General features: G+C 40.7%; 39 protein-coding genes (1 of these 39 cut by a window edge). 16 read left to right on the top strand and 23 right to left on the bottom strand.

Annotation, left to right across the window (positions count from 1 at the left end):
- Nucleotides 1-542: 542 nt before the first annotated feature.
- The 6 genes from BCU84_RS09815 (at nt 543) to BCU84_RS09790 (ending at nt 7738) form a co-directional block, all read left to right on the top strand.
- Entirely contained in the window at nt 543-1220 is a 678-nt protein-coding gene (locus BCU84_RS09815) for a glutathione S-transferase family protein (RefSeq protein ID WP_102527915.1), read from the top strand.
- 121 nt (nt 1221-1341) lie between these two features.
- Nucleotides 1342-2469 carry a zinc-binding dehydrogenase gene (locus BCU84_RS09810; RefSeq protein WP_102527914.1) on the top strand — a complete coding sequence of 376 codons (1128 nt, stop codon included), beginning with the start codon at nt 1342-1344 and terminating at the stop codon, nt 2467-2469.
- Between the two features lie 794 nt (nt 2470-3263).
- Entirely contained in the window at nt 3264-3659 is a 396-nt protein-coding gene (locus BCU84_RS09805; RefSeq protein WP_102527913.1) for an STAS domain-containing protein, read from the top strand.
- Nucleotides 3660-3718: 59 nt separating this feature from the next.
- Nucleotides 3719-4927, top strand: a complete 1209-nt coding sequence (locus BCU84_RS09800; protein ID WP_102527912.1) for a polysaccharide biosynthesis/export family protein — start codon at nt 3719-3721, stop codon at nt 4925-4927.
- A gap of 10 nt (nt 4928-4937) precedes the next feature.
- Nucleotides 4938-6515 (top strand): exopolysaccharide biosynthesis protein, encoded by a 1578-nt coding sequence (locus BCU84_RS09795; protein WP_241906405.1) that lies wholly within the window; start codon nt 4938-4940, stop codon nt 6513-6515.
- Nucleotides 6455-7738 (top strand): capsular biosynthesis protein, encoded by a 1284-nt coding sequence (locus tag BCU84_RS09790; protein WP_102527911.1) that lies wholly within the window; start codon nt 6455-6457, stop codon nt 7736-7738. The genes BCU84_RS09795 and BCU84_RS09790 overlap by 61 nt, the downstream gene beginning before the upstream one ends.
- A gap of 187 nt (nt 7739-7925) precedes the next feature.
- Here the strand turns inward: BCU84_RS09790 and BCU84_RS09785 are convergent, their stop codons facing one another.
- The 3 genes from BCU84_RS09785 to BCU84_RS09775 all read right to left on the bottom strand — a co-directional run bounded on the left by BCU84_RS09785 (nt 7926) and on the right by BCU84_RS09775 (nt 9863).
- Entirely contained in the window at nt 7926-8582 is a 657-nt protein-coding gene (locus tag BCU84_RS09785) for a nitroreductase family protein (protein WP_102527910.1), read from the bottom strand.
- A 141-nt stretch (nt 8583-8723) separates the two neighbouring features.
- On the bottom strand, nt 8724-9269 hold the full coding sequence (locus tag BCU84_RS09780; RefSeq protein ID WP_102527909.1) for a thioredoxin family protein: 546 nt from the start codon (nt 9267-9269) through the stop codon (nt 8724-8726).
- Between the two features lie 264 nt (nt 9270-9533).
- Nucleotides 9534-9863, bottom strand: a complete 330-nt coding sequence (locus BCU84_RS09775) for a hypothetical protein (protein WP_102527908.1) — start codon at nt 9861-9863, stop codon at nt 9534-9536.
- 337 nt (nt 9864-10200) lie between these two features.
- On the opposite strand from BCU84_RS09775, the gene BCU84_RS09770 reads away from it, so the two are divergent.
- The 6 genes from BCU84_RS09770 to BCU84_RS09745 all read left to right on the top strand — a co-directional run bounded on the left by BCU84_RS09770 (nt 10201) and on the right by BCU84_RS09745 (nt 18055).
- Entirely contained in the window at nt 10201-11532 is a 1332-nt protein-coding gene (locus BCU84_RS09770) for an oligosaccharide flippase family protein (RefSeq protein WP_102527907.1), read from the top strand.
- A gap of 10 nt (nt 11533-11542) precedes the next feature.
- Nucleotides 11543-12601: a glycosyltransferase gene (locus BCU84_RS09765; RefSeq protein WP_102527906.1), complete on the top strand. Its 1059-nt coding sequence runs from the start codon at nt 11543-11545 to the stop codon at nt 12599-12601.
- A gap of 228 nt (nt 12602-12829) precedes the next feature.
- The gene (locus BCU84_RS09760; RefSeq protein WP_102527905.1) at nt 12830-14797 is read left to right on the top strand and encodes a WecB/TagA/CpsF family glycosyltransferase; all 1968 of its coding nucleotides are present in this window, start codon (nt 12830-12832) and stop codon (nt 14795-14797) included.
- 8 nt (nt 14798-14805) lie between these two features.
- Nucleotides 14806-16200: an NDP-sugar synthase gene (locus BCU84_RS09755; protein ID WP_102527904.1), complete on the top strand. Its 1395-nt coding sequence runs from the start codon at nt 14806-14808 to the stop codon at nt 16198-16200.
- Nucleotides 16201-16258: 58 nt separating this feature from the next.
- Nucleotides 16259-16654 carry a glycerol-3-phosphate cytidylyltransferase gene (gene tagD / locus BCU84_RS09750; protein WP_102527903.1) on the top strand — a complete coding sequence of 132 codons (396 nt, stop codon included), beginning with the start codon at nt 16259-16261 and terminating at the stop codon, nt 16652-16654.
- Between the two features lie 111 nt (nt 16655-16765).
- Nucleotides 16766-18055 (top strand): CDP-glycerol glycerophosphotransferase family protein, encoded by a 1290-nt coding sequence (locus tag BCU84_RS09745; RefSeq protein WP_102527902.1) that lies wholly within the window; start codon nt 16766-16768, stop codon nt 18053-18055.
- A 318-nt stretch (nt 18056-18373) separates the two neighbouring features.
- On the opposite strand, the gene BCU84_RS09740 is transcribed toward BCU84_RS09745, so the two are convergent.
- Complete coding sequence (locus BCU84_RS09740) at nt 18374-18661, bottom strand: hypothetical protein (protein WP_133146633.1); 288 nt, start codon at nt 18659-18661, stop codon at nt 18374-18376.
- A 1041-nt stretch (nt 18662-19702) separates the two neighbouring features.
- Between BCU84_RS09740 and BCU84_RS20710 the strand changes: the two genes are divergently transcribed.
- The gene (locus BCU84_RS20710) at nt 19703-19855 is read left to right on the top strand and encodes a hypothetical protein (protein WP_157936212.1); all 153 of its coding nucleotides are present in this window, start codon (nt 19703-19705) and stop codon (nt 19853-19855) included.
- A gap of 117 nt (nt 19856-19972) precedes the next feature.
- Here the strand turns inward: BCU84_RS20710 and BCU84_RS09735 are convergent, their stop codons facing one another.
- Together BCU84_RS09735 and BCU84_RS09730 are read right to left on the bottom strand one after the other, a co-directional pair.
- On the bottom strand, nt 19973-23233 hold the full coding sequence (locus BCU84_RS09735; protein ID WP_102527900.1) for a DEAD/DEAH box helicase: 3261 nt from the start codon (nt 23231-23233) through the stop codon (nt 19973-19975).
- Between the two features lie 120 nt (nt 23234-23353).
- On the bottom strand, nt 23354-25306 hold the full coding sequence (locus tag BCU84_RS09730) for a monovalent cation:proton antiporter family protein (RefSeq protein ID WP_102527899.1): 1953 nt from the start codon (nt 25304-25306) through the stop codon (nt 23354-23356).
- Nucleotides 25307-25498: 192 nt separating this feature from the next.
- On the opposite strand from BCU84_RS09730, the gene BCU84_RS09725 reads away from it, so the two are divergent.
- Nucleotides 25499-26392: a GGDEF domain-containing protein gene (locus BCU84_RS09725; protein ID WP_102527898.1), complete on the top strand. Its 894-nt coding sequence runs from the start codon at nt 25499-25501 to the stop codon at nt 26390-26392.
- Nucleotides 26393-26468: 76 nt separating this feature from the next.
- On the opposite strand, the gene tilS is transcribed toward BCU84_RS09725, so the two are convergent.
- The 17 genes from tilS to rpsB form a co-directional block, all read right to left on the bottom strand.
- Nucleotides 26469-27950, bottom strand: coding sequence for a tRNA lysidine(34) synthetase TilS (gene tilS / locus BCU84_RS09720; protein WP_102527897.1), 1482 nt, complete (start codon nt 27948-27950; stop codon nt 26469-26471).
- 76 nt (nt 27951-28026) lie between these two features.
- Nucleotides 28027-31500 carry a DNA polymerase III subunit alpha gene (dnaE, locus tag BCU84_RS09715; RefSeq protein WP_102527896.1) on the bottom strand — a complete coding sequence of 1158 codons (3474 nt, stop codon included), beginning with the start codon at nt 31498-31500 and terminating at the stop codon, nt 28027-28029.
- A gap of 208 nt (nt 31501-31708) precedes the next feature.
- On the bottom strand, nt 31709-32338 hold the full coding sequence (gene rnhB / locus BCU84_RS09710; RefSeq protein ID WP_102527895.1) for a ribonuclease HII: 630 nt from the start codon (nt 32336-32338) through the stop codon (nt 31709-31711).
- Nucleotides 32339-32382: 44 nt separating this feature from the next.
- Nucleotides 32383-33531: a lipid-A-disaccharide synthase gene (lpxB, locus tag BCU84_RS09705; protein WP_102527894.1), complete on the bottom strand. Its 1149-nt coding sequence runs from the start codon at nt 33529-33531 to the stop codon at nt 32383-32385.
- 8 nt (nt 33532-33539) lie between these two features.
- Nucleotides 33540-34310, bottom strand: coding sequence for an acyl-ACP--UDP-N-acetylglucosamine O-acyltransferase (gene lpxA / locus BCU84_RS09700; RefSeq protein ID WP_102527893.1), 771 nt, complete (start codon nt 34308-34310; stop codon nt 33540-33542).
- Nucleotides 34307-34768 (bottom strand): 3-hydroxyacyl-ACP dehydratase FabZ, encoded by a 462-nt coding sequence (fabZ, locus tag BCU84_RS09695; RefSeq protein ID WP_102527892.1) that lies wholly within the window; start codon nt 34766-34768, stop codon nt 34307-34309. Before fabZ ends, lpxA begins: the two co-directional genes overlap by 4 nt.
- 38 nt (nt 34769-34806) lie before the next feature.
- Nucleotides 34807-35826, bottom strand: coding sequence for a UDP-3-O-(3-hydroxymyristoyl)glucosamine N-acyltransferase (gene lpxD / locus BCU84_RS09690; protein WP_102527891.1), 1020 nt, complete (start codon nt 35824-35826; stop codon nt 34807-34809).
- The gene (locus tag BCU84_RS09685) at nt 35826-36323 is read right to left on the bottom strand and encodes an OmpH family outer membrane protein (protein ID WP_102527890.1); all 498 of its coding nucleotides are present in this window, start codon (nt 36321-36323) and stop codon (nt 35826-35828) included. Before BCU84_RS09685 ends, lpxD begins: the two co-directional genes overlap by 1 nt.
- A 56-nt stretch (nt 36324-36379) precedes the next feature.
- A complete protein-coding gene (bamA, locus tag BCU84_RS09680; RefSeq protein WP_102527889.1) occupies nt 36380-38863 on the bottom strand; it encodes an outer membrane protein assembly factor BamA in 2484 nt (827 codons plus the stop codon).
- Between the two features lie 30 nt (nt 38864-38893).
- Nucleotides 38894-40279 (bottom strand): sigma E protease regulator RseP, encoded by a 1386-nt coding sequence (gene rseP / locus BCU84_RS09675; protein ID WP_102527888.1) that lies wholly within the window; start codon nt 40277-40279, stop codon nt 38894-38896.
- A gap of 14 nt (nt 40280-40293) precedes the next feature.
- Nucleotides 40294-41484, bottom strand: coding sequence for a 1-deoxy-D-xylulose-5-phosphate reductoisomerase (gene ispC, locus BCU84_RS09670; protein WP_102527887.1), 1191 nt, complete (start codon nt 41482-41484; stop codon nt 40294-40296).
- 6 nt (nt 41485-41490) lie between these two features.
- Complete coding sequence (locus BCU84_RS09665) at nt 41491-42348, bottom strand: phosphatidate cytidylyltransferase (protein WP_102527886.1); 858 nt, start codon at nt 42346-42348, stop codon at nt 41491-41493.
- Between the two features lie 22 nt (nt 42349-42370).
- Nucleotides 42371-43195 carry an isoprenyl transferase gene (locus tag BCU84_RS09660; protein ID WP_102527885.1) on the bottom strand — a complete coding sequence of 275 codons (825 nt, stop codon included), beginning with the start codon at nt 43193-43195 and terminating at the stop codon, nt 42371-42373.
- Between the two features lie 83 nt (nt 43196-43278).
- Complete coding sequence (frr, locus tag BCU84_RS09655; protein ID WP_102527884.1) at nt 43279-43836, bottom strand: ribosome recycling factor; 558 nt, start codon at nt 43834-43836, stop codon at nt 43279-43281.
- Nucleotides 43837-43954: 118 nt separating this feature from the next.
- Entirely contained in the window at nt 43955-44686 is a 732-nt protein-coding gene (pyrH, locus tag BCU84_RS09650) for a UMP kinase (protein ID WP_102527883.1), read from the bottom strand.
- A gap of 67 nt (nt 44687-44753) precedes the next feature.
- Nucleotides 44754-45605, bottom strand: a complete 852-nt coding sequence (gene tsf / locus BCU84_RS09645) for a translation elongation factor Ts (protein WP_102527882.1) — start codon at nt 45603-45605, stop codon at nt 44754-44756.
- Between the two features lie 116 nt (nt 45606-45721).
- Nucleotides 45722-46450, bottom strand: a complete 729-nt coding sequence (gene rpsB / locus BCU84_RS09640) for a 30S ribosomal protein S2 (protein WP_102527881.1) — start codon at nt 46448-46450, stop codon at nt 45722-45724.
- 336 nt (nt 46451-46786) lie between these two features.
- Between rpsB and map the strand changes: the two genes are divergently transcribed.
- The gene (map, locus tag BCU84_RS09635; RefSeq protein WP_102527880.1) at nt 46787-47578 is read left to right on the top strand and encodes a type I methionyl aminopeptidase; all 792 of its coding nucleotides are present in this window, start codon (nt 46787-46789) and stop codon (nt 47576-47578) included.
- Nucleotides 47579-47603: 25 nt separating this feature from the next.
- Nucleotides 47604-49533, top strand: the 5' portion of a protein-coding gene (gene glnD, locus BCU84_RS09630) for a bifunctional uridylyltransferase/uridylyl-removing protein GlnD (protein ID WP_102527879.1). It continues 650 nt past the right edge of the window; only the first 1930 of its 2580 coding nucleotides appear in the window; it begins with the start codon at nt 47604-47606; its stop codon lies off the right edge, out of view.

Raw genomic sequence — 49533 nt, 5'->3', positions numbered from 1 at the left:
TTAAAGCTGGATCATTCTCCGTTGGAAATTTTTCTGTTTAAATTTCGTCGGAGCGGCAAGGGATATCGAAAAGGGAAATGCTGTTGTTTCCCTTTTAGTCTGCTCTTTACAAAAGAATGGGCGAAGCGCCACGACTTTGATTTTTTCAAATGATAACTTCAAAATTTGAAACAAGCTTTAGGGCAAAAACGAGTTACCAGCATCTGCTTTGAAAATAATGATGGGTGTCTTAATTGTTTTAATTGTCTTAGTAAAGCAACCCGCTTCGACGACTTTACTGAAATAGCGTATTGCACGTAGATGATCCAACAGGCTTCTCCATCAAATGAATATCTGAGTAATTAATTATCACCACCCATTATTGTCTTTAAAGCAATAGTGATTGGTGTTTTTCCATATATATAACCTGATTAAAACAAGTAATAATTGGTTTAACTTAAACATTGCAACCATAACCTTGTTGCAGCGTGATACAGACTGGACGTTAATTGCGCTTTGCAGGCAAAAGAAACCACCTTCACGTTTATGATGGAAACTTATTTATGATGACTTTGCACGGTTTTGCCGCTAGCAACTATTACAACCTAGTGAAACATTTACTGCTACACAAAGAACTACCGTTTGAAGAAAACCTAATTTACGGTGGTAGTGATGAGTTAATGGCAATTAGTCCTGCCGGCAAGGTTCCTGTGGTCACAACGGCTGAAGGCCTTCATATTTCAGAGTCGAGTGTGATTTGTGACTTTATTGAAGAGACGTACCCTGACAGCCCTCTCTACCCTGTCAATGCCACAGAGCGAGCGGTTGTGCGTCAAATTATGAAAATAGCAGAGCTTTATTTTGAACTGCCAAGCAGACGACTAATACCTTATGCATTGTCAGGCACCGCAGCGCCGGAAACGGTTAAAGCGGAAGTTCGCCAAGTATTAAACCGTGGAATAACAGCCTTAAGTCGCTTGTGCCAGTTTTCACCTTGGATAGCAGGTGAACAATTCACCATGGCTGACATCTATGTTTATTACGTAAACACCATCGTTAGCGCTTTTGGTTCTAGCCAACTTGATTGGGACATACTTGCAGAGGTTCCTGGTATGAAAGAGTGGAACGCCTCCATGAGTCAGTCCGCCATTGCCCAAAGCGTAGAGGCAGATCGCCTGGCAAACATGCCCGAGTTTCTCCAAAAGGTAAAAGCTCAGTTTCAAGCAGCAAATGCTGAATAGTGCTTAGCGATAAAAACAACCAATACTAAAATATTGACTTAAATTAATTACCAACAAATTACGGCCAATACAATCACGTTATTGGTTCAACGAATTTAGTTATTTGCAGGAGCAAAGCGGCATGAAAGATACCAACATTCAACTGACTTCAACAATCAGCCAAGATAATAAATTAACCCTGGCTTTAAAAGACATCGAGATGCCACAACCTTCTGCCGATGAAGTGGTTATTCGCATTGAAGCAGCACCATTGAACCCGTCAGATTTAGCCGTTTTGTTCAGTGCTGCTGATATGACAACTGCGGCAGAATCAGGCTCAAAGCAAAGCCCTGTTATTACAGCTGATGTTCCCGCTAAATTCATGCCTGCGGTTAAAACCCGAGTGGGTAAGGCAACTCCAGTTGGCAATGAAGGTGCTGGAACTGTCGTTGCAGCAGGTTCATCGCCTGCGGCACAAGCATTAATGGGTAAGACTGTTGCAGTCATTGGTGGTGGAACTTATCGTCAATTTATATGCGCTAATGTGCGAAGCTGTTTAGAGTTAAAACAAGGCACTACGGCTAAAGAAGGCGCATCTTCTTTTATTAACCCACTTACCGCATTAGCGATGGTTGAAACCATGCGCGCTGAAGGCCATAAGGCCATCATCCATGCGGCAGCTGCGTCTAACCTTGGTCAAATGTTAAACCGTATTTGTATTGCCGATGGCGTCGATTTAATTAACATCGTACGTAAAGCAGAACAAGAAACGCTGTTGCGTGATATGGGCGCAAAATATGTTGTTAACTCAAGTAGTGATACCTTTCTTGCAGACTTAACTGCGGCAATTATTGAAACGGGTGCAACGATTGCGTTTGACCCCATTGGTGGCGGTCAATTAACCAGTGATATTCTTAACTGTATGGAAGTTGCTGCGGCGCGTGATATGACAGAGCACAGCGTATATGGCTCAGACATTTTCAAACAAGTTTATATCTATGGCGCATTAGACCGTAGACCTATTACGCTAAATCGTAACTTCGGTTTTGCATGGGGTATCAATGGGTTCTTGTTATTCAATGCACTCGGTAAACTAGGAACTAAAACGGTGATTGCGATGCGCCAACGCGTTGCAGAAGAGATCAGCACCACTTTTGCTAGCCACTACACACATGAAGTGTCATTAGCAGAAGTATTAAAATTACAATCGATAGCGTCTTATTCTAAACAAGCGACTGGTGAGAAGTACTTAATTACACCTCAAGGATAATCAGGCATTAACTGATTGAATAAAAGCAGAGGACGATTATAGAACTCTGCTTTTTATTTGGTAAGCTCTCTTTTCTGAGCACGGCACCAATTTGAAAAAGTAGTTAAAATCCCTAGAATTGAAATGTGATGAGCTAATACTCTAGCTTGGAAAGGGGCCAAACGAGTTACCAGCATCTGCTTTGTACTTCATCAGTATTGGCTCTGTTACTGACAGTGATTACTTCAACCTAATCCATTGCTTGGCGTAATAAATGTATAGAATATACAAATGCCCCAACCAGATGGTCAATGATGTTCCCAACATCATAATGACATTTCCCAAATCCCTATGGGCCAGATATGAACAAGCGACCTTATCTGCAGATACAACTACGACACGCTGTTTTGTTCATATAAGTTAACAGTCTCTCAAAGTAAAAGTCTCTGAAAGTAAAAGCCAGTTAAAGTAAAAGTCCCTTAAAACTCGGCATCACAAATAACCTCCATATTCAACGACCCATTCGGCATCCATGAATCTCTCATCACGTATCAACTTGGAACATAGTTGCTTAATAGTCATTGATTTAACTCTTCACGAATAAATAATCCCTTTTTGCAATTTGCAAAACGCAATAACAAGCATCAAAACCGTGTTGCAAACAGCAATTAACCTCATTGCAAACAGCAAACCATCAAACCAAATCGAAAAGCAAAACCGATAAACCTCTGATTAATAACAATATAAAATCTGGCACACTAACTGCAATATCCAATTACAAGCACAAGAGCGTCATTTCAATCTAGGAGCACGTTATGAAATTTGAATTAAAAGTTGCCCAACATGCCAGCGTAGTGACCCTACCAATCAGAATGTTTATGGCGCACACACCGACTTATAGAGCGGCCCTTATCGATTACATCAATAGAGGTCATACCCGTTTAGTCATTGATATGCAGCACCTTGAATATATCGACTCAAGTGGATTATCTGTGCTGATTTCAGCTCGTAATCAAGCGCTGAACTATCAAGGAAACATTGTTCTCCTTTCACCATCACCCGCAGTGAGATCATTGATTGAATTAACCCGTTTACATCATATTTTTGAAATATTTGAAACTGAAACACTGGCGTTAGATTTTTTACGTCACAGCAGCATCGTTGAAGAGTCAGACTTTGATAAAAGAGTCATCGCCGATTTAGCTAGCTAAATAATGTCAAAGAAATTTGGTCTAAACCGTTCTAAACTCAACGTAAAGGGAATAACGCAATGAAAACGATTAATACATTAATTTCAGTCGCTATGATCGCAAGTTTAACCGCTTGCGTTACCCCTTCGCAGCCAGCACAACAAGACGTTTGTGATTTAGAAAAGCAGTTAACAAGTTGTCATTATTTTGGCCAGCAAACGCCTTATAACAGAAAAGTCAGTGCGGTTACCTCAAACCACACAACCTTTCCTACGGCGCCGATATTTGGCAATAAAGCCATGGTAGTCGATACAGAACAAGCATTGTCATTATCTGTCGGTGATAAAGTTTCAATTAACATTTTGAACGGCGAAGAGTTCAGTAAAGATGTTGAAGTCGATGCCGATGGTAATATTTATCTACCCTACTTACCTGCCATTGCAGCAAAAGGGTTAACCCTTAAACAGTTAAACCAATTAATAAATGACTTATTGATAGATGAAAACTTAATGCTGGCACATGCTGTGCGCATCAGTATTTTACCTATCAGCTGGGCACCGATTGAAATCACCACTTCAGGTGCGGTATTTGAGCCCGGCCAGCATATGATCAATAAAAAACTACCAATAGAGTTAAAAGATGACGGTAGCAACTATGCCGGTGATCAGGCGATAAAACGTAGTGTCGGCGCCGCAGTGAAATCTTCAGGTGGTGTTCGCCCTGATGCCGATATTTCAGCGATAAAAGTGATTCGTGATGGGCAGGTTTTCAATATGGATTTACGTGGTATGCTAACAGGTGAAAAAGTACCCAGTATGACATTAATGGCTGGGGATCATGTCCATGTTCCATCAACACATTCTTTTAATGATCAACTCGCTAGACCATCGCAATTGACAGCACCAGGGATTAGGGTATTTATGTCAAACTTAACGCAGCCTGCAAGCTCAAATAGCCAATCAGCGGTTGACCGTGAAGCAACTCGTTTCCCTTATGGTACCCGTTTATTGAATGGCGCCATTGCAGCAAACTGTGTCGGTGGTGCGCAATCAACCAATGCTAGCCGTTACGTCATATTAGTAACTAAAAACCCACTCTCTAACCAGATTGATATTGTTGAACGTTCTATTGATGGACTGATTCAAAGTGCATGGAATGATCAATCAAACCCAGTATTACTCCCTGGTGACGGACTTGCCTGTTACGACTCACGTGTGACCAATATGCGTGAAATTGCCAGAACAGTAACAGAGCTAGTGGTACCAACAACACTTATTGGATGGTTGTAAGGAGTGAGTAATGAGCCGGATTCATGATGAAAAAAAGACTCAGAACAGCACGGATAGCACACCTAGCAACCCGGCCATTGAGCAAGCTATTGCAGCAAGCGCAACTGATTCAGAACAATCAAAAGATAATGAGCATTACACTGCAGATGAAACCGTTGAGCAAACCAGTTTCTCTGAATTAGCCTATCTATACTGGATTAAGCGTGCAACGCTAGAAGGCAGTAAATTAACCCCAAAGCTGCGTAAGCGTCTATACCTTAAAACAGCGTTTGGATCTTTATTGATAATCTGGATATTTGCAGCCATTTTTATCTACCTTGCGCCAACAAACTATGTCAGTAAATGGGTTTTAATTCTGCCTGGGGCTGCAGCGGGTTCATCACTGAGTTTAGATAGCTTAGGCCAGGCAAGTACATCAAGCATTTCACCTTATATGAGCTCAGCGATTGACCCTCGTGAGAACTATAAAGCGATTTCGATGAGTACCTTGCTGATGGAAAGTGCAGCCCATTACCTTGACCTACCCACATCGGCAATCAATAAACCCAAACTTAAGTTACCAAGCCAAACAGGTTTGATGGAATATAGCGTAAAAGCAGCAACGCCAGAAGCTGCACAAGAGCGCGGCTGGGCAATGTATCGCTCATTACAAAATATCTTAACTGACTTACGCGCAGATGAAATCGGTTTACGTGAGGTTGGCATTAAAAGAGGCCTTAAAAGCTATTCAACTCGCGTAAAAGAAACCCAAAAGCAATTACTTGATTTTCAATCTGAACGCGGTTTAGTCACGCTAGATCAATTTAAAGAGTTGGCGATTACTATCGAGCGATTAAGGCACAGTAAAGTCACCATTTTAGCTGAACTTGAAGGCCTTAATGCCAGTTATATTTTGTATGAAAACCATTTAGGCATTACAGATGCCCAAGCTGCTATTTTATTAAAATTGAACAACGACAAACTATTCCAACAGTTAGTTGAAAAACATAATGCGGCAAACACCCAGTATATAGAAAATGCAGGTCGCTTAGGTACAAGGCACCCTGTGTTGGTGTCATTGCAAGCTGAGTTAGATAGTATTTTAAAAAGCATGAAACAACGGTTTAAAATCATTATCGGTTTTCAAGATGATGACTTACTTAACCTGTTAACCCTTAATGATGTCGATGGCCGCGCGGAAATGATGCAAGAATTCATCAGCATTGCATCAAACCGTAACGCGACACAGTCTGAAGTCGACTCATTAACCTCACAGATCAATACCTGGGAGCAACGTCTGCAGCACAGTAATGATGACGCAGCAAAACTTGCCGACTTACAACGAGAACATCAATTAGCCTCTGCAGTATTAACTTCTGCAATGGCCAAAATGGATGTGGGTAAATCGGATATTTATACCGCTTACCCAATGTTGCAATTATTATCAGCTCCCAGCTTGCCATCTTCTCCCGATAAGCTTGCCGTCATTCTTATTGCGTTCGGCGGATTGTGCGCCTCATTCATGTCACTAGTAGGATTATGCATTTTATGGATTCGCAAACCATTACTGCGGAAAATGTTGACGAAAAAATCATCTACAACTGCATAAGTTTTAGTTACTTATTTTGGTTGTTAGGTGCGTTATATGTCATTGCACCAGTGATTGCTTGGATTCTATTTTTACGCTTACTTTATAAAAAACTCGCTCGCCAGCCAGCGTCGCGCATTAGCATTAGCCATTATGTTTGGGTGTTGGGCATGTGGGTCATGTTAATCGCATTGGTAGTCGGCCATCTGCAATTTGGCCTTGGTACGGGCAAATTAATAAAATCCTCTATCGGTTGGGCGAAAGGCTGGGCGTTACTGGCAATATTTCCACTTATTGGTTGTATACCTATCAGACCTGAAATCATTTATCGCGCCAGTTGCCGCGTTTGTAAGCATACGGTAATTCTATTTCCCGTGTTTTTAATGGCCTGGATAGCTGGGCTACCCAGCACATTGTATGTTTCACCACTCAGTATTATTGGTGGCCCCGGCCCTGAGTTTTTCAGCGTGAGTTTATACGAAATCGACCCTGGTAGCGGCGTGCCCCGCTGGCGCTTATTCACCCCATGGGCGCCCGCTTTAGGCATGTTAGGTAATTTATATTTTATTTTTGCCTTACAAGAGAAAAACCAAAAATGGAAACGATGGGGTCTTGCTGGCAGCCTGCTCATGATTTTAATATCGCAATCACGTTTAGCTATTGCGTGCTATTTAGCCTTAATTGGTTTCTTCTCAACCTTACGTTTTGTTCGCTCTCCTTGGTTGTACCTATTACTCGCTCCTGTCATGTTATTTGTTGGGGTCATCGGTGAATCATTGATAACAAAAATAGAGCAAAGTATTACAGCGGTAAAAGCAGCGCGAGCAGGTTCCACTCGTGTCAGGCAATCATTAGCAGATATCGCTGTTGAGAGATGGATGAACGAAGCCATCTATTTCGGACATGGGATTGTCGAACGTGGGCCTCATATGGTGGAATACATGCCAATTGGCTCTCATCACACTTGGTATGGGTTATTGTTTGTCAAAGGTGTAGTAGGCGCTATTGCATTAGCTATTCCAATGTTAATCACCTTTATTGCTTTGCTAGTTAGGCTATTTACCAATCCATTGGCCAAAGTGGGTATGGCCATTTTAATGCTGCTAGGTTTATACACCTTTGGTGAGAACTTAGAAATTTTAGCTTATTTATTTTGGCCTGGTTTAATCGTACTGGGTATGGCTTTAAGGGCGGAAGAACCAGAAGATGTCTATAACAGAGCGCAAAACCTTGAAGAAGCTTAAAAGCTTCAACCAATATAAAGTGAACATCGTTTGATACTCATCATATATAAAAGTCGCTTAGTTTGATGGATCAAATATTCACTTTTCATCATGAATATTTGATTTGACAAACAGCTAAAAGCAATCAATATCGAACGCCTAACTAAGTGAAAATATTAGCTAGGCTCGATCATCTATACTGAGCAAATTATAGAATCGTTAATACCTGCTCTTTTGCTAAGCGTGATTTAGGTAACTTAGCATTGTAATCTTCTTCGCTGTGATGATAACCAATCGCCAGCGCCACCTCACATTCAAATCCACCGAGTTCTTCGGCAAATGTTTGATTAATCATTGCACTATCAACCCCTTCCATTGTGGTTGAGTCAATCCCTAAACGCGCCAATACATGTAACGTATTACCAAGCGCTAAATAGGTTTGCGATTTAGTCCAAGCAGCATTATTACCCTGCTCGTCAGTATTTAAGTCAACAAAAGCAAAACCACCAAATGCAGCCTCTCTATCTTCAGGCTTGGTACGATTATCTACAATCCCTTTATCAACAACTTGTGCATAATCATCACGGGTATAGTGCGGGTTATGGGCAAACAAAATCACATGGGAACAAGCCTTGATATGAGGCTGATTAAACTGGAATTTATTAGCAAAAGTATCATGCATTCTTTGCTTTGCGGCATCACTTTCAATCACAATAAATTTCCAAGGCTGTGAGTTAATTGACGATGCAGACAAACGCATCGCTTCATATATCACTGCTAAATCATCTGCTGAAACGCGCTTGTTTGAATCGTAACGCTTTGCTGTGTAACGGCTACTTAAATCATTAATAATTGGATGGGTCATAATTTGCTCCGTGTCTATCTTGTTGCTTCATAATTCGTTATTTATTTTAAGGCTTGGGTTTAAACGCTTTGAGTTTAAAGGCTTTGAGTTTAAAGGATTTGGGCTTTACCGCTCATAGCTTTAGAAATACCGGCTTGATAATTAACGCCATTTGATTGAACACCCCATGCTCGCGAACTGCTTATCAGGGCCTTTACCTGTATCTGCAATCATTCGCATCGCATTTAATAACTCAGGGATACGATGCTTGCTGTCAGCCATTTTTGCATCGTCTAATCGACCTCGATATTGCAACTCACCTGCACTATTAAATCCAAAGAAGTCAGGCGTACATACTGCATTGTATTGCTGGCCAACACGTTGATTTTCATCAACGAGATATGGAAATGTAAAACCATGTTCTTTGGCGAACTGTTTCATGTTTTCTGGAGAATCTGCAGGCACAGCTAAGTAATCGTTAGACATCACAGCTAATACGTTTATGCCTTGCGCCATTAAGTGCCTTGTATCTTCAGCAAGTATAGCCCCTATGCGCTTTACATAAGGGCAGTGATTACAAATAAACATGACTAATAAGCCCTTTTCGCCTAAATGCTCACTCATGGTAAAAGACTCACCGAATGCATCTTTTAATGTGAACTCAGGTGCTTTCCAGCCAAAGTCACAAATTGGGGTATCTAACAGCACTGTCTTCTCATTAAAATCACATTCATGTGGGATTGATATAAATATTAGATTGTTGATTAAATCCCTTAGCGTAATTTAAACAAACACATACAATCTGTAATATGCAATTAGCTTACGACACTTAAATAAGTGCAATCAGCTAAGTGCATTCGAGCTTAGTACTCTTTTGAGTTAAACAAACTAAAACTAACCTGTTATCGGTGTCGATTAAACAGGTTAATGTTTGAAATACTTTCTCATTTCATTTGATAATCGAGCAGGTTTCTACCACAATGCCATCTGAGAATGGATGTAATCGCACCATTCAATCGTGTCTCTTTCAGGGACTTCAATTTGACCTCTAACGCCAAGCTTAAACTCAATCACAGATTTCCATTCTTCAGATCCAATATCAGGTCCGTGCCCTTGCCCATCACCTGTTAGTAATTCTTGCTCAATTTGATTGAAAAATTGCTCATTACAGTGGTGTTCTTGTTTTATTGCAGTATCACTTTGCTCAACTTGTTTGCTAATACCCTCTTTTACTACTGAAGGTTCACTGCAAGCAGATAACAGTGCTGCGCTCACTATCACACCAATAACTAAAGTTTTCATATCACCTCAATGTCCATCTAACTTGCACTCAATTTAGCTTATCAAGCTCATATTGTTTCAACATTAATCCGCGCTATTGGGCTAAAAGCGCCCCATCTTATACCAGCTTATAACGACACCTTTTTCGCACTCAAACCATCATGTTTGCATGTTGCAATCTGCAACCGTGCTCTCTCAAATTGCTAAAACAGAAATTAACCAGCATCCACAAGCAACATAAAACCACTGTAAAACAATAACTTAAAAACTGGCACGATAACTGTAATACCCAAGTATCGACGCAGTTTGTATTAAGTTTCAATCAGCAAATTGCAATTCATTAATAAGGGTAGCGGTTATGCAAAACATCACCAAGCTTCAAGTTGAACAGAAGCAATCGCTGAAACAAAAGTTAGCACTTAATGAGATGCTAAGTCATGGCATTCGTTCATTAGGTAAAAACCTTTTGTGGTTAGCGAGCGCACAGTTCAGTGGTCGAGTGGTGAGATTAGGCGCAAGTGTTATTACCGCACGTTTACTTACTCCTGAGATATTCGGTCAAGTTGCCATAGTGCTAACTTTGTTCGAACTAATCTGTACTCCAACAAGACGTATTACCTCAGCTGCGTTAATTCGTATGAATGATGCTGACTTTAGCGATAACTTAGCCAGTGCCAATTCAATTAACTTTGCTTCTTGCATCACAGCCTTTGTATTAATGAGCTTAATCAGTTTGCCGTTAGCTTATTACTATCAAGACAGCCAGTTAATACTGCCTATTTTATTTGTCGCTAGCAGCTACTTATTGCTTCCATTTGGCATGCTGTACGCCACGGTAAATTTACGTAACAACAATATGCGTAAAGTCGCTAGCGCTAACCTTTGGCAAACCATTGGTGATGGTGTGTTAACTGCAGTATTAGCGTTAAGTGGTTTTGGTATATGGGCCATTATCATCCCTAAAGTGGTCATGGTATTTGTGTGGATTTACATCCATAAAACTGCAACGCCGTTACCTGTGTTTACCCAAGCAACATCAATAGCGCGTGTAAAAGCATTATTAAACTTCAGCGTACCAGTAAGTTTAAGTGACTTAATCAATACCTTAAGACAGAGCATCGATTATCTGGTCATTGGGTATTTTATGGGAGTTGAAGCACTAGGCGTTTACTTCTTTGCTTATAACGTGAGCTTAGGCGTCAGTTTAGGTTTAGTGCAAAGTTTCGGCACCGCTTTTTACTCACACCTTTGTAGTGATAACGATGATTTAAGTGTGCAATCTGCACAGCAAAAATACCGTAACAGCGTTATTGCTATCACAGCAATTGCAGCCCCAATCATCATCTTGCAAACCAGTTTAGCCCCACTGTATGTCCCCTTTGTATACGGTGAGCAATGGTTATCAACTGATGCACTAGCCGTTTTTATTTTCTTATGTTTGAGCGGCTTAGTTCGCCCAATGGCTGAGGCTGCAAGTCAGCTACTACTTGCCAACGGCCATAGTCGCTTAAATTTCAATTTGAATATCGCTATCACCGCTTTGCTAACACTGGTCATCAGTATTGCAAGCCAGTTTGACTTAACCACAGTCGCACTGAGCGTGATGGTGACTTATTTAATCATCATGCCTTGGCTTTGCTGGTACAGCAGCCGCATCTCATTTAGTCAATCAACTGTTAAACACAGTTAAGGAAAACACTATGACTCCAAGAATCTCAGTAGTAATGCCTGTTTATAACGTTGAAAAATTTGTTAAAGCAGCAATCGAGTCTGTACTAAGCCAGACATTTGATAACTTTGAATTATTGATTATTGATGATCGTGGTGATGACCGCAGCATTCAAATTTGTAAGCAGTTTATAGGCGATCCTCGTGTGCATATAATTCGTCATGCAAAGAACAAAGGATTAGCAGCTGCGCGAAATACTGGTATCCGTCATGCGTTAGGTGAGTTCATCGCTTTCATCGACTCTGACGACTTATGGCACTCTGAAAAGTTGGCTCGTCATGTACAGCATTTAGATAATGACAGCCAAATCGGTGTGAGCTTTTCTCGCTCAAGCTTTATCGATTACGACGGTAAATTTATCGATTTTTATCAAATGCCTAAACTGAATGATATCGATGCAGCACACTTACTTTGTCGTAACCCTGTGGGTAATGGCAGTGCGCCAGTCATTCGCCGTACAACGCTTAATGACATCCGTTATCAGTCAATGAGTACAGCTGAACGTTATAGCTGTTATTTCGATGAAACCTTCCGTCAATCAGAAGATATTGAATGTTGGTTACGTATTGCTGCTACGACATCGTGGAAAATCGAAGGTTTACCAGAGCCTTTAACCTATTACCGCTTAAACCATGGCGGCTTATCAGCTAATTTACTGAAGCAGTACGCATCATGGGAAAAGATGATTGAAAAAGCGCGAGACTTTGCCCCGACATTACTCGCTCGTCATGAAAAAGCCGCTAGAGCATACCAATTACGCTACCTTGCAAGACAAGCGATTCGTTTAGGTGATGGTAAAGCAGCGGTTGAATTAGTGAATAAAGCAATTGCAACATCACCGAGTATTTTACAGGCTGAAACAGGTCGTACAGTGACAACTTTAGTTGCTGCATATGCACAATGGATAATGCCAGCCTGGGGTTATATCGTAATCGAGGGAGTGGGACAAAAATGCATTAGCATCATACAAAAAATGCGTATATCCCGTGACGGTGTCACCAATGAGTTCATGCAAGATAATAAGTTTTAATCTACTTCATGATAAATAACTTATTAATAAAAACCTGTATTCACTATCCTAAAAATGACTTTGCAGTGTGGTTCGCATTCTGCAAAGTCAGTGTTTAACCTGAAAAACTCACTTTAAAAACCTTCAACAAAATAACATATAACCCTATAAAATCAGCAATTTAAAAACATTGGAACACTTCCTGCTATATCAAGGTATCTGATTAAAAGCATTATTGTGAGGCTGCCGATGAAAACAACACACTTAGATAAAAACCAAGATAACCCACCTATCGCTATTTTAATATTTGATTGGGTCATCGCGCTATACATGATGATTATCGTCAGTCCAATTTTAGTGTTCAAAACTTTAATGCTAGCTTGTTCAAAACAGCCAGTATTTGAAACCCTTTACATTCACTCTGATAACAAAGAAGTGCCTATCTATCGTTTTTCTCAAGGTCGATTTAAATCATTACCTTTGTTTTACAGTGTTTTAAAAGGCGATATTGGTTTACTAGGCAGTGCGTTTGAGTACGCTGTGTTTGAATCAACCCAAGACAACAGCCGTCCAGGAATGTTATCGGTTGAGCAAATGCAACGTCGAATGGGGATCCAACATATCGATTCAGGTTCACAAGCATCATCGGGTTTAATTCATTACATCATTAATATTCTTAAGTGTTTATTCAGCAAACTGGTCGTTGTCTCTACTCAGCTTAATTACCCCGCTCAATTTAATTTATTAGGGGTGAATATCGATAACAACACCATGAGCGAAAGTGTGGATTTACTTATTCGTTCTGCTCAATCAACAACCACAAAACAATTTGCCTTTGTAAATGCGGATTGCCTTAACCTTGCAGCAACTAATAAAGATTACCGCAATACCGTAAATCAGTGTGACCAAGTTTTTGCAGATGGTAGCGGAATACGTATCGCCTGTCAGTTACATCATATTGGCCTTAAAGATAACGTTAATGGCACTGATATGTTACCGCTGTTGTGTGAGCAAGCGGCTAAGCAAGGTATAAAAATATTCTTCTTAGGCGGTCAAAACGGCACAACTGATGAAGCGGCTGCCAACCTTCGCAAACAGTTCCCTAACCTTGAAGTGGTTGGTTGTCATCACGGTTATCTAAATAAAGAAAATGAACAACAAGTGATTGAGCAAATAAACCAATCCGGAGCTCAGATTTTGCTAGTTGGTATGGGCGCACCAAAACAGGACCAATGGATTAGTGATCATAAAGCTGAGCTGAATACTGGCGTAGCTATTGGTGTCGGTGGATTGTTTGATTTCTTTGCTAATAACGTATCAAGAGCACCCGTTGCCCTAAGACAAGTGGGTATGGAGTGGATTTGGCGTTTAGGCCAAGAGCCAACACGAATGTGGAAGCGATATGTTATCGGTAATCCATTATTTCTTGCTCGTGTATTAAAGCAAAAACGTTCAAGTAATATGCCTGTGCACTTTGCGAATACAAGCAGCGCGAATACAAGCAGCGCTAATTCAAACCACTCGGCTACAAGCAAACAGCCACAGCCGATGCTATCGAGCTTAGGCCAAACCAACACACAGAATAAACGTCGTTGGTATTTCTTTGGCATCAAATGTGGTCAATTTGCAAAACGCACATTTGATATTGTGGCCGCTAGCATTTTGCTAATCGTATTAGCACCGTTATTCATGTTCACTGCGTTAAGTATCCGTATTGAGTCGAAAGGCGCGATCTTTTTTTCACAGGTACGAAGTGGCCGCAATAACCAACCTTTTACCATGTGGAAGTTTCGCTCAATGTATATTGATGCTGAAGAAAGACTAGAAAAAATCAAACAAAACAATGAAATGCAAGGTGGCGTCTTATTTAAAATGAAAAAAGACCCACGTATTACCACCATAGGTAAGATCATCCGCAAAGCGTCTATTGATGAGTTGCCACAGCTTTGGAACGTGCTAATTGGCGATATGTCATTAGTTGGCCCAAGACCTGCACTACCTAATGAAGTAAGCCAATATCAACTAAGTGACCGTCGCAGATTGGGAGTTAAACCTGGTATTACCTGCATTTGGCAAGTAAGCGGACGTTCAGATATTCCTTTTGATAAGCAAGTAGAACTAGATATTGATTACATCTACAAGCAATCTCTAAGAGAAGATATCAGCTTGTTATTGAAAACCATTCCAGCAGTACTTTTGGCGCGTGGCGCCTACTAGGAGATGTTATGCAGGCTATCGTATTTGCAAACAGAAACGGAAATGAATTAACCCCTTTAGATCAACACTATTGCCCAGCTTTGTTGCCTGTCGCTAATAAAGCCTTAGTGGAATATACCCTAGAGGATTTAGCTTCTGCAGGAGTGACTAATGTAAAAATGGTTATCAGCCACGATGCTATAAAAATTGAATCGCAAATAGGTAATGGTGAACAATGGGGCTTAAACATTGATTACTTTTTAAGTAAGCCAGAAGAACACGTTAACAGTGTGCTATCTCGTATGAGTATTGATAAAACCGCACAAGCATTAGTTGTACGTGGTGATATGTTACGTAGTCCTTGTTTAGCGCGTTTCATTGAATTCTCACGCTTAATGCCATCAAAGTTTGTACATGCAAAAATGGCGCAGCGTAACCCTGCAATGATGATGCTACCTGCTGGCTGGAAGCATAACCAATTATTAAATTGGCCATTAGAAACGACCGAAGTTGATCATACAAACAGTGTGGCACAGGTACTTCATGGGGAGTGCTTTTATATTGATAGCCTAGCAGCGTATGTAGCCGCTTCAAATTATGTGATAAATAGTCAGGATTTTTGTGTTAAAGGCCGCACAATTAATACCAATCAGCCACAGAGTTGTTTAGTGGTTGAAGCTCAGTGTCAGCTACCTGATTTATCAGAAACCGATGTATTTGGCGCTATTGGTGAATACACCAAAGTATCCAGTAAGGCACAACTTTCTCAGGGCATTGTGGTAGGTGAATATTGTTTTATTGAAGATAGCCAAATCCAAAATAGCATTATCTTACCTAACACCTATGTCGGGCCTCAATTAAGTGTTGAAAACAAAATTATCTCACAAGATCTCATTATTGATCCGCAAACCAACAGTTGGAGCAAAGTTGAAGATCAAAGCTTAATAGCAAAGTCGACTCAAGAAGCCACTAACTACAACGGCATTTTTCAGCGTGCAGTATTAATGTTCCTATACCTTTTATTATCGCCTTTGTTAATCAGCCTTTTCTTAGGTTCATTAATTCTAAAACCCAAAAAACCTATCATATCTGAGACCGTAATTAATAACGAACAACAAGCCGTAAAGGCGCATAAATTCAATATTGATAGTCCTGGTTTTGCTTTATTACCGCAGATTTGGCTAGTGATTAAAGGCGACTTGAACCTGTTTGGCGCTTCAACTAAATACCAAAGTAAAGCTGAAGATTCAACGGCCTATGGCGTATACGGCCCAGTACAACTTAACTTTGATGAATCAACCCCGATTGAAGAAGTAAAAATGGTTGAGATGGAGTTTGAGCAATCTAAAAAGCCATTGTATCTAGTGAACATGTGGAAAAAGCAATTTGATAAGTCCAATCCCGCAATTGAAATGAAAAGCTAACATCTACTTATTGATTTAAATCGACTCACATTTTTAGTCTCGATAAAGGAATAATATTATGAAAACCATTATCACCTACGGCACATTTGATTTATTTCACTTTGGTCACGTTAGACTACTTGAGCGCTTAAGTAAGATGTGCGACCAATTGATTGTGGGCGTATCAACTGATGAGTTTAATGCACTTAAAGGCAAAGCAGCTTTTTTTAGTTACGAGCAACGCAGTGAAATTATTAATGCCTGTAAATATGTATCTCGAGTAATACCTGAAAATAATTGGCAACAAAAAGCTCAGGATATTGAGCACTATAATGTGGATATATTTGCTATTGGCGATGACTGGAAAGGACAATTTGATCACCTAGCTAGTCAGTGTGAAGTGCTCTACCTAACCAGAACAGAAGACATCTCAACCACTGAAATTAAAAACAATTTAAGCACCACTATGAGCTAAGAATCATTGAGACTAGAAATATAATTGTGATTATCAAATATTCATCTTGGCTCAGCAAAAATAAATGCTATCTTTGTATTTAAAGGATTTTTATAGTCACGGAGAGATTATATGAGCCAATTCATTATTAATTGTATTAGATATATCGTGACGCAATCTTTGTACTTTATTGGCGGTTTTTGTCCTCGCTCCCGCAAAGCTGTGATGGGATGCTATAAGAATAAATTTGCAGATAACAGTAAGTATTTATTCTTACATTGGCAGCAAGCATTAACCATAAGGGCTATTTGGATTAGTGGCGATAAAGTACTGGTAAACCAACTAGTTGAGCAAGGATATGAAGCGTATACAAGATGGAGCTTTAAAGGCATTTATCATGCTTTAACGGCTAAATATTATGTGTACAACAGTTACATTGGCGATATTAATCAATATTTCGCCAGGGGAGCAATAAAGATAAACCTTTGGCATGGCTCACCATTAAAAAGAATTGAATTTGATATCAATAATGGCCCACTTTTCAAGGTTTATCATCCACAAACACTACACGATAAATTCATTTCAGCAGCGCAGTACCATCAACAAAAAGTTCGGCCTGATCATATGATTGCACCGAGTGATTTGGTTGCACGCTTATTTGCTGGTGCCTTTAAAATTAGCGAGCAACAAATGATATTAACAGGCAACCCTCGCACTGATTACTATCAAGCTTACAATCAAAGTAACAATCAAGGTAAGAATCAAATTCAAAAGAGTCAGCAAAATACACCGTTACCCGATCAGCAATCATTAATCGACGAATTGAAACTCATCAATAACGTCAAACAAGTGATACTCTACGCGCCCTCATGGCGAGATAGTTCAGCATTAACAACAGACTCATCAAACAAAGCAGTAAGCGCCAATCCTTACGTTAACGCTATCGACTTTACTGCATTGTCAGCCTCTTTAATCGACAACAATCAATTACTGCTATTCAGGCTACACCCGAATGAAGCTCATCTGGCTAACGATATTCAACATTTTCCCAATATTATCAATATTTCAGACTGGCAAGACACCTACGAAATCATCAATGATGTTGATTTGTTAATCACTGACTACTCTTCTTTATATATTGATATGTTGCAAACCAAAGCGGATATTGTCTTTTTCCAGTTTGATCAACAAGCCTATCAATCAGATAGCCGACAATGTTACCCGTACGCAGATGATTTACCCATGGCAGGAGAAGTGTTCACAGAGTTTGCGCAGCTGAACCTTTACTTGAGTAATTTAAGCCAAAACACCAATATTAGTTCATTAACAAACAAAAAAAATAGAGCTGAGTTAGCTCAGCTCTATTGGCAATATCAACACAATGATTGCTTCAAACAATTGGATAAACTCGTCAGCGCATAACCTCACAGCGTTACGGCAATGATAAAATACATCTAACTATTAATTAGCTCAAAAGTTAGACAACCAACATAGACAAGGGCAGCGGAGAGACTGTCTTGCTTTTACAGAAATAACTAATTTTTAGGTTTTGGTGAAAGTGACAGAAACTCTACTGGGCAGTGTTCATGTGAACTAAGCCAGTTATCCCCAATAGTGCTACTACAAACATTTGGACAGAAATGAGCTTGTAACGCCCAAATAATAGGCAAATATCAGTTGGTTAAAATAAGCGACGAAGGAGCAAAAACCAACTGTTATTTGTCCTGATTAATTTGCTTGTTATGTGTTTATAGCACTGATGTAATTAGCGATTTTATCTACTAGTGCCTCAGCATCAGTATTTTTAGCATTAACAATATAACCTGACCAAATATCCCACTCTAAGCCAACAATTGATTGGTTTAAGATAAAATCTTGGAATGTTTCGTCAAGACCCTGAGTCAACTCTGAATGGGAAATTAAGTTGAATTCTTTAACAACAGATTGAGTGATTTTATGGTAATCATTTGAGGCTATCTGATCAAAATCATATGTTAGCCTATTGCTGCAATCCCGATGCATATTCACCCAACCTCCCTAAACACATAACAGCTTGTTAGCGAGAATTCCGATAAACACCCCTAGGCTACTTACCAACACTCAATCACTTTTCAGCTTAATTTACTAATAATTTTAATAACTTAACAGCCATCAAAATTTAAATCAATCGACTAAATAGTGGATAAAACCGAGAATAGAGATAACCGAGAATTACCTTGGGTCGTTATGTAAATTTTTCAAGAATAAAATGTATATTTTTCAACAATATAAATTTTTTCGGTTGGTAAATCCGAGAACTTTTGGCTTTTACATAACGAGAAGCAAATGCTGTCAATTGCTGCATTTTAATTATAACTGTGTATACATACAGCTATAATTAAAAGGCTAACAAACTTTGGGACAAAAACGTTTTAAGGTTACCAATTCTATACTTCATTTATATTGGCTCAGTTACAGCAGACCATTACTTCTATCTAATCCATTGCCTGCCGCAGGGATGTTCAGGATGAACGGAATGTCGCGATCACATGGAAGTAAAAAAAGGCTTACTCTGATTGCACATATCAAGGTCGTGGCGCTTCGCCCACACCAGAGCAAGAGGGGAAACAGCAGCAATCCCCCTCTTACATCACCCTTGCCGCTCTCACGAAATAATCTGAAAAACGATTATTCCAATGGAGATATATTCAGCTTTATACTTTATTTTAGCCTGCTTTAGCAAACTTCAAAAATCACTAACGCTTCCAATGGGGCGTCTCTTCCCCTCGAAAGCTAGCTGGCCATCCATGGCCAGACTCACGTAATTTTCTCGATTGCATCAATTCAAGTGAAACATTCAAGCCTTTAAAGGATTTTTTAATCTAGCAATGACAAATGAACCTGCGGGCTCAATGGCCTCCGTTGGAAGTGTCCGAATGCGTTGAGCTAATTTTCGTGATGGAGGCAGGACGCCGACATAGCCTCAGTTGAGCCATGGATGGCGAGTCTGAGGCGGTAGCAAATTCGCTCTATAGCATGAGGAAAAACACTTCGTCGGAGCGGCAAGGGATATCGAAAAGGGAAATGCTGTTGTTTCCCTTTCGTCGGGTGTGGGCGAAGCGCCACGACTTTGATTTAGGTTTAGATTTAGATTTAGATTTAGATTTAGATTTAGATTTAGATTTAGATTTAAGTTTAGATTCTATCCAAATATATAAATCATTAGCTAACGAAAGCTGCTAAAAAATCTTTGGGACATAAACGACTTGCCCCTACCCCGTTTCGACCAGCAAAAATGCCAGAAACTATCAATAATCGCCATCCTGAATAAACAACCGCAGTGAAATACGCCGCTGTTAACTAACGCAATAATGACAATAAATCGTCCGCATTTCCTTGCCATTGACTCTTGGCACTACCCGCTAAAATACTGTCAGCTAAGCTTTGTTTATGCTGCTGCATTTCTTGAATTTTCTCTTCAACTGTTCCTTGGGCAATCAACTTATAAACAAACACCGGATTTAGCTGCCCTATGCGGTGCGCTCTATCAGTTGCTTGCTTTTCAGCTGCTGGGTTCCACCAAGGATCAAAGTGGATCACAGTATCTGCAGCGGTTAAGTTAAGCCCTGTTCCGCCAGCTTTTAAACTGATCAAAAATACGGGTACTTCACCTTCTTGGAATGCATCAATTTCAACCTGACGATTACGGGTTTGCCCAGTGAGCTTACTGTAACTAATCCCCATATTGATAAATTCTTGCTCGATAAGCGCAAGCATCCCAGTAAACTGACTGAATATGAGTATCTTACGCCCCTCTTCCACCATTTCAGGCACGTTTTCAGTTAGCCAAGTTAGTTTGGCATTATTCTCAACATGTTGAGCTTGTTCAAGCTTCACTAAGCGTGGATCACAACATGCTTGGCGTAGCTTAAGTAATGCATCTAAAAATTCAATATGACTACTTGAAACACCTTGTTTAGCAAACAGTTCACGCAGCTTTTTCTCCATCACTAAACGGATACTTTCATATAAATTACGTTGGTCTTTTTCAAGCTCAAGCGTTTGCACGATAATGGTTTTTTCAGGCAGTTCCGACATCACTTCAATCTTAGTACGGCGTAATAAGAAAGGCGCAATACGGTTAAGCAAAATCGCCGATTTTTCAGTGTCAGCTTGCTTTTCAATCGGTCCTCTAAACTCTTTGTTAAAGTAGGCGTGCTGACCTAAAAGCCCGGGTAAACAAAAGTCCATTAACGACTTTAATTCACCTAAATGGTTTTCAAGCGGCGTACCCGAAAGGCATAATCTGAATTGGCCTTTAAAGGTTTTCAGCGCTTGAGTCACTTTTGCTTGGGCATTTTTGATTTGCTGCGCTTCATCTAAAATGATGTGCTCAAAGCTGTATTCACTGTAAACCATTTCATCGCGCAAAATTAATGGATATGTGGTCACAATGACATCAAAATCTTCAATTTTATCTAACAGTGCTTGGCGTTTGTTGCCATGTACCACCAGCACTTTTAAATCTGGGGTAAATTTCTGTGCTTCTTTATACCAATTACCGACAAGGCTGGTAGGACAAACAATCAGGCTGGGTCTGGTTTTCCCTGAGGTCGTTCTTGCTGGAGTATTTAAGCTGATACTCGCTGCAGATGCTTTCATCTGTTTTGCTTTTAACAAAAATGCTAGTGTTTGAAGCGTTTTACCTAAGCCCATATCATCGGCAAGGATCCCGCCTAATTGGTACTCTTTCAAGAAGCAAAGCCAATCATAGCCTTGTTTTTGATAATCACGTAACGTGGCATTTAAGCCTGTTGGTAACTCAACAGCTTGAATACCTTTAAACTCTGACAATTTAGTTGCAAGGTGCCTGACGCGCTCACCGTTTAATAAACGGATATCACTTTCAGATAACTCATTGAGTAAGTCAGCTCGGTTACGTGGTACTTCCAGTAAATCACCGCCGCCTCGTTGAAACAGTTCTTGGATTACCGAAATCAAAGGTTTAATGGTTTTGGCTTTTATCTTCACAAATCGGCCATTTGGCCCTGGTAGGATAAGCTCTTGCTCATCATCAGGCTCGCCATTTTGCTGTAGCCAACGAGCAACTAAACTCAATAAAGGCACGCTTTGGCCTTCGATATCCGCATTCAGTGATAATGAGAACCAACCACTGTCTTCATCGTCATCTAAATCGACTTCGATGTCTGCATCAATAATGTTGAGATCAAACTCAGGAGCAAACTCCACCTCATAACCTAAGTCTTCTAAGGTCATGATCCCAAACGTGGTTAATTGCGCCCATTCGTTCACCATTTCAGGCATCAAACCTAGACTATAAAAACAGGCTGAATGATTGGTATAAGTTAATAAACTATTATCAATGGCTTGTAACTGCAGGCTTTGTAAACATGCTATTGCTTGTGCTTCACCTTCTAGTTCTCGATGAATTTGATATTGCACCTTACCTTGTTTAATTAAGCTGATTTTCTCACGACTCACTTTACCTGCAATCGCAATATCACCATAAGCAAACTCAAGTTGTAATACTGGTTGAAGCACCGCGCTGTCATTGAGCTGCACCATGGTAAAGGTTAATTTTACCTTTAATGGATCTTCAATCTCATGAAACTCTATCTCACTGGGAACAGGCACACTTTTAGGCGAGAAATGACGTAGCATTTTGTCGCTGATCGAGTCGACCTTATCCAGCGGCACTGGCGGCATTTGTTGTAATAGCTTGAGCTTTTCAACAGTTAAATCCGTTGCAACTGCACCAATTTTTAAATAGTCCAAATCAACGAACATCGGCGGACAAGTGGCAATAAATTCCCAGTTGTCTAATTCAGGCATGCTCATACTAATTTGCGTATGACGTGCATCAGTTTCTTGCCAAACAAAACCGGGAGCTACGGGATGTGTTATTGCTAATGGTGTGCGGCTCTCTTCCCAAAAACATGTGCCTAATTCCAGCATTTTGTTCAATGCTAATGCACAAATTTCACCTTCTAGATAAATCTTTGAGGCACTTTTTGAAGAAGATAATAACAAGCTGATTATCTGGCTATCTTCAGGGTTAATCCACCAAGGAAGATGATACTTAACATCGTTTAAGGCGACTTTACTGCCTTTGTTGTATTGGCCTTTCTTATTCAATTTGCTGCGCTTGAAGTCAACAAAAATGCCATGATGATCGCTAGATAAAGAGAAGATGATACGATCTTTCTCTTCATCCTCTTCTTCGACTGGATTAATAAGATCTTGTTTTTCTAACTGCATTAACCACTGACTTAAGCGTTGCTCTTCAACGGGCTTTTTGTCAATTAGGGCCAAGAGTGCTGCTGCAACATGCTTACAGTTGCTTGCAACAGGACAAGAGCAGTGAGATTTCATCACAATTTTATGGTTCACGTTAACCAAGGTTATATCTTGTCGATAAGGCTCAATCGCAGAGCCCACCACGTAAGATTCAATATTATGATTCTCTTGGCTTGCATGTACTTCAAGTACACGCCCTTCAATTAGATAGTTCTGTGCTTTTTGAAGTTGAGCAGAAGAAAATAACTTAGCAATAAGGTCTAAGCTAATTTTAATTGGAAGATTAAATAATTTGGCCGACATGCACTATTCCATAAAAGCTGTAGCAAGAAAAATTGGCTACACAACAACGAACGTAACCATCCATTGTATGGAAGAAGATGGCAAAATTCTACTGTATTCGGCCATCTTCAAAAAAAACCATCACCCTTGCAATAAATACTCTTCAGCAGTTTCTATTGCACGGGGTTTTCCCACTAACATAATGATGTCTTTACGTTGAAATACCCAATCCTCAGGCGGAGGACTGATTTCTTCTCCTTTTCGCCTTACAGCGCGTATTTCAGCCCCTAACTCTGACCATGGAATAGCCGTCAACGTCTTACCTACCGCGTTAGAACCTGTATCTAAAGACACCGCATGCAATAACTCAAGGGTGAAGTCGGTTTCTGCCCCAGTAAAAAAGCCGTGCAGATATTGATAATGATTGCGTCGTTCTGATTCAAGACGCTTAATAATTCGCGGCAAAGGTACACCACATTTATAAAGTACCTGTGACACAAGCATCAAACTGCCTTCTAGTTTTTCGGGGATAACTTGTGTTGCGCCCATTTCCTTTAAGCTATCAAGCTCCGCATCATCTGTGGTGCGGACAAGAATTTTAGTCTCTGGGGCAAGCTTTCTCGACAATGCTAAACAATCTTCAACTTGCCTTGATTCGCCAAAGGTAATCACCACCATACTGGCGCGGCGAATACCAATTTGTTTTAGCAGCCCCATTTTACAAGCATCACCGAAGAATACGGGCTCACCAGCAAGTTTGGCTTCTGACACACGTTTAGGATCTAAATCTAACACCACAAAAGGCACAGCCTCTGTTTTTAAAAAGCGGGCAATGGTTTGGCCCACACGGCCATAACCTAAGATCAATACCAAATCGCCGTCTTCTGGTGGTGGTAATTGAAACTCATCTTCTATTGTCGATTTTTTTGATGTCTTACCTTCAACCTTTTGCGCAATGATAAGACTATTTCTAACAAGCCATGGTGCTATCGACATTGAAAGCACCGCAACCATGACAAATATCGTGCTCATCTGAGTTTCAAGCAGTTCATAATTAACCGCTAGCGCCAGCACGACAAAACTAAATTCGCCTACTTGTGCAAGGCTGATAGCCGTACTTAACGCTACTTTAAATTGCTCACCACCCAGTTTAAGGATCCCAAACACCACTATGGTTTTAGTTAATAACACCGCGATTAGGATCAATAATATTTGCCACCAAAATTCAGCGACAATTGAGAAATCAAGCAGCATACCAATGGAAATAAAGAACAGACCCATTAACAAGTCACGAAACGGTCTTATATCGGCTTCGAGTTGACGGCGATATTGGCTTTCACCTAATAGCATGCCAGCAATAAATGCCCCAAGCGCCATTGATAACCCAAGCCACTGAGTAAACGCGCCCGTCACTAATACAACAACCAAGGTTGAAAGAACAAACAACTCGTTTGAGCGAGAGCGTGCAACTTCATCAAATATGCGCGGTAGGATCCACTTACCAAAAGACATTAAACCAATAAACGCTAAGATCCCTGTCAGCATTCCCCATGCAATTTCAAGAAAGCCTATCGGCTCGCCGTTTGTTGATAATAGCGGTAATACAATCAATAAAGGCACGACGGCAATGTCTTGAAACAACAGCACACTGACCGATAGCTCGCCATGCCGTCTTCGCATCCAGCCTTGCTCATTGACTAGCTTAAGGACAATTGCAGTTGAAGAGAGTGCCACTGCAGAACCAATCACCACAGCTGAAATCATGTTTTGCCCAAATAGCAAAGCCACTAACCCTGCAATGAGTGCAGTAAAAGTCACTTGCGCACTACCTAAACCGAATACTGTGCGCCGCATTGACCAAAGTTTAGGTACCGAAAACTCAAGCCCTAAACTGAACATCAGTAATACCACTCCAAGCTCAGCCACAGAGTGCATTTGTTGTTGAGTAAACCAATGAAAACCACTAGGGCCGCTCACAACACCTGTCAGTAAATAAGCAAGAATAGGCGGCAACCCAAATCGTCGAAGTATTGAAATTGCCACAATAGCAATCACCAACATTGAGAGAATATGGATAAAAATGCTGTGCTCCATAAATACGTGTTCTCCGAGTCAAAAAACCAACGATTAAAGAAACAGTCTATTAACAAAGTAATTCATTAACAATAACTATATGAAAATAAGGTATAAAAAATAGTAGGCGCACTTTTTGCATTAGTTATACAAGTTAATAACAAACGATTCACCACTTTTTGCAGGAAGCAATCATTGAATGAGGTACTAACAATGGATTACGCAATTGCTTCACAGCCATATCCAGAACAAAACTGGGGTAAATCAGCGTCTTATACAAAATATAACAGCGCTAACTCAGAACGTAATTTGATGAATATCCTGCAGCAAATGCATTCGAGTTTAGACCCTAGAACAGTGTTTGCCAGCTACGGCAAAACGCTCGGCCAACTATTGCCGATCCAAGGGTTGCAACTTAATCAACAGCTCAAACTTAACTGGGGACGCTGTCATGGTTTAAACCAACAACGTGTTATCAGTGGGTTTGGTGAGCCATACAGCATTAAATATTATCTAACAGCGCCGTTAACACCGAGCCAAACACTGCAATTAAACGAACTTGAATCTTTGTTTTCTCAGCCATTTTTTAATGCGATTAAATTTGATCAAATGTCTAATAAAGCCATGTTTGATGCGTTGACCGGTTTAGGCAATCGTTACTATTATCGCCAAACCATTAAAAATGCATTGGCGAGAGCTAATCGTAACCAAGGTGATATTGCTTTGTTAGTTTTAGACTTAGACAATTTTAAAAGTCTAAATGATAAACACGGTCACAAGTTAGGTGACACGGTATTGTCTGAATTTGCGGAATTAATCAATGAAGCCATTCGCAATACCGACCAAGCGTTCCGCATTGGAGGTGATGAATTTATTATTATAGCCCAAGGAAATGAACTCGAAATGACACCTTTGTGTCAACGCATTATTGCAGCAATGGCTGAACACCCATTAATGCACGCTTTTAATGTTCAGTGCAGCATTGGTGTGACGGATTCGACCGTTTCAAATGTGCAAGATAAGTTATATGAAGCCGCTGATAAAGCACTATATAGTGCGAAAGCTGCTGGAAGAAATTGCTTTAAAATGAGCAACAAAAACCTTTAACTGGATATGCGAATTAGTATATCCAGTAGTTAAGAGGCTTTATTAAACTAAGTGCATTGGTTTTATCGTTGAGGTATTAAGACGTAAAAACAAATCCCAATGTTTGCTGCTTGGCTAAATAACGCTTATCGACCCAAAGTCCCACTGCTGCAACAAGGTTATCATTATAGAAAACCAGTGGAATTTGACTTCTGATCCAAGGCGGCACGGCAAGTTCTTGCCATATTTTTTTAAGCTCACGTCCTTTATCTCTAAAGTGAGGCTGACAACGTGTACTGCCTTTAGCCCCAAATACCACACTCACTTGTTCTGCATTAGGCAGCCTTAACCGCACTCCATCTGTTACAACATTCACCTTCAAACGATTAATGCCAGCTTCAGTGCTTATTAGCTCAGAGCTCGGTAACTCAGAGCTCTGTAACTCAAAAAGATCACCCGAAATAAGCTCTGACTGAGGCTTAGTAACAAAATTGACCAGTTTATCTGTAATCAGCTTCTGATCTTTCGCCAATTCAGCCAGCTTAATTGCAGGAACAATATAAGCTTTACCTGCAAAACGCTTTATTGAATAGTCGCCACAATGCACATCGACTTTGGCATCATCAGCGGCATATAGCACTTGTTCTAGTACTTGCTCCAGCTGAGACTGGGATGGCAAATTAAACCCTTGAGATTGAATGTAGCCCCGAAGTAATAAGCTTTGCCATTGAGTCGATTGCTCTCGCAACTCTAGTAATTTAAAAGCGGAATAGTGACCAGCGCCTGAATCATCAATAAATGCCGGTAAGCGATTATTCACTTCTTGCTCGATAACTTGTTGCTGTTGAGCACACAAGTTAGCACTTCTTGAAGCGGTGACTGCAATGCTTGGCCAACGTTGTTTCAAACGTGGAATAATATCTTGGCGTAAGAAGTTTCGATCAAATTGCTCGTCTTGATTACTTTCATCTTCAATGTGTTTAAGCTCCACAGATGCAGCAAATGATTCAATTTGCCCTTTTGAGACATCCAGCAATGGCCTAACAATCCAGCTGTGTTGATTAAAAGGCTGCATGACCCCCATAGCTGCTAAGCCTTTTGGCCCTTGCCCACGTTTTAACGCTAATAACAGTGTTTCAAGTTGGTCGTCTTGATGATGAGCTGTAAGTAATATATCGGAAGGATTAAGATACTTTTTAAACACGTTGTAACGTGCTTCTCTCGCTATTGCCTCTAAACTTTTACGCGGCGCTTTAGTTAAATTAACCCGTTCAATTTGAATAGGTAATTGATACTTGGTAGCTTGAGAAATACAGTGATTAACCCAAGTATCTGCATTAGCACTTAAGCCATGATGTACATGAACTAATAGACAAGGAATATGAGGGTTTTTCTGCGCAAACAAACTTAACCCATACGCTAAGCATTCCGAATCAACACCGCCACTGTAAGCTAATACTAACTTCGCTGATTGATTGTTCAAGGCTTGGGCAGTCACAGGCTCAGTTGCTATAGCCTGTGTTTGCATTAAAGGTAAGGTATAACGCTCAAGAGCCTGACAAATATCATTCACTGTCATCTTAGTTAATTCCATAAGTAGCAGGCTCAAAGACATGGTTCATTAAGCAATAATCATCATTGAACATATTAATCAGTTAAAAAACAATTTTCACATTTTTAGAGCCAACTAAGCTTTCAATGGCTAACATCAGTTCATCAGTTGGATTCACCCGCCATTCATCACCTAGGGTTAACTGCCCCGCCGCTTCTTGCTGCTGATAATGAATAATCACCGGTACACTGCCATTTTTCCATGGTGATAATGCCTGCTCGAACTGCTCTAGCCAAGCTTGATTGATATCATCAGCGGTAATATTAATTTCTACCGCATTAGCAAAGTGACTGCGAGCCTCGCCTATTTCGATGATATTTCGGGCGGTCATACGATTACCGCCAGCAAAATCATCAAAGCTAACTTCACCCTCACAAATCAGAATCTTATCTTTTTCTAAAAGGTGGTTAAATTTTTCAAATGCTTCAGTAAATAGCATAACCTCTAAACGCGCACTTTTATCATCTAAGGTGACTAAGCCCATTTTTGAGCCACGTTTAGTAATCATCACTCGGGTAGCAATCACTAACCCTGCCGCTTTCATGGTTTTGCCGCGATCAGTTGGGTGAACATCTTTTAAACGACCTGAAGTGTATTGCTTTAACTCTTTTAAATACTGGTTGATTGGATGACCAGTTAGATATAATCCTAACGTATCTCGCTCACCTTCTAACCATATCTTGTCAGGCCAAGTTGCACATTGCACAAAGTTTTGTTTGTTGTCTTCAGGCTCTGAATTTAATAAGCCAAACATATCGTTTTGGCCAATGGCTTCAGCTTTAGCATGTTGTGCTGCGGCTAAAATCGCTTCTGGCAAGGTGGCCATCATCGAGGCACGATGTGGGCCTAAGTTATCTAATGCGCCGGCGCAAATAAGCTTTTCAATCACACGCTTATTAAGCTTTTTAAGATCAATACGTGCACAGAAGTCAAATAAATCGGTAAAAGGTCCATCTTTACGCGCGTTGAGAATGGACTCTACAGGACCATCACCCACACCTTTAATCGCACCAATACCATAAACAATATTAAGGTCATCATCGACGGTAAACTTAAACAGGCCTTTATTCACATCAGGTGGAATAAGCGGTAGCCCCATTCGTTCACATTCATCGACTAAGATAACAATTTTATCTGTGTTATCCATATCTGCAGACATTACCGCAGCCATAAATTCAGCAGGGTAATGGGTTTTGAGCCATAGGGTTTGATATGACACTAAAGCATAGGCTGCTGAGTGAGATTTGTTAAAACCGTAACCTGCGAATTTTTCAACCAAATCGAAAATTTTCATCGATAAGGGGCCGTCTACACCGTTGTTGATCGCCCCTTCTTCGAAGGTGCCACGCTGTTTAGCCATTTCTTCTGGTTTTTTCTTACCCATTGCACGACGAAGCATATCTGCTCCACCAAGGGTGTAACCAGCAAGTACCTGTGCAATTTGCATTACTTGTTCTTGATACAAAATAATGCCGTAGGTCGGTTCTAACAGCTCTTTTAATGACTCATGCTGATATTCAGCATCAGGGTATGACACCTCTTCACGGCCATGCTTACGTTCAATAAAGTTATCTACCATACCCGATTGCAGTGGGCCTGGACGGAAAAGTGCAACCAGTGCAATCATGTCTTCAAAACAATCGGGCTGAAGACGCTTAATCAAATCTTTCATTCCGCGTGATTCTAATTGGAATACCGCGGTAGTTTCGTAACGTTGCAATAATCTGAATGATTTAGGATCGGTTAAGCTAATAGATTCAATTCTTACCGGATCTTCACCCACTTTTTCTAGGCGTGGATTAATCATTTGCAGTGCCCAGTCAATAATCGTTAGGGTTCTTAATCCCAAGAAATCGAATTTTACTAAGCCTGCAGTTTCAACATCATTCTTATCGAACTGGGTTACTGGGTTTAAACCTTCAGCATCGCAATATAGTGGTGAAAAGTCTGTGATGACGGTTGGCGAGATAACAACACCACCGGCATGTTTACCCGCATTACGTGTCACGCCCTCTAAGCGGCGACACATATCAATGAGTTCGCGTACATCTTCATCTGCGCTATAAGCTTCAGGAAGCGATGGCTCTACCTCAAACGCTTTTGTCAGTGTCATCCCTGGTTCAGCTGGGATCATTTTCGTGAGGCGCTCAACAAAACCATATGGATGACCGAGCGCACGACCAACATCTCGTACAACCGCTTTTGCAGCCATGGTGCCGAAGGTAATAATCTGCGATACAGCGTCACGACCATATAGTTCGGCTACGTGATCAATGACTTCATCACGACGGTCCATACAGAAATCGACGTCAAAATCTGGCATTGAGACACGTTCAGGGTTTAAGAAACGCTCGAACAGTAAATCATATTCTAGTGGATCTAGGTCGGTAATTTTAAGCGCATAAGCCACCAGTGAACCCGCACCAGAACCACGGCCAGGTCCAACGGGGATATCATTATCTTTACCCCATTGAATGAACTCCATTACGATCAAGAAGTAACCAGGGAATCCCATCTGGTTAATTACTTTCAATTCAATATCAAGGCGTTCATCGTACTCTGGACGTTTTTCTATTCGCTCTTGTTCATCTGGAAACAAAAACTCGAGTCGTTCCTCTAATCCCTTCTCTGAAATATCAACGAGGAAATCCTCAATAGATAAGTCACCTGTTGGAAAGTTAGGTAAGAAATACTCATTTAGACGAATCGTCACGTTACAACGTTTAGCTATTTCCACAGTATTGGCAATTGCCGACGGGATATCAGCAAATAGTTCGCACATTTCTTCTTCTGTGCGCAAATATTGTTGTTCACTGTATTTTTTAGGGCGGCGAGGATCGGCTAAGGTGAAGCCGTCATGAATGGCGACCCTAATTTCATGGGACTCAAAATCATCGGCCTTCAAAAACACAACTTGATTGGTTGCGACGACTGGCAAATCATTTTCTGAGGCGAGTTTAACCGCCATATGTAAATAGCGTTCTTCGTCGGGACGCCCTGTTCGAATGAGCTCTAGAAAATATCGATTTTCGAAATGGGTTTTATAAAACTCGACTAACTCAGTCACTTGAGTTGTATTATCTTTTAATAGCGCCTTACCGACATCGCCCTCTTTCGCCCCTGAAATTAATAAAATACCTTTATTAAATTTCACCAACCACTCTTGGTCAATTACAACGCGACCATTAATCTGACCACGTAAGTAGGCTTCACTGATCAACTGAGTCAAACTCTGATAACCATCATTATCTAAGGCAATGATGGTTAGTGCGCAAAAGTCGTCATCAAAACCTGGCACTTTCATCCAAAAATCGGCACCGACAATCGGTTTGATGCCCGCGCCATGACAACCACCGTAGAATTTAACTAAACCACAAAAATTATTTTGGTCGGTTATGGCTAAAGCCCCCATTCCAAGCTCTGAAGCTTTAGCGAGAATAGGTTTAACTTTTGCCACGCCATCAGACATGGAAAAATCACTGTGAACACGAAGGTGGACGAAACGAGGATCGGACATAGATTATAATATCTTTGGAATGCTTAATTAAAAGGAAAAAACCGCTGACCAGATTAGCAAACTAAGCCAGTTTATAATAGTGAATTATCAATATTGCGATGTCGAGATTGATTTTTAAATGAGCTGAAAAACATTTACTCTATCCATCTGTATTAATTAGAGTAACAGCTCATCCGACTTATATTAAACGTAGATATTTGATTGAGAACTAACTTTTATTTAAAAGCGCCATCACTGGTTTAAAGCTCTTACGATGCTCATCTAAAACCCCGTGGGCCTCAAGTGCTTCAAAGTGAGCTTTTGTTGGGTAACCTTTATGATTGGCAAATCCATATTGAGGATAACGCGCATCAAGCTCAGTCATTTCTTTGTCTCGAGTTACTTTAGCAATAATTGATGCTGCACTGATAGCTGCAACGAGTCCATCACCTTTGATGATTGCGTGACTTTGAATGCCAAAGTCTGGAGAACGATTACCATCAACTAATACCCGCTCTGGAGTAATTGATAAACCCGCAACTGCACGTTGCATTGCTAACATGGTTGCATGGAGAATATTTATCTCATCAATTTCAGCCGGTGTTGCTCGCCCTATGCTAATCGCTAAGGCTTTATCCATGATTTCGGTAAATAAAATGTCGCGGCGTTTCTCAGACAGTTTTTTCGAGTCATTTAATCCAGTAATCGGATTGTTAGGATCTAATATGACTGCAGCGGTAACAACGTCCCCTACTAGTGGGCCACGACCGACTTCATCCACACCAGCAACTACACCACGGCTAATGTATTCAACTTGTTCAGGTGTAATGCCTTTTATCACCGCAGGAATTCTACTCATGACACTTTCTCTTGTGATGGGTTATTATTTTGGATAATGGTTCGTTAGTGCTCGTTTATCACTTTAATTACTGCGTCGGCAGCACGGTCACTCGCATTACAACGAAGTGTTAGGTGCATCTTTTCAAACTCTGCTTTCAAAGGTGCAAAATCGATATTCAATTGTTCAATTACTGCTGCGGCAATATTATGTTCATTACATTCGTCTTGGACAACTTCCGGAATTAAAGCGCGATCGGCTAATAAATTGGGTAGCGAATAATGTTCAAGGCTCATCAGTCTTTTAGCGATACTATATGTCAGCCCATTCACGCGATAAGACATGACTGTCGGACGTTTAACTAGCATAGCTTCTAAAGCTGCAGTACCTGATGCTAATAATATTGCATCTGATGCTGCCATTACTTCACGAGACTGCCCTTCAATCAATTCGATTTCTAAGTCAGGAGCAAACTCTTTAAGCGCGGCAACAAATTGTTCTCTGCGAGCTTGATTAACTAATGGCGTGACAAACTTTATATCTGGATATTTCTGTTTAACGATGACAATCGCCTTGATAAAAGGCTCTGCAAGCTGTTTAAGCTCACTACCACGAGAACCTGGCAATACCGCTAGGTACTCAGCGTGAGGATCTAATCCGAGTAATTTGCGTGCAGCAAGTTTGTCACTTTCCATTGGAATATCATCAGCCAATGTATGACCAACAAAAGTGCAAGGCACTTGGTACTTATCGTAAAATGCTTTTTCAAAAGGCAGTAGCGACAATACCATGTTAGTGGCTTTCGCTATTTTAAAGATTCGTTTTGGACGCCAAGCCCAAACAGATGGACTGACATAATGAACAGTTTTAATACCTTTATTCTTAAGCTTTAACTCAAGACCGATATTAAAATCAGGTGCATCGATACCAATAAAACAGTCAGGTTTCGCTTGGCATATTTCTTCAATTAGCGTTGCCCTAACCTTGAGTAATCTTGGTAATCGCCCTAGGACTTCAACAATCCCCATCACAGCAAGCTCTTCATAAGAAAAAAAGCTTTCAAAGCCTAATGCTTCCATCTGCGGGCCGCCAATGCCGATAAATCGGGCATCTGGATATTGTTTTTGCAAAGATTTAATTAATCCTGCACCTAAAATATCGCCGGAGATTTCTCCGGCGACCATTGCAAATATACGAGGGGTATTATTTGTCATTGTGTATTCTATCGAATGATCCCACGAGATGAGCCATTAATAAAATCAACCATACCTTTAACGTATTCATCAGTTTCAGCATCTTCTGTGATTTCAGCGAGTGCTTCTTCGATGGTTAAGTTTTTACGGTACAGCGACTTATAAGTACGACGGATTGCATGTTGGGTTTCTTTGGTAAAACCGCGACGTTTAAGACCTTCAGCATTTAAGCCTCGAGGAATCGCCGGACTACCTGCAGCCATTACAAACGGAGGTACATCCTGGAAAATAGTTGATGAGCCAGCAGTAAAAGCATGCGCACCAATATGCACGAACTGATGAACGCCAGTCATACCACCCAAAATAGCCCAATCACCAACATGGACATGACCTGCGATAGATGCATTATTTGCCATGATGATGTTGTCACCTAAAACACAGTCATGAGCAATATGCACATAAGCCATCAATAGGTTGTTTGAACCAATACGGGTTTCACTGTTATCTTGAATTGTGCCGCGGTGAATAGTTACGTTTTCACGGATAATATTATTATCACCCATGACTAAGGTCGTTGGCTCACCGGCATATTTTTTATCCTGACACTCTTCACCGATAGAAGAGAATTGGAAAAAGCGGTTACCTTTACCAATGACACTAGGGCCTTTGATAACAACATGAGAACTGACCCAAGTGTCGTCGCCAATTTCAACATCTGCGCCAATATAACTCCATGGGCCAATGGTGACATTATTGCCAATTTTTGCGTCAGGGTGTACGAATGCTAACTTATCAATCACTTGTTGATCTCTCTACGTGCACACATGATTTCGGCAGAACAAGCTAGTTCACCATCTACGAATGCCTGTCCTTCGAATACACCAATCCCTCGGCGCTCTTTAATCATTTTGACATGAAAATGAACTTGGTCACCAGGAGACACAACACGTTTAAAACGCGCCTTATCGACACCAGCTAATAGATATAAAACATTTGGTGAAGGCTCAGGACTCATGGTTTTGAATGCTAATAAGCCTGTTGCTTGTGCCATAGCTTCAATAATCAATACACCTGGCATAACAGGCTTAACTGGGAAGTGACCTTGGAAAAATGGTTCATTAAACGTCACGTTTTTAATCGCATGCAAAGATTCACCCACGGTATAATCTAATACACGGTCAACTAACAAAAATGGATATCTATGAGGAAGATACTGAAGAATTTCTTCAATATCCATTGTATTTAATTGGTTTGACACGCTTAATTCCTCGCAATGGCTCTGTCGAGCCATGACTTCTAATCTTTGATTTTCTTTTCAATCGTTTTAACACGATTGAATAATTCGTCTAAGTGGCGAAAACGAACAGTATTACGACGCCACGTCTTGTTATCCATTGCAATTGTAGCAGATGAATACAGACCTGGTTTACGAATATCACTAGTTACATTGGTACTACCAGATACTTGAGTCCCGTCAACGACATTTAAATGCCCTGAAACACCACAGCCGCCACCAAAAATACAATACTTACCAATTTTTGTGCTACCTGCAATAATTGTGGCACCCGCTATTGCAGTATTCTGGCCAATAATACAGTTGTGTGCAATTTGCACTTGGTTGTCGATTATCACACCATCATGAATTTCTGTAGGAGAAAGTGCGCCACAATCAACAGTTGTTCCTGCACCGATCTCGACTTTATCGCCGATTCTCACTCCACCAGTTTGCGGTATCTTAATCCAGTTACCTTTTTCATTAGCATAACCAAAACCATCAGAACCGATGATAGAACCTGAGTGGAAAATACAATCCTGACCTACAATGACATTATGGTAAAAAGTAACATTCGCTTTTAAGCAAGTCCCAGAACCAATAATAGATTTTTCTCCGACAACAGAGCCTGCACCTATTTGAACATCATTGCCAATAATGACATTTGCGCCCACGACAGCATTGGCAGCAATAGCCACATTATCGCCTAATTGAGCAGAAGGGTCGATTTGAGCTGACGGATGAATGCCAGTAGTCACTTTCGGAGTGGTATCGAGAAGTTGAGCTATTCGGGCAAAGCCGACATAAGGATCTTTCAAAACTAAAGCATTACCTTGGTAATCTTCAGCATCTTTTTCACTCAATAACACCGCACCAGCTTGAGAAGCCTCAAGCTGTGCACGGTACTTACTATTGGCTAAAAAAGAAAGTTGATCTTGAGTCGCATCTTCTAAGGTCGCTACACTGGTTATGACCAATGATTCGTCACCTTTTATTGATGCGCCCAACAGCTGACCAAGCTCTTTTAAAGTCACAGTTTTCATTAGTTGCCTTTACTTAACACTTGAACAACTTTATCGCTGATGTCAGCGTCAGGCTTAACGTAAATAACTGCACCACGTTGAAGAACGATATCATATGATTCTTTTTCAGCGATGGTGTCAATAGCCTGTTGAACTTGAACTAACAGCTTGTTTTGCTCTTCACCTTGACGACGACGCATGTCTTCATCTAGTGCTTTGCCTTTAAGTTGGAAGTCTGATTTTAATGACTCCATTTTACGAACAAGATCTGTTTTTTGGCTTTCGCTCATCAACGCACCGTCACGTTGCTGCTTTTCAACCATAGTACGCATTTCTTCCTGCATTTTTTGTACTTCAGCAACTCGATCACCAAATTCAGTTTTTAGTGATTGTGAAATTTGTTCACGTTGAGGTAATTGCTCAAATACTTCGCCCATATCAACCACAGCAATTTTTTCAGCATGTGCCATCATAGGTGCACTTAAAAATGCCATTGTTACTAACGCGCGATTTACCATCTTTTTCAAAATAGACTCCTTGTTATGATCAGCAAAACTTGCCGAATATATTTGTTTTAGAATGTTTTGCCAATATTAAACGAAAATATTTCAGTTTCATCATCTTCGTATTCTTTAATCGGCCAAGCCAAGCTAAACACCATAGGTCCCATCGGTGATAACCATTGAACACTCATACCCCAAGAGGCACGGATTCGACTTGGGTCACTATAATCTTCCAATTTATCAAACTGATCGGCTGGAAGATATCTATACGAGTCATAATCAAACTCGGTATCCCATACGTTACCGGCATCAACGAAGAAACTAGTACGTACTGAATTAGAATAAGCCTCATCCAAGAACGGAGTTGGTACAATCATTTCCATACTCGCAGTCGCAATGGCGTTACCACCAATAGAACGACCAGAACTCACTTGAATTTGGTTAGGCTCACCAGGTAAAGAACAGCTGTCACCAGATGGATCCGGTGCACATGGTTCACTACCACGGTAGAGATAGAATGAACGTGGGCCAACAGAGTTAGACTTAAAGCCACGTAATGAACTACTACCACCAGAATAATAATTTTCCCAGAATGGTAAAATTTGATCGTTCTGGTTGAAGCTACCATAACCATTCGCGTAACCTAATCGAGCTCGTGTCAATAATACAAAGCCGTGATTTCGGGTTAATGGTAAATAGAAGTTAGTATCTAAATCAGTTTTAAAATACTGCAAATCTGAACCAGGAATTGTCGCCTTAGCACTAAAGCGCTGTGACGAACCATCAGTTGGGAACGTACCACGGTTTAACGTACTACGAGACCAGCCGCCATTAAGCTCAAAGTTATCAAAACTTAAATCAGCATTAGGGTCATCAGACTCACGATATACATTATAAAAACGCAATGCTTGTTCATATGCTGAAATTTCTGAAATCGAGTTATGACGATAACCAATGCCACCATTTAAGCGGTTATATTCATTGATCGGAAAACCTGAGTTTAACGCGATGCCGTATGATTTATTTTTATAACGCTCAAGGTTAGCCTCGTTCGCATCAAATTCATTCCAGTAAATACTCCCGCCTAAACTCACGCCATCTTTAGTGAAATATGGGTCAGTATAAGAAAAGTTAACATTTTTAGAGTACTTGTTAGTATTCAAGCTGACACCAGCCTGATTACCAGTACCTAAGAAGTTACTTTGCTGAACACCAAACTGAAGACTTAAACCAGACTCAGTACCGTAACCCACACCAGCATTAAACGAACCTGAAGGTTGCTCTTTGACATTAAATGCAACGTCAACTAAATCATCGCTACCTGGAACTTGTACAGTCTCGGTATCTACTGTTTCAAAGTAACCCAAACGATTCAAACGCGATTTTGATTGCTCAACTTGCGCCGAGTTCAACCATGCACCTTCCATTTGGCGCAGTTCACGACGCATGACTTCATCTTTGGTAACCGCGTTACCACTGAAGTTGATTGAGCGAACGTAGACACGCTTACCTGGATTAACATTAATGTTTAATGAAACCTCTTTGGTTTCGTCGTTAATTTCTGGGAAAGTTTTAACTTCTGGGTATGCATAACCAAAACGGCCTAAATATTTACTGTACATTTCTTCGGTGAAAGTCACATCACCGCCGTTGTACATATCGCCTTCTTTGATTGGCAAAATAGCCTTCATTAACTTTTCGCGGCCCATTAGTTCGCCGGTTAAGTTAACTTCAGACACTTTATATTTTTCACCTTCATCAACATTGATGGTGATATAAAGTCCCTTTCTATCTGGAGTCATTGCAACTTGAGTTGAACTGACTTCAAATCGAATATAACCCTGATTATGATAATAGGTTTTAACCGTCTCTAAGTCAGCTTGAAGCTTTTGTTTTTGATAACGGCGTTCACCGAATAAATCCCACCAAGCCACATAATCTTTAAGCTCAAGTAAGCCGATAATTTCAGAGTCTGAAAATACTGAGTTACCCACCACGTTAATTTGGCGAATTTCAGCCGCTAAGCCTTCAGTGAAGTTGAATTTAAGTTCAACACGGTTACGAGGTAAATTGATAACTTCCGCTTCAACTTTTGCACCGTATTTACCCACACCGTAATAGAAATCCTGTAGGCCTTTTTCAATGCCAGATAACATGGTTCTATCAAGTGACTCACCGATCTTAATACCTGAGCCATCCAAGCTTTCTTGAAGCTGCTCATCTTTAATATCTTTGTTACCTTCAAAGGTAACTGCACTGATTGTTGCACGTTCTTTTACAGTCACAATCAATACGCCGTCTTCACGGGCAACATTGATCGTTTCAAAGTTAGTGGAGGCGTACAAGCTTTTAATCGCTTGTTGTAATTTTACTTGGTCAACAGTATCGCCCACTTTAACGGGGAGACTTAACAAGGCAGCACCTAGTGCAACTCGTTGTAAACCATCAATCTGGATGTCGGTCACTTCAAATGGTTGGAAAGTCTCAGCCACACCATTGCCTGAAAATGACGCGCCGACTAAAATCATCGAGGCAAAAAGTTTATTCAATCTCATAGAGCACTTCTAATTATTTGTGTTCCCTGCTCAGAGTCTGGAAAAATCGTTAAAAAGCGCAACGCTCATTAACAACAGCAGCATAGCCGCACCAAACCTGAATCCTATATCCTGTACCTTCTCTGGTACAGGCTTACCCGTAATCACTTCGATAAAGTAATACAGCAAGTGTCCCCCATCAAGCACTGGCAAAGGCATTAAGTTTATGATGCCTAAGTTCACACTGATGAGTGCGATAAACCCGAGAAAATACACCAATCCATAGTCAGCACTGGTACCAGCACCTTGGGCTATAGAAATCGGACCGCTCAAGTTTTTCACCGACACATCGCCGGTAAATAGTTTTCCAATCATTTTAAAACTGACAACCACCAGTTGCCATGTTTTATCTGCAGCAGCTGTAAAGGAATCTACTATGCCATACTCAAGCTGGAAGCGCATACTTTCAGGCCAATCAATTTGAGTCGGGCTAACACCTACTACGCCAATTGTTTCCCCATTAGCATTTGTCTGCGCCTGAGGAGTAACAATGATGGTCTTTTGTTTGTTTTCTCTTAGAACAGTTAGTTCTACATCTTTGTCCGCAGACGTTTGTATCACATCTACAAAACCATTCCAATCTTGATAAGGCTGACGATTAATTTCGAGGATTTCGTCGCCTAAAGCTAACCCTGCCATCTCAGCAGCACTGCCTTTAGTAACCAAAGCAATAATAGGTTCAATACCAGGGCGATAAATACCCAATCCCATTGCTGTAATCGGTGACTCTTTATCAGGATCAAATTGCCAATTTCTGATATCCAGCTGATACGTTGTTACTTGAGCTTGTTCTTGTGCTGAAGTATTTTGTGCAGATAAAGAAAGCGGCATTAGGCTAATATCCAGCTCTGTACCACCTATATGACTCACCAATGCAAGGTTAACTTCTTCCCAGTTTCTCACCTTTTGCCCTGACACTGAAACAATTTGCATAGGTTCTTGCAGCTGAATTTGTGCCGCAGGTGTATTCGCTCTTGTTGTATCAATGACAGGCTTCAGGGAAGAAACACCAATCATGTACATAATGTACAAGGCAACTATCGCGAACAAAAAGTTAGCAATGGGACCCGCTGAAACTACAGCAATACGTTGCCAAACAGTTTTACGATTGAAAGCTTGATCTTTCAACTCATCAGGTACGTCTTCAACACGTTCATCCAGCATTTTGACATAGCCACCCAATGGCAACATTGCAATGACGTATTCAGTTCCATCTTTGCCTATTTTGCGCCATAAGGTTTTACCAAAACCAATAGAAAAACGTTCTACTTTGATACCACAACGACGTGCGACCCAAAAATGTCCGTATTCATGTGCAGTAATCAAAATACCCAGTGCGACAATAAATGACCCTAGGTTCCAAAAAAAATCGAACATCGTTCTCCTACGAACTAGTTAATTGCTTTGATTGCTTCTTTAGCGATAGTACGAGCTTGTGCATCTAAACTCATAATATCTTCGATACTGCTTAATGAAGATTGAGGCGTTTTTTCTAAACAAACCTCGTTAATGCGAGCGATATCTGTAAATTTAATTTGTTGCTGTAAGAATGCGTCAACGGCTATTTCGTTGGCAGCATTTAACACTGTTGTTGCTTCTTGGCCTTTTTCGCAGGCTTGCATTGCCAGTGCTAAACAAGGGAAACGATTATAGTCAGGTTCACAGAAGCTTAATTCTCGGACTTTGAAAAAATCCAAAGGTTCAACTCCAGCGTAAATTCTTTCAGGAAAAGACATACAGTGAGCAATCGGTGTACGCATATCTGGGTTACCCATTTGCGCGATAACCGAGCCATCTAAATACTGCACCATTGAATGAATGACGCTTTGAGGATGAATAACAACTTTGAGTTGTTCGGCATTGGTATTAAACAACCAACGAGCCTCAATAAACTCAAGACCTTTGTTCATCATAGTCGCTGAATCAACTGATATTTTAGGCCCCATTGACCAATTAGGGTGATTACAAGCTTGAGCAGGGGTCATCGCATCTAACGTCGCAAGATCTGCTGTTAAAAATGGTCCACCTGAACCTGTCAGCAAAATATGCGAAATACCCGCAGCGGATAAATCACATTGGCCAAGATTTGATTGCACTTCTGCTGGCATGCATTGAAAAATCGCATTGTGCTCACTATCGACTGGAAGTAACGTGGCGCCACTGTCGCGAGTCGTATTCATAAAGAGCTCACCGGACATTACCAAGGCTTCTTTATTGGCTAACAATACTCTTTTACCTGCTTTTACAGCTGCAAATGTAGATCTTAGCCCCGCTGCGCCAACAATTGCTGCCATCACAGTATCAACACTGGATGAAGTCACTAAGCCAATCAGTTCATCTTCACCGGTAATAACTTCTGTCGCAAGGTTAGCTGGCAACATTGACTTAAGTGTTTTCGCAGCTGTTGCATCCACCATATGCGCAAAACGTGGTTGGTGCTTAATACACAGCGCTAACATTTTATCCACGCTTGAATTGGCCACTAGACCATAAACCTTAAACTGCTCAGGGTTATGACTCATCACACTTAATGTGCTGCTACCAATCGAGCCCGTGGCTCCAAGAATAACCATATTTTGCATGGTAAATTAAATCCAGAACGCAAGGTAAATAAAGGTAAAGACAGGTAATGCCGCTGTTAGGCTATCCATTCTATCTAATACACCGCCGTGTCCAGGTAAGATTTTACCTGAATCTTTAATGTTGGCAGCACGTTTAAACATGCTTTCAGATAAATCACCAAATGCAGAAGCAACGGCTGTGATTAAGGTAACTGCTATCACCAAACCTAACTCTTGTTCTGGGGAGTAATACATCACACCAACAACAACAGCCATAGTCGCGGCTAAACCACCACCTAAGCCTTCTAAAGTCTTATTTGGGCTAACATTTGGCATTAGTTTATGTTTGCCCAATGAGCGTCCAGCGAAATAAGCACCAGTATCAGCAGCCCAAACTACTAACATGACTAAAAACACTAAACTAGCACCAAAGTATGGGTCAACGTTTGCACTGATTGATTTAAGGGTAATTAACGATACAAAACAAGGGATAAGTGTCAATTGGCCAAACATGGATTTAAGCATGTGGCTGTCTTTCCAGACGCTACCACTTTTAGGAAAGCTAAATACTAATACTGTACTAACAATCCACCAAAATAGACCAATGGTAATAATGGCAAAATAAATTGGGTGCAATTGCCCCTTAAGCCATAAACTCTCGACAGGGACAAAGAAGTTAAGCGCCACTAGAATAAGCGAAACAGTGACTGTAAATGTCCACTGGGTTGCAGTGCAATTAGGGTCAATAAAACTACCCCACTCTTTTGCACCAATCATAAAGACAGGGATTAATACCCAAGCAAAGTACTCAGTAGGAAGGAAGAATATGGCGCCAATCACTAATGGAAGTAACCATAACACTGTAATAATTCGTTGTTTTAACAAAGCAAAAGCCTCTTAAATATTTTTAAATAGCACGTATTTCTTCGATTTGACTACCCGTCAAACCAAATCTACGTTGCCTACTGGCAAAAACAGCAAGGGCATCTTTAAATGCCTGCTCATTAAAATCTGGCCACAAAGTCTCAGTAAAGACTAATTCCGCGTATGCAGCCTGCCATAAAATAAAGTTACTAATACGGTAATCACCGCCTGTACGTATCATCAAATCAACTTCATTTTGCTCATTCATGCAAAGCTGTTGATTTAATGTTTCTTCAGTCAATTCACTTGATTCAATTTCACCTTGAGCGACTTTATCTGCTAGCTTTTGAGCTGCTTGTAAAATATCCCAACGCCCGCCGTAATTTGCGGCAACATTGAGAACCAACCCTGTATTTCCTGCAGTTTGTTGTTGTGCTTTGTCGATCTGTTTTTGTAAACGTGCAGAAAAACGACTGATATCCCCAATGATATTTAATCGAACTTGATTATTGTGTAACAGTTTTATTTCTCTTTGTAAGACAGAGAAAAATAATTCCATTAATAAACTGACTTCTTTATCTGGTCTACGCCAGTTTTCGCTTGAAAAAGCGAATAAGGTTAACGACTCAATACCCAGTTGACTGGCGACACTCACAGCGCGGCGCACTGCTTTAACCCCAGCCTTATGACCAAACACTCTTGGCTTTCCTTGTTGCTGAGCCCAGCGACCGTTACCGTCCATAATTATAGCGACGTGTTTAGGAAGCGACTGCTTAACCACATCAGAAAGTTGACCAGGCAAAATTTCCGACGATTCTATATCAGCACTCGATTGTGTTTTTGGCTCATATCCAACAGTGGATGACATCTATTACAACCCTTTCAAATAGACAAACGCCGTGTAGTATAACCTTACACGGCGCTTTAACTCTAGCTTTGCTAGGACGAGAATTAGACTTCCATCAATTCTTTTTCTTTAGCTGCTAAAATTCCATCAATATTTTTGATACTTGCGTCGGTGAACTTCTGAATTTCATCTTCACTACGACGAACATCATCTTCAGTACACTCTTTCGCTTTTTCAAGCTTTTTGATTTCACTGATAGCGTCACGACGTACATTACGTACGGCAACACGACCATTTTCAGCTTCACCACGTACTACTTTAATGAAATCTTTACGACGTTCTTCAGTTAATGCAGGCAATGGGATACGCATTGCGTTACCCGCAGTCATTGGGTTAAGACCCAAATCAGAACTCATGATCGCTTTTTCTACAGCTTGAACCATAGTCGCATCGAATACGGTTACATTTAGGGTACGAGAATCTTCAATACCAATATTTGCAACTTGCTTAAGCGGTGTCATTGAACCGTAGTAAGACACTTGAATTGAATCAAGTAGGCTTGGGTGAGCACGACCAGTACGTACTTTAGCCATTTGGTTTTTAGTAGCATCAACACACTTGTTCATACGGTCTTGAGCATCTTCTTTAATTGTATCAATCACGATAAATATCCTTTTGGTCACAAATACTTATAATTTGAACGACTCTCTGAGAATGGCACATAGATTTTACTATGTCGACAGTCGTACAAATGAAAATTGTCAGCTAAAAACTAACCTATTAAGATTTAGTTTTAATATGCGTGCCTTCTTCTTCACCCATGATAACACGACGTAAAGCACCAGGTTTATTCATGTTGAAAACTAAGATAGGCATGTCATGGTCACGGGCTAGCGTAAATGCAGCTAAGTCCATCACCTTAAATTCATTTTCTAATACTTCATCATAAGTTAATGAGTCGTATTTTACAGCTTCAGGGTCTTTCATAGGATCAGCTGAGTATACGCCATCAACTTTTGTTCCTTTTAATACCACTTCCGCTTCAATTTCAATACCACGTAAACACGCAGCTGAATCAGTTGTGCAAAACGGGTTACCTGTACCAGCAGCGAAAATAACAACTCGGCCAGACTTTAATAAACTGATTGCCTCTGCCCAATTATAATCGTCACACACACCTTTTAAAGGAATTGCAGACATCAAACGAGCATTGACATAGGCACGATGCAAAGCATCACGCATTGCTAAGCCATTCATTACGGTTGCAAGCATACCCATATGGTCACCAACAACACGGTTCATACCAGCTTGTGCTAAGCCTTCACCACGGAATAGATTACCACCACCAATAACAACCCCAACTTGGATGCCAAGTTCAACTAACTCCTTTACTTCTTGCGCCATACGGTCAAGAACTTTAGGGTCAATACCGAAGCCTTCTTCGCCCATTAACGCTTCGCCGCTTAACTTTAAAAGAACGCGTCTAAATGCAGGTTTTGGATTGGTGCTCATAATTTTTTCCTAATTATAACAAAACCGCAGCGGTTGCTGCGGCTTTAGGGTATGAAGAGATGTTTAATTACGCTTTTTTAGTAGCAGCAATTTGTGCAGCAACTTCTGCAGCGAAATCTTCTTCTTTCTTCTCAATACCTTCACCAACTTCTAAACGAATGAAGTTAGTTACTGAAGCGCCTTTCTCTTTAAGAATGTCGCCAACAGTTTTCTTTGGTTCCATGATGTAAGCTTGGCCAGTAAGAGAGATCTCACCAGTAAACTTCTTCATACGACCGATAACCATTTTCTCAGCGATTTCTTGAGGCTTACCTTCGTTCATCGCGATTTCTACTTGAAGCGCTTGCTCACGAGCAACAACATCAGCAGGTACGTCAGTTGGATTAACGAATTCAGGCTTAGAAGCAGCAACATGCATAGCGATGTGCTTAAGCGTTTCAGCATCTGCTTCACCCGTTACAACAACACCGATACGGTCGCCGTGACGGTAAGAAGCTTGATCAGCACCATCGATGTATTCAACGCGACGAACGTTGATGTTTTCACCGATTTTAGCGACTAGCGCAACACGAGTTTCTTCGAATTGTGCTTTAAGATCTTCAATAGATACTTTAGAAGCAGCTGCAACAGCTAGTACTTCATTAGCAAACGCTAAGAAGTTACCATCTTTAGCAACGAAGTCAGTTTGACAGTTAACTTCTAATAAAGCTGTGTAACCTTCGCCACCTTGAATAAGGATAGTACCTTCAGCAGCAATGTTACCTGCTTTTTTAGCAGCTTTAGCAGCACCACTTTTACGCATGTTATCGATAGCTAGCTCGATATCACCGTTAGTTTCAGTCAATGCTTTTTTACAGTCCATCATGCCAGCGCCAGTGCGGTCACGAAGTTCTTTAACTTGGGCAGCAGTAATTGCCATTGTTAAATCCTCTATTTTAATTCGTCTAATATTGCATTTAAAAACAGGGGCCCATAAGGCCCCTGCTCACCAATTTTTATTGGTTAATAAGGGGGATGGAAACCATCACGCCTTATTTAAACAGTTTCTACGAAACCGTCTTGCTCAGCTTGAACAGCTAAATCTTGACCGCGGCCTGAGTTAGCAGCTGCAGCAACAGAAGAAGTGTACAAACGGATAGAACGCATAGCATCATCGTTACCAGGAACGATGTAGTTAACGCCATCTGGAGCAGAGTTAGTATCAACAACAGCAACAACTGGGATACCTAAGTTGTTAGCTTCTTTAATAGCGATATGCTCGTGGTCAGCACCGATAACGAATAATACGTCAGGTAAGCCGCCCATGTTTTTGATACCACCAAGAGATTTTTCTAACTTCTCTAGCTCGCGAGTACGCATTAACGCTTCTTTCTTAGTAAGCTTGTCGAAAGTACCGTCTACTGACTGGCTTTCTAGCTCTTTAAGACGTTTGATTGACTGACGAACAGTTTTCCAGTTAGTCAACATGCCGCCTAACCAGCGGTGATCAACGTAGTACTGGTCACAAGACATTGCAGATTCTTTGATAGCTTCGCCAGCAGCGCGCTTAGTACCAACAAAAAGGATTTTACCTTTTTTAGAAGCAACGTTGCTGATGAACGCTAGTGCTTCGTTGAACATTGGCACAGTGTGCTCAAGGTTGATGATGTGAACACCATTACGAGCACCGAAGATGAAAGGCTTCATCTTAGGATTCCAGTAACGAGTTTGGTGACCGAAGTGAACACCAGCTTGAAGCATGTCGCGCATTGAAACAGTAGTCATTTTATATACCTTAATTTGGGGGGTTAGACCTCCACGGATCCCATACCTTCGACTCTTGCTTGCTTAAAAAGCGCACTAAGAGCACCCCGAAGAATGTGTCGATACGTGTGTGATTTAGTATTTAGTTAAATTGCCATCTATAACATGTATAATGGCCGCCATATTTTACGCTTAGTGGAACAGTAAGTGAAGAAAGTATTTATACTTTATTCAAATTACAGCTTCATTAAGACTTAAACACAACGGCGCGCTTTATACCATAACTAGGTGTAAAGCACAAATTTTGCCAAATTTATTTGCGCCTTTTTTGACTGATATAACGGTAAGAGATAATTCATGAGCATAGTCATCAAGACAGCAGAACAAATCGAAAAAATGCGTGTAGCTGGTAAGTTAGCTGCAGAAGTATTAGAAATGATTGCACCTTTCGTCAAGGTAGGCGTAACCACAGATGAGCTTAACGACATTTGTGCAAAATTTACCGAAGAACATGGCGCTATTTCTGCACCGCTTAACTACCACGGATTCCCAAAATCTATTTGTACTTCAGTAAATGAAGTGGTTTGTCACGGCATCCCTAGTAGCTACACATTAAAAGATGGCGATATCTTGAATATCGACATCACAGTCATTAAAGATGGTTTCCACGGTGATACATCAAAAATGTTTTTAATTGGTGATGTGAGCCCAAAAGACAGAAGATTGGCTCGCATTGCTCAAGAAAGCTTGTACCTTGCGATTAAAAAAGTTCGCCCAGGGGTTAAACTAGGCGAAATTGGTACTGCCATTGAGAAATTTATTAAAGCCAGTAAATCAGGTTTAGATAAGTACTCAATCGTTCAAGATTACTGTGGTCACGGTATTGGCGAAGGCTTTCACGAAGAGCCACAAGTCGTACACTATAAAAATAATGACAACACAGTATTAAAAGCCGGCATGTGTTTTACTATCGAGCCAATGATCAATGCTGGACGTTACACAACTGTTTTAGATAAAGAAGATAACTGGACAGTAACCACTTCAGATGGTAAAAAATCAGCTCAATGGGAACATACATTACTTGTCACTGAAACAGGTGTTGAAGTTCTGACTTTGCGAAGCGAAGAAGACCTCCCAAGATCAATTTAACTTTTAAGTAAAAATAAGGACATCAATGAATACTGCGCTGGTAGCTAAAAACACGCTCATCGAATTTAACCAGCGCTTATTGGAGCAATTTACTGCTAATGAACCAATAACGGATCTCGTGCAGCAGCGTTGCCAATTTGTTGATGACCTTTTAAAACAAAGCTGGCTCAAATTTGATTTAAATAATCATCAAATTAGTCTTATTGCCGTGGGCGGATATGGTCGCGGCGAGCTTCATCCCCATTCAGATATCGATCTCCTATTATTAACCCAATCAGATAGTGTCAGCCAACAAGCTAAAGATGCCATCAGTCAGTTTATTACCTATCTTTGGGATTCAGGATTAGAACTCGGTCACAGTGTTCGCACTATTGAAGAAACATTAGAGCAAGGTCAGCTCGATATCACTACCGCCACCAATTTACTTGAAGCCAGGTTGCTTATTGGCCAAGAGGCATTGTTTGATGAACTTTATGATGCCATTAGACAAGAAGATTTTTGGCCGTCTGATACTTTTTTCTTAGGCAAAATTGAAGAACAGCACCAACGTCACCTCAGAGCAAATGCCTTTGACTTAGAACCCAACTTAAAATCATGCCCTGGCGGGTTACGTGATATTCAAACTGTCGCATGGGTTGCCATGCGTCACTTTGATGCGGCCACACTATCTGAGTTAGTTGCACACGACTTCTTAGAGCCTGTTGAGCTTACAGAATTTCTAGAATGTCAGGATTTTTTATGGCAACTGCGTTTTTGCCTGCACATGATTTCGGGACGTAACGAAAATCGATTGTTGTTCGATTTACAAAGGCAAGTCGCCAGCATGATGGGCTTTGAAGATGGTACTCAGCTCGCTGTAGAGCAGATGATGAAGCGTTACTATCGCACGGTAAGACGTGTGATGGAGCTTAATGAAATGCTGCTACAGCTTTTTAAGCGTGCCACATTAAGCTTGTCATCTTCGTTAACCATTTACCCAATAAATGACAAGTATCAACGTCGTGGTCGATACATTGAAGTATTAGATGACCAGTTATTTGAACAACAACCAGAGCAAATTCTAAATCTATTTTTACTTGTTGCCAAAAACTCTAATGTCCGTCGTATATATGCGCCAACATTACGTCTATTGCGACAAGCTAGACGTCGTCTAAAAGCCCCGTTGCAAGATAACCCAGAATGTCGCAAATATTTCATGGCAATTTTGAAGCATCCTCGGGGGATTGCCGCATTATCGTTAATGCACAAACATGGAATTTTATCTTCCTATTTACCTGCATGGCGTAAAATCGAAGGCCAAATGCAGTTTGATTTATTCCATGCTTACACGGTTGATGAACATACACATAGATTACTGCTAAATATTGAACGCTTTGCCCAACCCGATCAAAAAGATGAGTTCCCACTGGGCGCAATCCTAATAAATCAGTTGCCAAAGAAAGGCTTACTCGTGTTAGGCGCCATATTTCATGACATCGCTAAAGGTCGAGGTGGCGACCACAGTAAATTAGGCGCTACTGATGCATTAGACTTTTGTAAGTTACATGGGTTAAGCGATCACGATGGGCGACTTGTGGCATGGTTAGTTGAAAACCACTTGGTGATGTCAGTTACCGCTCAGCGCCGCGATATTTCAGATCCTGAAGTGGTCGCAGTATTCGCTGATCGTGTTCAAGATGCAGTGCATTTAAGTTATTTATACTGCCTCACCGTGGCAGATATTTGCGCAACTAACCACAAAGCTTGGAATAACTGGAAAGGCTCTCTGTTAAGAGACTTATATTTTGCAACTCAGCGGGTACTATCTCGTGGCAAAGAAAAACCAATCGATGTGGCTGACAGGGTTCTTGAAATTCAGCAAAAAGCTCAAAAAGAATTATTAAGACGTGGCGTTAAACAAAAAGCGATTAATGAGTTGTGGAGCCGGTTCAAAGATGATTATTTTTTACGTCATC

The sequence above is a fragment of the Shewanella sp. 10N.286.51.B7 genome, assembly GCF_002873615.1.
Classification (GTDB): domain Bacteria; phylum Pseudomonadota; class Gammaproteobacteria; order Enterobacterales; family Shewanellaceae; genus Shewanella; species Shewanella electrodiphila.
Note: the sequence above shows the minus strand (reverse complement) of the source record. Positions and strands in the feature narration are given on the sequence as shown.

What these genes read in the sequence shown, in the direction of transcription:
- BCU84_RS09815 (WP_102527915.1), top strand. Translation starts at nt 543, where the DNA reads ATGATGACTTTGCACGGTTTTGCCGCTAGCAACTATTACAACCTAGTG.
- BCU84_RS09810 (WP_102527914.1), top strand. Translation starts at nt 1,342, where the DNA reads ATGAAAGATACCAACATTCAACTGACTTCAACAATCAGCCAAGATAAT.
- BCU84_RS09805 (WP_102527913.1), top strand. Translation starts at nt 3,264, where the DNA reads ATGAAATTTGAATTAAAAGTTGCCCAACATGCCAGCGTAGTGACCCTA.
- BCU84_RS09800 (WP_102527912.1), top strand. Translation starts at nt 3,719, where the DNA reads ATGAAAACGATTAATACATTAATTTCAGTCGCTATGATCGCAAGTTTA.
- BCU84_RS09795 (WP_241906405.1), top strand. Translation starts at nt 4,938, where the DNA reads ATGAGCCGGATTCATGATGAAAAAAAGACTCAGAACAGCACGGATAGC.
- BCU84_RS09790 (WP_102527911.1), top strand. Translation starts at nt 6,455, where the DNA reads ATGGATTCGCAAACCATTACTGCGGAAAATGTTGACGAAAAAATCATC.
- BCU84_RS09785 (WP_102527910.1), bottom strand. Translation starts at nt 8,582, where the DNA reads ATGACCCATCCAATTATTAATGATTTAAGTAGCCGTTACACAGCAAAG.
- BCU84_RS09775 (WP_102527908.1), bottom strand. Translation starts at nt 9,863, where the DNA reads ATGAAAACTTTAGTTATTGGTGTGATAGTGAGCGCAGCACTGTTATCT.
- BCU84_RS09770 (WP_102527907.1), top strand. Translation starts at nt 10,201, where the DNA reads ATGCAAAACATCACCAAGCTTCAAGTTGAACAGAAGCAATCGCTGAAA.
- BCU84_RS09765 (WP_102527906.1), top strand. Translation starts at nt 11,543, where the DNA reads ATGACTCCAAGAATCTCAGTAGTAATGCCTGTTTATAACGTTGAAAAA.
- BCU84_RS09760 (WP_102527905.1), top strand. Translation starts at nt 12,830, where the DNA reads ATGAAAACAACACACTTAGATAAAAACCAAGATAACCCACCTATCGCT.
- BCU84_RS09755 (WP_102527904.1), top strand. Translation starts at nt 14,806, where the DNA reads ATGCAGGCTATCGTATTTGCAAACAGAAACGGAAATGAATTAACCCCT.
- tagD (WP_102527903.1), top strand. Translation starts at nt 16,259, where the DNA reads ATGAAAACCATTATCACCTACGGCACATTTGATTTATTTCACTTTGGT.
- BCU84_RS09745 (WP_102527902.1), top strand. Translation starts at nt 16,766, where the DNA reads ATGAGCCAATTCATTATTAATTGTATTAGATATATCGTGACGCAATCT.
- BCU84_RS09735 (WP_102527900.1), bottom strand. Translation starts at nt 23,233, where the DNA reads ATGTCGGCCAAATTATTTAATCTTCCAATTAAAATTAGCTTAGACCTT.
- BCU84_RS09730 (WP_102527899.1), bottom strand. Translation starts at nt 25,306, where the DNA reads ATGGAGCACAGCATTTTTATCCATATTCTCTCAATGTTGGTGATTGCT.
- BCU84_RS09725 (WP_102527898.1), top strand. Translation starts at nt 25,499, where the DNA reads ATGGATTACGCAATTGCTTCACAGCCATATCCAGAACAAAACTGGGGT.
- tilS (WP_102527897.1), bottom strand. Translation starts at nt 27,950, where the DNA reads ATGACAGTGAATGATATTTGTCAGGCTCTTGAGCGTTATACCTTACCT.
- dnaE (WP_102527896.1), bottom strand. Translation starts at nt 31,500, where the DNA reads ATGTCCGATCCTCGTTTCGTCCACCTTCGTGTTCACAGTGATTTTTCC.
- rnhB (WP_102527895.1), bottom strand. Translation starts at nt 32,338, where the DNA reads ATGAGTAGAATTCCTGCGGTGATAAAAGGCATTACACCTGAACAAGTT.
- lpxB (WP_102527894.1), bottom strand. Translation starts at nt 33,531, where the DNA reads ATGACAAATAATACCCCTCGTATATTTGCAATGGTCGCCGGAGAAATC.
- lpxD (WP_102527891.1), bottom strand. Translation starts at nt 35,826, where the DNA reads ATGAAAACTGTGACTTTAAAAGAGCTTGGTCAGCTGTTGGGCGCATCA.
- BCU84_RS09685 (WP_102527890.1), bottom strand. Translation starts at nt 36,323, where the DNA reads ATGGTAAATCGCGCGTTAGTAACAATGGCATTTTTAAGTGCACCTATG.
- bamA (WP_102527889.1), bottom strand. Translation starts at nt 38,863, where the DNA reads ATGAGATTGAATAAACTTTTTGCCTCGATGATTTTAGTCGGCGCGTCA.
- rseP (WP_102527888.1), bottom strand. Translation starts at nt 40,279, where the DNA reads ATGTTCGATTTTTTTTGGAACCTAGGGTCATTTATTGTCGCACTGGGT.
- ispC (WP_102527887.1), bottom strand. Translation starts at nt 41,484, where the DNA reads ATGCAAAATATGGTTATTCTTGGAGCCACGGGCTCGATTGGTAGCAGC.
- BCU84_RS09660 (WP_102527885.1), bottom strand. Translation starts at nt 43,195, where the DNA reads ATGTCATCCACTGTTGGATATGAGCCAAAAACACAATCGAGTGCTGAT.
- pyrH (WP_102527883.1), bottom strand. Translation starts at nt 44,686, where the DNA reads ATGAGCACCAATCCAAAACCTGCATTTAGACGCGTTCTTTTAAAGTTA.
- tsf (WP_102527882.1), bottom strand. Translation starts at nt 45,605, where the DNA reads ATGGCAATTACTGCTGCCCAAGTTAAAGAACTTCGTGACCGCACTGGC.
- rpsB (WP_102527881.1), bottom strand. Translation starts at nt 46,450, where the DNA reads ATGACTACTGTTTCAATGCGCGACATGCTTCAAGCTGGTGTTCACTTC.
- map (WP_102527880.1), top strand. Translation starts at nt 46,787, where the DNA reads ATGAGCATAGTCATCAAGACAGCAGAACAAATCGAAAAAATGCGTGTA.